Origin of the sequence: Stieleria neptunia (assembly GCF_007754155.1) — a bacterium.
In the GTDB taxonomy this organism is placed as follows: domain Bacteria; phylum Planctomycetota; class Planctomycetia; order Pirellulales; family Pirellulaceae; genus Stieleria; species Stieleria neptunia.
This window is the reverse complement of record NZ_CP037423.1, coordinates 1902570-1960240: the sequence shown is the minus strand read 5'-3', so window position 1 is coordinate 1960240 and position 57671 is coordinate 1902570. Positions and strand designations below refer to the sequence as shown.

Genomic DNA, 57671 nt, shown 5'->3' with positions numbered 1-57671 from the left:
GTTCCCCACACGGTTGAGTCAGCGTCGGGTCGAGCGAAGCGAGGGGAAGCCTGTTTGTTTCTCACGCCCCATTTCACGCTGCTGCAGCTTCGGCCCCCCAGTCGCCCCTCGTGACCCCGACGAAGAAGACCGCTACCAGATGTGCGGTCGCCTTGCAAATCATCGGAACGAGGACCAGCAACGCAGCGAACGGAAAAATGGCCAGCCCCCAGGCAAGGCGTTGGACTTCGGCTGTTCCGACGATCCTTGCTCGCCAGGGATAGGCTGAATCATATTCGACCGAGACGCCTCCATCGGCCCCCAAGTCCAGTTGATTGCCAGCCGGATAGCAAGTCGCTTGGTAGCTGTCGCCGCTCACCTCGTATGCGATCGTATAGGAATCGATACCTGACCGGCCACTGCTGGAGCCGATCAATCGACCGTCCGTTTGCTGCCAGTTCGGCGGAGGCAGGACCCAATCGACGATCAAGCTACGGCCGCGAAAAAACAGGAACACGAACAGAAAGACGGCCAACAACAGTAAGATTGAAAAAAAGGCCCCTGCCTGATTTCTCAACCGACGACAGCCGGCCGCATCACGAAGCCGACGCTTGACACGGCGCTGGTTTGGTTGCGCTCCTGAACCGACCAACTCTTCCAAGCATTTCTCAAGCCACTCCTGGTCAGCGATCTTTGGCCGATAGCATCTGCGCACGAGTGACAGATCACAGACGTAACCACGTGATTGAACCTCCCGCGCGATGCCGATCAATCGCCAAACCGGCCACCCGAGCAAACGCAACCTGACAAGCGACCATACCGTCGCGGAAACGCCCGCCCGCTCGGCATAGACCAGATCGGGTAACGCGATGAGCAACGGTCCATAGAGCACGCCCAGTGCGAGGAGAACGGAGAGGAGTCCGGTTGGGATAGGCATCACGAGTAAAAAGGGTCAGGAGCGAATGGCACGGGCTTCAGTGGAAACGCCTGCCTGCAGGTGCACTGCCTGCAGGTGCACTGCCTGCAGGTGCACTGCCTGCAGTGCAGTTGCGTCCGTGCCAGCACAACCGGCAGTGAGATCAAATCGAATTGGTAGTTTGCGCGACGTACATGAATTGAAAACACAGCGAGCCTCCGGTGCAGTGATGCTGCCAACCGCACCGCTTCACTGGCGGACTCACCGTGATCGATCAGTCTACCGATGTCGACTTCGAGGTTCAAAGCAAATTGCGAAAAGCTTCATCACCCGTTTTGAACTTCCTCCCGCCTCAGTTTTAGGCAATCCTGTTCGCGAACCTTTCCCAAATGGCCTGTGTCGGCTAATTTTTACGGTTCGTCGATTGCCGTCTCAATGGAATGAAACAACAGGGATTCACGTGCTTGATCCGACCAAGAAATACCCGATGGTGATGCCGGACGGGACTGTGATCAAGACCGTTGTGGCGCTGAATCAAGTCATCAAGCATCCTCGAATCGAGATCGGCGACTTCACGTACTTCGGTCATCTGGAAGAGTTGGACGACTATGCGAGCTATCTCGCCCCGTTTCTGTTTCCGCTCAGTCCCGAGCGTTTGGTGATTGGCAAATTTGGTCAAATCGCCCATGGCGTGCGTTTCATCACCAGTTCGGCCAATCACAATCTCCGCGGTTTCTCGACGTATCCCTTCAACAACTTTCGGATGCACGAACAGACGACCCTCGAAGAGATTCAGGCGATGTTTGAGATTCCCGGTCGCAAAGGCGACACCGTCATCGGCCACGTAAGCGTTCTATCTTCCCATGTTGACGGGAGCGGTAGCGTGGTGGGTTTCTTTCCACTTTTGGAGAAACCCATGGCACGATTGCCCGACCCACAGCTCGCCCGGCAATGGCGAGAGCGACTCGATCGATTTGAGCACTCTGAATTGACTGTCGCAAAATTCTGCGAAGTCGAAGGATACTCGGCGGCCTCCTTCTATCAGTGGCGGCGAAAGCTCCGCGACGAAAAGTCTCCCGGTGACCCGGCATTCATCCCCGTACAGTTCGATGCCAGCGAGCTTTCATGCGCAGCCCGGCGAGGCTTCGAAATCGACTTGCCCGGTGGGGCGACCGTCAAAGTGCCGCCGGATGCGACCACCGTCGAGAGACGCGAGCTGATCGCCGATATCGTCCAAGCGACTGCGGTCGAGGTAACGCTGTGATCGCAATCTCACCAACGACACGCATTTTCGTCTGCACCGACGCGACCGACATGCGAAAAGGATTCTGCGGTTTGTCGGGCCTCGTCAAAGCACACTTCCAGATCGACCTGTTCTCTGGTCACTTGTTTGTTTTCTTCAATCGCAGGCGTGACTACGTCAAGGTCTTGGCCTGGGACAAAGACGGTCTTTCTATCTGGTCGAAGCGACTCGAGCGTGGAACCTTTGAGAAGCTGACGCGAAGTTCCGACGGTGACTTGGAGATCGATTCGGCGGAACTAATCATGATGCTTCGCGGTGTGCAGATCGAAGGAACGCAGCGAAGGAAACGCTACTCGATTGACACAGCCAAAGTGGCGTAGCGGCAAGCGAAAAGAACTCCAAGAAATTGCAAACGCAAGGTGGTCATCTGCCTTGCGTTTTTTGTTGATCGCGCTAAAACAACCGTATGACTGAGCCGGAGAATCAAGACGACTTGCAGAGCCTCCGGCGGTTCAATGATGAGTTGGTCGAAACGGTTCAGTCACAACAGAAGACGATCGCACAACTTCGCGAAGAACTGAACCTGTACCGTCGCAAACTGTTTGGTCAATCCTCCGAGCGGCATGCCGAAGACGATTCGCAGTTGCATCTGTTCGATCTCGGCGAGTCGGTCAATGAAGGCGATGATGACGAGCAGGATCCGCCGAAGTCTCGCAAGAAGCGACGCCGTAAGAAGAAGTCCGAAAAACTACCGGCTCACTTGAGACGCAAGATCATCGAGGCGGACGTCTCGTCCAAAGAGCGAATGTGTTCTTGCTGTGGCGAAGAGATGCCCATCATTGGCACGGACATCAGCGAGCGGCTCGATCTGATTCCGGCGGAACTCTTCGTTTGGGAAATCCGTCGTCATAAGCGTGCCTGTGGCAAGTGCAGAGAGTCGATCGCGCAGGTTCCCGCCGGCAGCGAGCCCGGTGGACCGACCACGCCGGTTGCCGGCAGTGATTATGGCTTTGGCGTTTACACGCAAATCATCACCAACAAGTTTGCCGACCATTTGCCACTGTATCGAGGTGAAGATATCTTCGCCCGCGCAGGCGTGATGATCCCGAGAAACACGCAGTTTGGGATGCTTGTGAACATCGCGGCACTCGTCGCACCGCTGATCGCCTTGATGAAATCGCGAATCGTTTCGGGCCGCGTACTGGGCGTCGATGACACGTCGGTGCGGCTGCAAGATCCTGCCTTGCCCGGCAAGATGCGAACGGCTCGCTTCTGGCTGTATCGTGGCCGCGAAGACCATCCGTACAACGTGTTCGACTTTACCGAGAGTCGTGGGCGCGACGGTCCGGCGGGATTCTTGAAGGATTTTCACGGCCACGCGGTGGTCGACGCCTATGGAGTTCACGAGGGAGTCTACCTGGGGAAACACGATCAGATCTTTGCCGCGTGTTGTAACTGTCACGCTCGGAGGAAGTTCGTCGAAGCAAAGCCGAACGATCCGGTGGCCGCTGCGCGTGCGCTTGCGATGTACCGAGGACTTTATGACGTCGAGGATCGCGCAAAGCAGTGTAGTGCCGACGAGCGTCTTGAGCTTCGCCAGCTTGAATCGGCCCCGTTGATGAACCAACTCCATGACTGGTTGATCGAGAAGAGCAGCGATCCGCGAGTGTTGCCCAAGAGTTCGCTTGGCAAGGCCGTCAGGTACTCGCTGAATCAGTGGGACGAGTTAACGGTGTTTCTAGGCGATGGAGCGATTCCGTTTGACAACAACCAAACAGAGAACGAGCTTCGGAGCCTGACGATCGGTCGTCAGAACTGGTTGTTCGTCGGCTCCAATCGCGGTGGCGAAGTAGCCGCTGCGATGTACAGCTTGGTATCATCGGCGGCGCGGCATCATCTCGATGCTTGGGCTTACGTGGACGATTGCCTTCGCAAGCTTGCCGGTGGCTCGACGGACTACGAAGCGTTGCTTCCGGATGTTTGGCGAGGCCGCCATCCCGAGAGCATTCGAGTGTATCGTGATGCCGAGCAGGCGTCGCGACGATTGACAACTCAGCAACGCCGCGTGCGTCGGCGCGAAGCCAAGGTGGCGTGATGTCGGACTTGACCGAGCGAATCCAATTGACGCGTGAACATCGCGACTTGATCCTGAAGTACGGCTACGTGTCAGGCCGTTTGGAGGCGTCGCTTCGTCGTTGGCCGAAGGATCAACTGCTTCGCCGAGTTGGGATGACTCGGGTGGAACTGCACCTGCTGATCGGCGACCTGAGCCACTCGTGCGTCAAGGGCAAAGCGGGTTCCGATGTTGAAGCGGTCGCTGACCTGTGCGACCACCTGGAGTACGCCCAACGCACCGGGGATGGCGATCTCGACATTCTATGGTGACATCAGATCGGCTCCCTGCCATTTGAACCGCCCAAGTGGAAGATGCGTCGGCGTGCAAAGCTATCGCCAGCTTCGTGAATCGACTGGCCGTAGTTGATCAGCGATGGCAAAGCGGCAGCGTCTTGATCTCCCGTGGCACATGGCAGATCGAAGAACGCCTGGCCGACATGACTTGCGAGGTGTGATCAAGCGGCTCTTTTTCTTTCAGCAAAAGATCGAATCCGTTGACCGCACTTCGCGCGATTGCTTGGGAGTCGAGCGGAAACAGAACTCAGAGACATCCCAACGAGATCAAAACGCAGTATCCGCGGCAGCGCCGATGACCTGCGTGCTGGAGACGTTTGAAGCTGCCGCGGTAGCATCGGTTAGGCCACAAACACAAAGCGTGATTTTGGACTGCAGTGGCGATCAAGGTCTCCGGCGTTTTTGCGTTGGTCACGAATCCCGAAATGTTGATACGCCGACACCGCCACCGCGGTCAATTCGCCACAATGGCCCGATGGATCTTCGGATTGGTGAAAAGCAGTCGCCGGCCGCCCGAGCCACGAAGCGACACCTGGGCAGATAGAACGCTTACATCGGAATGGAGGCCGTGGTGATACCGGGTGTGACGGTGGGGGACGGCGCGATCATCGGGGCGCGTTCCGTGGTCGCCAAAGATGTGCCGCCCTACACGGTCGTCGCCGGCAACCCGGCCCGGCCCGTCAAAAAACGCTTCGACGACAACATCACCAAGACGCTACTCGAAATCTGTTGGTGGGATTGGCCGCTGGAGAAAATCGAGTCCAACATCGAAGCGATCATGGGTGCCGACATCAAGGCTTTGAAGCAAACGCACGATGAAGACGATGGCGGCACGACAGCCCACCGATCATCCTGCTGATTGCAATCCGTGGGTTCGCGCTGCCATCGGTGGGTTCATTTTCTTAACTCTGAAATGATTTTCTACGAAGCTTGGTCTGGGGATGCGCTAACGCGCCCCCCAAGCTTTGATGTGGCAAGCCGCTGGCGCGATTCCGCGATGCAGTTCGAGCACGATTCGGTGCCTCATCGCAAACGCTGGGTCTCTGGCACCCAATCGCCATGAAACGAAAACTGAAAACACCGCCTAAGATCAGTCGAATCAACCCCCGTCCCTTTTTCTCTCCCGATTGGTTATGCCATGAAGCATCATCTTCGACAGAACGTAAGCGGGTCGAAATCTTAATCCAGCACCAGTTCCGCATCCATGATACTCGCGAATAGCTCAGCAATTGACCTGACGTGATCTTCGTGTTCGAGGGCATAGTTCGCGGTGACCGTACCCAGTTCATCGTCCCATGCCGGTCCATCCGATCCTGGACTGGGGTAGTGTATCGTGTCCCAGAAAAACCTTCCAATGATCTCACCGTCAGTTTCGAGTGCACGTTCATCGGGCGGTAGCCTAAGTTGCATCAGCTGTCCGTTTGCAGGATTCCTGCCCATGCGCGGTGGAGGGTCCGTCAACTCGGGATCTGATTCTGCGATGGCCATCCACTGGGAGCGTCTCAACTGATGCATGTCGCCAACAACTTTCTGAATCCGAAGACTACCTTTCATGACCATTTAAGTTGGGCTCGCCAACCCTCTTAACCCTAGATTGCAATTCAGATTCAACACACTCTTCGTCTGGTTGGCATAACGAATTGCGATCTATCCGAGCACGCGGAGGAACGGGGATAGATCGTGCGCCAGAACTTTGTCGGCCTTCACGGGGGCCGGTGTTGGGTCTCGATTAGAGCGGATCTTGGCGAAGGCTGCCAGCGTTTTAGCCCCAGGCGACCTCGAGCTGGGTGGCGGCATGCCGGTCCGCTTCGGCAGCGACCGCCTTTGCACTTTCTTCTTCATTTTTCAGGAACCAGTCGTACCAAGTGCGGGGACGAAAAAAAGCGATCAGCACTTCTTGGTGGTCTGCCGGTATGTGGAGCGAAACGCACTGGCCGCCGGATTGGTCGCGGCAGCCGAAGACTGGCGATTCGGGAGCCTTTACAACTGGAACGGCGGAGACTGTGGAGTGAGACTTGCCCGGTGGCCGCTACCGCGGTTGCCTGGATGGATCAAACGGGTGAACGAATCTGTGAGCGAAAACGAACGGGAGCGACTGCAACGAGCAATCGCTCGCAGTCAGCCATTCGGCGAGCCCGGATGGGTCGAAACGACGGCCCGAAAATACAACCTCGAGTCGACCCTGAGAAAGCGAGGTCGACCACGCAAGTTCCCCCAAACTGCCAAATAGGCTCATAACCCTGGTATGCCCCCTCTCCTTGTCTCCCTCTCTGCCTTCCCGCTTCCTGCCATCGCTCTCCGACGGACATCCTGTCCCCGACGGGTTTCAAGCGACGGGCATCCTACCCGCCGTGCCTACGGCGTTCTTTCATGCCCGATCGGTGCGCGGTTCGGCATCGTGCCGAAGACATCGGCGGTCATCGTGACCGCCAGGTGTAGTGAAGCAGTGGGCCAATCATTGCGGCGGAAGCTGACTCGGTCCTGTGCTCAAGTCATCCGTCCGCCGACAGATCAATCGGAGAGGAGACCTGACCCATTGGATTTATTCTCATTCGGGAAATTTCGGCGGTTCAACTGTTTTACGTGTCGAAATAACGGGAGATTCAATTCATGGTCCCAACCCCCAATCTCGAAGTGCTCACTAGCATTAAAAAAACTCAATTGCCAAAGCTCTCGGGTTACCGATTCAACATGATTCGGATCAACATTCCATAGATAGCAATCCTCATTCACCTTGAATAAGTTCCCCCGCTCCCGTCGGTGGTCGATCCAACTTCGCAGGTTTACATCACCGTCAACAGACAATGTCAAGTGGGCTGCGTTTACAATCGAAGTTGGAAAAACCAACAAGGGACGAGCGATGAAGTCGTACGTATTGGTCACGCCGATATTGCGGTCATTTTCCCACATTATGAGGAGCTTCTCATACTGGCTTACAGGCAAAAGCACGTCACTCGCTGGCGGAGCCCACGGGCTAATGCTCGGCCCACCGAATGTTGGCGATGCCGCGATTCGATGGAGATGGTCTATGTTGAAGTACTTGGTCGCACCGAAGTGCCCGTATTCAAAGCAGATCACTGAAAGAAGATCGTTAAGGATTTTGCTGCCACCCCTTTGATTCCATTCACTCGTCGAACACGCGATGTTCAGTCTTGGGCACCGACTGTTGTCTAGATCAAATCGGATGTCCAGCCTTGGCTCTAGCTCCCTGAAGATGTAAGTCTCTAAGTTTTTTGCACCCTGACGCCGAAGTTTTCCAAGAAACTTTCCCGATGGGCAGAACGTCGGCCACCGCTTTCCACCAAGCGAAACTTGTCGCTCAGGTTCAGAGAGAGTCGGAAACCGATCAATCACGAATTTGATAAAGGCTTCTAAATCGGCCTCAGTCCATTTAGAGCTCCAACCGAGAAGCTCAACCGAATCTGGATACGACTCTTTTTGCACAATCATGGTTAGGTAATCACTCGGAATAGTCTTCCAGTCGTGTCGTAGATTTCTACTTTGGACGAGAAAAAGGGTCAGGAGCGAATGGCACGGGCATTTTGCCTAAGCCGCTGTGGCGTAACGGTTTCGGTTCGGATCACGCGGCGCTTTCATCAACTTGTAGTTTTTCTGCCTGCGTTTGAGTTCGCGTTTTTCTTGACGCCCAGGCCGGTCTCCCACTGTGATTTCTGAGATCGTAATTAACAGGTTTTTCCAGAGTGCTGTGCGATGGTTTGTTTGGTCGCGCAAACTTGCGGCAAACTCTTCGATCGCTTCCATTGTGCCCGTGAAACTTATCTGACTCGGACGCATGTTGAAACGCAAGGCCGAGGCAAGCATCACCGCTCGCACTAAGTTGTATCCAATCATGTGGCAGTCGATTTCTTTGCGGACCATTGCCGGACTTTTGCAACGCAAGTGTTCCATTTGCATCTGAGTTTTCAAGCTGCGGATATGCAACTCAACTTGCCACCGCTTTCGGTAGAGATCAGCAAGCTCTTCAGCTGCATATAAACTGGCGTCAAGAAGCGTTGTCGCCAGCGTGACCTCGCGGGTGCGGAATCCTTTTTGCTCCACCTTGCATTTCAAGTGCCGCACAATGATGGTTGTTGGAATTGCACCGTACTCCTCCTTATTCATCCACGATGGTCGGGCGGGCTTATGGTAGGCAACCAGCTGATCAAGGTAGCCAAGTTTAAGGCCTTTTCGAAAATCAATCTTGCGAAGGTGGTGGGCGCGAGCGACGAGATCAATCCCGTTAGTTTTGCTCAGTGCCAGAATCCAAAAGCTTGCGTAGTACCGGTCTGCCAACAAGATATTGCCCGGCAAAATACGGCGCAGTATCTGCCGAAGCAATGAAGTCTCGCCCGTTTGCTTTCCGGAGTATTGGCCCAACGCGACGGAATTCACAGCACCTGTCGCCAACGAAAAGAGACCAACCATACGCGCCATCGGGAAACCGCATCCGGGCCTCTGACTTTTAGGCTGAGGATACTCCGCTTGGTTCTTAGCGGTGTCAGCCATCGTGACCGTCCAGCCGTCAACCATTTCTACGATTCGCCCATGGAACAGCCAAGATTCACTGCACGCCTCGTCGCAACGTTGCGATGTCCATTCCAAGAGCTTGGCAAACAACGCTTCGGGTAGCTTGAGCCTCGCCTTGCAATACGAAGTCGTCTCACTACTTACACGCACTAGCCCTTGGGTAACACGCCATGCGTTGAGCCGGATAACGGCCTGCTGGCAGTTGTGGTTTTTGGAAAGCATTTGAGACACGAACATCCACACCACCACCATCGGTGTGTAGGGGCAGTCGTTAAATCTCAATCCAATCTCGGTGCATATCTCCCGGACTTTGTCGCGTGGCAAATGCAAGTCCAATACCAGTGACGAAGCCCGTTCAATTTTGCTTTGCACAGCAAATGACGTTTCGCTAGACTGAACACTCATGATGAATCCTCGTTGGGCGAGTGGTTGAAGCACCCTCGATTCCAACGGGGATTTGTCATTCAATCAACCTACTTTGGCATGAGAAAAGCAATTGACTTTTGCTGGCACTACATGCAGGGCTAGCAAAGTCCTGAGCCAACTACCGGTAGGCGTTTAGCCAAATGCCCGTGCCATTCGGCTCCTGACCCTTTTTATCGTGCCCAATCGCCGACAGTACGTTGACGCGGCATCGAAGCGATCTCATCCAGAGCGATGAAGCCACAGTCGAATCAACCCCCGTCCCTTTTTTCTCCCATTCTGCTGATTGCAATCCGTGGGTTCAGTTTCTTACCTCTGAAATGATTTTCTGCGAAGCTTGGTCTGGGGATGCGCTAACGCGCCCCCAAGCTTTGATGTGGCAGGCCGCTGGCGCGATTCCGCGATGCAGTTGGAGCACGATTCGGTGCCTCATCGCAAACGTTAAGTCTCTGGCACCCAATCGCCGACAGTACCTTGACGCGGCATCGAAGCGATCTCATCCAGAGCGATGAAGCCACAGTCGAATCAACCCCCGTCTTTTTTTCTCTCCCGCGTTAAGATTTTTGGGTGGCCCCTTTTAACTTTGGTGAATATGGCCATGACAGTGCTTTGTTTCTCTCGACTACAACTGGAGATTCTCATCAAACCAGACATCCTCGTAGTCAGGTGCGATCAGAAAACGCCATCCTGGCGGCAGCTGAAGAAATGGAAGGGACTGTGAACACCATTCAGGAAGATGCTCCAAATGCAACGGATTGAAGAAATCTGGGTCATCTGACCAATCACCAGCCCAAATATACCAACCACATGTGTCGACGGTTGGCTCACAGCGCAGTCCATGGATAGGTTGCACGCCTTCTTTGACGTTGAGCGAAATCCCAATCTTGCTTCCATCGACACATGGATATGGTTTTACACCATATTTATCGCACAATCTTTGTTGAGATTCATTCATGCCGTAAGTCAATTTCTTGTTCATAATCCGAGCAGTCTTTTCATCCGTAATGAGAAACGAGACAGCAAGCCTCCTTGCTTGGCAGAACACAGCGGACAATGAGGTTGCACGGCTTCGACAGCCGACTGAGCTGCAGTGTCGACAGCACCTTCACGATAGTGCTGCACAACTAGTGGGTCTTTGTGGTCTGCTACTTGGCTCGGTGTGATCTTTCCACAATCTACACAGGGTTTTCCTTGAACTGCTCTTCGCTGTGCCGCTGTTGGCCCGGCTCCAGAGGGGCGAACGTACTTTGTTGTAATGTTGTTTCCAGGAACAAAGTCGTCATTGGGAACGTTTTTTATTGGCTTTCTAGAACCGAAAACGATTGAGAAATTGTTCCTAAATGAGTCGCTATTTACCTTTGCTGGACCTCGTGCGATTGTTGGAAGGTTCTCATTGTATTGCCCTGCGTTGTGGACGAGAAGATGTGTTTGGCCGACGGCGTAGGCGTTTTCTCCGTGGACGGAGATGTTGTAGACGGGCTGTTGTGTTTGATGCGAGGTTGTTGAGGTCAGCTTGGCGGTGCCGTTGGGATGGCGGAGTTGGGATTTGGGGGTGAGATCGGCGGCTTTGACAAACCACTTTCGATCTTCATCCCAGAACGGGTGATCGGGGGTGGTTTGGATGGGGGTGGGTTCTCCTTCGATGGTGAGGGAGAGGATCTCGTTTGCGGTGTGGCGGAAGGTGGAGAGGATGACTCGGCCGGGGCCGGGTTGGATGTCGGGGCAGGGGTTGATCGCCGTGATCAGGGCTTCGTTGTGGGCGTCGGCGACCGGGATGTCCATCAGGGTCCGTTTGCCGACTTGGACGTTGTTCGTCTTGAGCCAGATATCGGGTTTGAGCGTCGTCAACTCCAAGACGTCTCCGTCGCGCTTGGAGACCTTGGCCGTAACCGCCACGTACTGGGACCAGTCGGGTTCCAGTAAACAGGCGTCGTCGCGGTCGATCAGCGGGTTCTCGCCCAACACTCGCTGGCCGACCCGCAGTTGCTCGATCGGCTTGGTGGCGGAGCGTCGGTCGGGGTCGCTTGAGGGGATGTGGACCGGCGTGCCGGCGACGAAACACTTGACCGTCAACGCCCCGATCGTGCCGCCGATCATCTGGCCGTAGAAGGCGTACTGCAGACTGGTGCTGAAGTCTTGGCCGGTCAGCTGGCCATAGGCGAACCCGATCCCGGCGCCGCCGGCGTCGTGCGCCATCGCCCGGGCCGCATACAGAATCGATCCGCCGCGTCCGGCCGCCGCGACTCCGGTCCCCGCGATCCCGCCGACCAGGCTGCCGAGCATGTAGCCTTCCGCCCCTGACAAACCGAGCGCATCGGCACCCGCGTACCCGATCACGCCTCCGGCGAGCCCTCCGACCGCTCCGATCGGGTCCAACAAACCGAACGTCGCCCCGAGCGAGATCTCCGCGAGCCCGGCCCGCTGACCGTTCAATTCGCCTTGGATGAAGACGTCGATCGCTCCGGCCCACATGCCGGCCACCAGTGGCAACGCCGTCCCGCCGCTGGCGATCAGCGCGGCCGCCGAACCGACCACCAACACGCCGGCCGCCACAACGATTTCAGCTTCGTCGTAGAAGCTGCTGAGCGTGTCGAAGACGGCGTTGGTGTGTCCGGCATACGTCAGCGCATCCCCGATCTGAAACAGACCGTTTTGATTGGCGAGGTTGCCGACGCCGATCAACAAGTGATTGGTCGCGTCGACGAACTGTGTCTTCATCGCGCTTGCCACTTCGCTGGTGCTCGCCGCGATGCCGGATGCAAACGACAACAGCGATCCGCCGAGTGAAGTGAACCATTGAGGCGTCGAGACCTGGATCGACGAGACGGCACTCTCCAGGCCTGAGAGGAACGGTGACGCGGCGTCGTAGGCGGTGTCGAACAGTCCACTCGCATATTCCATCAGCTCCCCAAGGGCACTGTTGCTGTACGCCTCTTGGGCTTCGGGGACCGGTTCCAATCCATAGGTGAACGTGCCGAAGGATTCGTTGTGGACGAGCACGAAATGGTCGGTGCCGGGCAGTCGGACGTGATAGTTGTGATGCTCGGCGACGCAAAAGTTGTAGACGGGAACGGGCGGGGAAGGGGCACGCGTGATCGCGGTGATGGTGAGGGGGACGTTGTCGGCGGTGGTGAGTTGGTCGCCGGGGGTGAGGTCGGCGGCGAGTTTCCAAGTTCCGGAGGGTAGATTCCAGGTTTCAGATTCCGGGTTCCAAGTTGGTGGGCGATTGCTGACGTAGAAGGGGTGGCCGGCGGTCGTGGCGATTGTGCTGTCGCCGATGTGGAGGTGCAGGAGTTGCTGCGGAGCGTTGTGGTAGGTTTGGGTGACGGTGCCGGGGGTGGTGGAGGGTGCGCGGTGCTGCCTCTCTCCCCCAGCCATCGTGAATGAATTGCGAGTTGGCGGGTGTGCGAGGAGAGTGTTTGCCTTGACGCGCCGTCGGGGTCGAAGATCGCTGAAGTGAACCCGTTGATTCACCGTTCGACCTCCCCTCGCTTCGCTCGACCCTCCTGCCAGGAGGGTGACTTCTAATCCGTTCGCCCCGGTTGCGAGAGGGTGGGGATGGTGTGGGGATTCTGGTTGGGGGCGGGAGGCGACGAGGTCGCCGGGGAGGATGGATTCGATCGGCTTGGTGCAACCGTCGGCGAGCAGGATTTCGGTTCCGGCGGGGAAACAATATTGCTCGATCGCCTGGGCGCCTTGGGAGGCGTAGCCGGCGATGATCGAGCTGCCCGACCAATCGCTGCCTGCGGCCACGCCGGCGACGCCCGTGGATTGGACGTCGCGGAATGCGGCGGCGGCCAGCGTCTCGGTCGGCGCGGCGGCGGACGAGCCAATCGCGGACGCGGAAACGTCGCTCAGTGATTCGGCCGCCCCGGCGGTCGGCAGTGGTGGCGGGTCGCCCATCACCGTCGGTACACCGGTCGGCGAATGATCCAAGTTGCCCGGCATGCCAGCGGCGGTGTCGGACGTGTCGACGAAGTCGATCACCGAGTCGTAGCGGCCCGCGCCGCTGAACGTGATGTCGACGTCGCCATCGATGTAGTTTCCCGCTTGCGTGACCACTTGATCGATCAGGTCGGTGAAGCTGTCGGTCACACCGCCGACGGTGCGCGAGCCAGTTGTGTTTCCCTGCACGTCGCTCGACCGCTGGAAAACACCGGTTTCGCCGTTGATCATTTCTGTTTCGGTGAACGTGTCTTGCCCCGTCAAGTCAACTTCAAACACACCGTCGGCATCGGAACCGGATTGCGATAGCGAGTACGTCTCGGTTCCCGTGGTGAGTTGTGACACATCACCGGTCAACGTGTTTTCGTCCCGATCGCTCGAATACGTTTGAACGCCGTTGCCGGACAAACTCGAATGCCCTGCGTCGCCTCGGTCGATGTCTTGGGTGAACGACCAGGTTGCTTCGCCGGTGCCGGTGACGTCGAACACACCGGTGATTGCGTTGCCAATCGAATCGGTGTTGGCGATGTCGGTCGTGGTGGCGTCGTAGTCGACCGAGAGGCCGCCGACGGTTCCGTCTTGTGTCAGCGAGGTCACGACCGTTGAATCCGATTCCGAAGCGATCGTCCCGATGATCGAGTTGCCGCTGCCGGTCGAATCGGTGTCCGTCGCAACTCGTTGGACGGCGGTGTGGTCGTGCGCGCCGTCCGTGGACAGAACCGATTGAGTCGTCGCCTTGGTGCCGTCGGAATCACCGGCGCTGGTGAAGGCGCCGGTGATTTGGTTGCCGGCTTGCGTTCCGGTCGATTCGTTGTCGGCGGTCTCGGTGATCGACAACGTGGTGCCGTCGGCGTCGGTCAACGAGCGCGACACGGTGCTGCTGGCATCGGAACTGGATGCGGATTCAAACGCTCCGGTGACCGAGTTCCCTGACTCGGTGGATTCTGTTGTGGATCGAACCTCGGAAGTCGCGGAATAGGATTCGCTGCGGATTCCGTTTTCGCTGATCTCGGTCGTGCTTGAACCGGTCGACGATGATTCGTAGACGCCGGTGACAGAATTGCTGGTTGACGTCGAGGCATGGGTTGCGGTTTGCGAGATCGTTTTTTGATCGCTGCCGTCGGGGTAGGTCGTGTTTTTGTTGTACTGGTAGGTTTCGCTGGAGGAGGAGGTGCTGGAATCCGCCGTCGTGATTGCGTTTCCGGTGGACGTCACGTTGCTGCTCGTCGACGTTGTCTCTTGTGACGTGAACGATCGGTCGCCGATGGTGCCCGACTGATTTCGCGTGGTTTCGCCGGTCGATTCGGAGCTGTCGCTGTAGTCTCCGGTGATCGCGTTGCCGCTGCCGCTGCGGGTGATCGTGGCGGTGGAAGACGACGTGTCGGTGACGTTGCGGTCCGTGTTCGTTTCGCTCAGCTCTTGATTGGAGGTCGATGTGGTCGTGGACGTAACGGTATAGAGGCCGGTGATGTCGTTGCCGATTTGCCGAAACACTTCTTCCAGCGCGTCGGACGTTTCACTGGAGGAGGTCTGGGTTTGATTGGTGGACGATCCGGCGGCCGACGAGGTCACGTCCCGGGAAGTGTCTTCGGTGTACTCGCCGCTGGTTCGATTGCCGCTGCGGTTGGTCGTGGCTGCGGTCGTCACGCTTGTGGTTGCGGCAGTCGAACGGGTTTGATTGGTGGACGTCTGCGTGGTGGCGACGGTGCGTGTCGAAGTCGTCTCGGTTTCGTACACGTCGAAGCGGGTGTTTCCCGTTTCGTTGGTCGTCGACGCGGCGGTTTCGGTTTGCGAAGACGTGGTGACGGAGAGTGTTTGATTTTCGCTCGAGCCGGTCACGTCGGCGGAAGACTCCGTCACCGCTGTCGACGTGTAGTCACCCGTGACTTGATTGCCGGAGTCGGTCGACGTGGTCGTGGAGTTGCCGGTTCGCTGCAACGTGGCGGTCGAGGTCTGGTTGGTCGACGTTTCCTGCAGTTCAGTTTCCTGCTCGGTCGTCGAAGTCGATTGGTAGGTGCCGGTGATGGAATTGGCGGTTCCAATGCTGGTGGAGTTCGACGATGTTGTCTCGTCGAGCGTCACGGCCAGCGTTTGATTCGTGTCGGTTTGCGACGTGGTGGTCGACGTGGTGCCGGACGATTCGAACGTCGACGCACCGGTAAAATCATTGCCGGAGGTGCTGGACTGGTTCGTTCCGCTGGCCGTCACCTCGATGACGCTCGATAGCGTTTGATTGCTGGTCGATTCGTTGCTGGTCGTGGCGGACGTTGACGCGACCGATTCGGTGTACGCACCGGTGACGCGATTACCGCTGCGGGTGGTCGTCGCGGTAGATTGGGAGGACGCGGTGGTGGCGAGTGCGAGCGATTGATTGCTGCTGGTTTCGCTGGACGACGCGTTGGTCGACGAGGTGGTTGAACTGGAATAGGTTCCCGTCAACGCGTTGGAGACCTCCGTCGTGTCGCTGACGGAGGAACTGGAGAAGGCGGTCGCGACGATGACGAGGTCTTGATTGTTTTCGGCCGAGGTGCCGGCGGACGCGGATTCGGAATGCGTGGTCCTGGAATGGTCGCCGCTGATCGCGTTTCCCGACGCGGTCTCGGATGTTTCGGTCGTGGAACTGGACGAATTGGATGCGGTGAAATCCAGATACGCAAACGTTTCCGAAAACGTCGATGCGGACTCGGAGGAACTCGACGACGTGTAGGATCCGGTCAGGTGGTCGCCCGCGGTCGTCGTTGTCGACGTGGTGTTGTTGGTCGAAGCGTTGGTGGAGTCGGGACCGATTTGGTTCGATTCGGTGTGTTGGTTGGTGGAGGTCGCGGTGACCGTCGATTGATAGGTACCCTCGACACGGTTTCCCGATTCCTGGTTTCGGGCGGTCGAGGTGCTTTCAAAGGTCGAATCGACGACGAGCACTTGGTTTTCATCGCGACCGGTTCCGGAGGCGGTGGTGCTGGTGGTGGCGTCGGACTGAAAGGTGCCGGTGATCGAGTTGCCAGATTCGGTTGCGTTGGTCACCGACGTGCTCGTTGAATCTCCGCTGACGAAGAGTGTTTGGTTGGTCAGAGAACTCGCAATGACCAGCGTGGATGTGTCGGAGGATTCGGTGTCGTAGGTTCCGGTCACCGAGTTGGACGTGGTGCTGGATGAAAACGTTGTCGAGGCGGTGGTGGTTTCGGCGGTCGTCTCGGTTTGCACGGTCCCCGACGCGGTGGTTGTCGACTGGGTGGACGCACTGTCGGACGAAGTCGCTGCACCGGTGATGGAGTTGCCCGAGTGGTCGGACGTGGAACTGGACGAGTAAACGTCGGCGACCGTGGACGTGTAGCCTTGGTTGCTGGACGATTCGTCGCGTGTTCCGCTGGCGGCGGTTTCGCTGGACGAGTTGAACGCGCCGGTGAATTGCGATTGGCCGGATTCCGTCGCCGTTACCGAGCTTTCGGCGGCCTGGATCGTGACCGTCAAATCTTGGTTGGTATCGGTTTGATCCAGGCTACGTGTGCTGTGGATCACCAATTCCGACTGGCTGGTGCCCGCGATCGAGTTGCCGCGCAGTGTTTCTTCGGTGGTTTCGCTGGTGACGCCGGTTGCCTGGATCGTCAGCGGGCCGTTGGTGGATGTCGAGACATGAGTCGAGTCGGAAGAACCGGCGGAGGTGCTGATGAAATCGCCGACGATCAGGTTTCCGCTTGATGCATTTTCGTACGTGCTGACTTCGGTGGTGGTGTAGTCGACGGCGAGTGATTTATTGGAATCCGCGCCAACGATCGTCGAGTCTTGTGAGCCGACGTTTGAATCGTCGTAGATGCCGGTGATGGCGTTGTCGGTCCGTATGCGATTGGACGAGAACGTGGTGGTTTCTTCGGCGGATGCTTGCAGCGTGCCGTTGGAGTGCGTTTCGGATCGTGTTCGTGTACCGCTGGTTTCGGCAGTGTTGGTGGTGGCTCCGGTGATCGAATCGCCGGTGAAGGTCGAGGTCTGGGTGACCGATTCGACGATGGTCGACTGGACGTCCTGTGTTTGATTGGCCAGCGTGGTGGCCATCGAGGTTTCCGTCCAGCTTTCGGAGGTTCCTGATCGCAGCCCGGAGATTCGATTGCCGGTGACTTGGTCCGAGGTGGTGACGGTTTCGGTCGCCAAGACGGTTTCGGTGCGGGATTGATTGGTTGTCGTTTCGTCGGTTTCGGCGGTGGCGGTCGATTCGCTCTGTTGCTGGAAATCGCCGAGGATTTGATTCCCCGTTGCGGTGACGGTTGCCGAAGACGTTGTAACGGTTTCGTTTTCGGTGGTTGCGGTTTGGTTGGTCGAGGTGGTCGCACGCGTGGACGTCACGTCAGACGTCGACGTGTCGGAATACAGGCCCGTGATCCGATTTTCGTCGCGTCGGTTGGTGGTCGTCGACGCGGCAGTGATCGTGATCGTCGCCGCATCGAGTGCGTTGGCGGACGTGTCGGTTTGGGTTGAAGTTTCGACGACGGTGTTGGAGGTCGACGCGGTTGACAAGATCGAATTGCCGACCGTTTCGACGGTGCCGGAACGGGTGACCACAAGCGCAGACGTGGTCGTCAGTGGTCCGTTGACCGTGGTTTCATTTTGGGTGACGGTCTGTTCGTCGCTGACGGATTCGCTGTAGTCGCCGGCGAGTCGATTGCCCGACAGGGAACGCGTCGAATCCGCCTGGACGACGCTCGTGATTTCCGTCGTGCGCGACTGGTTGGTGATCGTTTGCGTTTGATCTGACGTCGATTCCGAAGATTCAGAATCGCTGAAGAATCCCGTGACCGATATTCCGCTCCGCCGGGTCGTCGAATCGATCGTCGTCGTCGACGTCGTCGCGTCGGTCAACGACTGATTCGTTTCGGTCACCGCATCGGTGATCGATTGATGGAGCGATTCCGATCCGTCGTAAACGCCGGTGACCGAGTTGCCGGTGCCGGAGCTAGAAGAAGTTGTTTCGGTCCGCGTGGTGCTTGACCGGCTGAGCGTGCGATTGCTGGCGGTCGCAGCGGTTTCCACGGTGCCGGTTGCGGATCGCGATTCGGAAAAGTCACCGGTGTTTTGGTTGCCGGCATTGGTGATCGTGACTTGTCCGCTGGATGTCGTCGTTTCGCTGGTCGTCAGTGTTTGATTGACGGCGGTCGACGACGTGCTGGAATCCTGGTCGGTGGTCTTGGTCGAATCGTTCTCCCCGGTGATCTGGTTGTGGCGTGCGGCGACGTGACTGGTTGAAGTCGACCGGGCGTGTTGGTTTTGCGTCAGGGTTTGGTTGGTGGTCGTCGTGTCGGAGATCGTCTCGCGAGTGGAATCGGAAATCTGGTCGACGATTCCCGTGATCTGGTTGCCGGCGACTTCTGCGGTTTCGTTGACCGTCGTGGCATTGGTTTGGACTCTGGTGATCGTTTGGTTGGTGTGGGTTGAACTGTCGGTCGAGCTGGAGGTCTGGGTGTTGGTTCCCGAGAAGTCTCCGGTGATCGAGTTCCCACTGGATTCCGAAGCCGTCGTGGACGTCGACTGGGTTTCAACTGCGGTCACCGATCCTTGGTTTTCTCGCCTGGACCGCGTTTGCACCGTGCTGGACGTCGTGGACGATTCTTGGAACAGGCCGCTGATGGAGTTGGACGTCGTGATGGACGAACCGCTGCTGGTGGTGCTGGAGGCATGAACGTTTTGTTCGGTCAAGCCCACAAGCCGGCCGGCGTCGATGATGATGGTTTGATTGTCGGCGAGCGTCGCGATCGGGGATTCCGGGTCGGCGGGAAAGACGATCGGATCGGTGGTCGTGATCGGCTGCTGGCCGTTGAGTGAAACGCCCAGTGACGTCGAGTTGCGGGTGAAGTGATTGGTTTCGGAGTGATCGCCGGTGATCGAGTTGCCGCTGGCGGTGGAGGATTGTGTGGAGGTCCCGCGGCTGGAGTTGATGGTGGTGGAAGATAGGTTCGTCGTGGTCGATTGCTGGTCGACTTCATTGAGCGTCGACTGATCGGTTTGGAAGACGCCGGTGACCGAGTTGTGTTCCGAGGAAGCGGTGGTTCGTGCGGTGGAGTGTGAGGTCGTCGTGGAGGTTTGAGTCAGGAATTCTGCCGTCTCTTCGGTTTGCGAGGTGGAGACGGAGTTCGACAGGCTGGTGGATTCGCCGGAGATGCGGTTGCCCTCGGTCGTCGCAGTCGTGCTGCTTTCGGAAAGCACCGCGGATCGGGAGACAACGTCTTGATTGGTCACGACGGTTTGGGCGTCGGATCGGATTCGGCTTTCGTTTTCGCGGGTGTAATCGCCGGTGAGCGTGTTGGTGATCGAGTGGACGTTCCCGAAGGATTCGCTGGTCGCGGTCCGTGTCGACTGGAGTGTTTGGTTGGACGTGGTTTGGGTAGAGGAAACGTTGGAGCGGTTTTGTTCGTCCTTGACGACTTGCGCGGTCTTTGCGCTGCCGAATCCCGAGTAAGACGACTCGCTGGTCTGCGATTCTTCGGTTTCGATGCGTTGGATTTGGCCGGACGGCTGGGTGTTGGTTTGAACTTGTTGGGTCGTTGTCAGGCTGAACGCGTAGCCTTCGAACGTGAAGTCGCCTTGTTTGGCGTTTCCCGATTTTTCGGCATCGGCGTCGGATTCCGCGTGGACGTTCGACTCGTTTCGACGGGTCTGATTGGTTTCGACGATTTCGGTGTCGCTGACCGAACTGGATTTTGATTCGATCAAAAAGTCGCCGGTCTTCTTGTTTCCCTGGCTTTGTTTTTCGCTCTCGGTGGTCCCGCTTGAACGGGCGGTCGACGTGACGGGGCCGTTGGTCGTGACGGATTGCGACGTCGTGGTTTGGTGGGAGCGTTCGTCATAGGCATAGTTGCCGCTATACAGATCGCCGGTCTGGTCGACGACGACCGATGTCGTGCCGCTTTGGGACGAGGAGGCCAGGAAGTCCGAATCGATGGAGTTGGTGGTCGTGGTGGTGGACTGAGATGTCGATTCGAGCTGGTTGGTGAAGTTAAAATCGCCATCGAGATCGCGGCCGCTGCCGATCAGCGTGGAGGTCGACGTCGATTGGCTGTTGGATTCGCTTGTCTGCGATTGATTTGTGTCGGTTTGTTCGTGGCTGGACTGGCTGGTCGAAGAGCTGGAAAGTTGAAAACGCCCGCTGGCCACATCGTAGGATTTGCGTGCGTTGGTGGTGACCGTTGAGGAGCCGCTGGAGACGGACCGCTGCGTCCCGTTGGACTGTGATCGTTCGATGATGTTCGAGGAAGCGACGGTGTCGATCTGCAGCGCGTAATCACCGGACTTGGGAATCACGCCGTGGACGTGGTAGTCGCTGGTCGACTCGGTCACGTCGACAAACTGAAACTGTTGTCGTCCGCCACGGTGATCGACTCGGCTGGACGTGACGACCCTCAGGTCCTTGGTCACGTCGTAGGTTTCATTCCCGAACTCGTGCAGCGTTTCGGTCGTCGATTGGCTGCCTTGCAAGGTAAAGTCACCGACGAAGGCATTGCCGCCGCCACCGACCAAGCTGTCAATCTGGCCTGCCAAATCCCCGTCGATGAAGCGTTCTCCGACGGTCGTGTAGTGGGTGGTTTGTTCCGACGTTCGTTTCCAGTCGAAGTAAGGATCGGCGACCAGGTCATCGAGATCCCCCAGGTCGTAGACGACGGTTTTCTGGTCGACGAAGAAGCTGGTCACGGAAGCTTCGGTCACGGAGGATTCGGCGAAGGAGTTGGTTTCGCTGGTGAAGGTGTTTTCGAGTTTTCCGTCGAACGTCGATTCGTAATCGGCGACATGAAATCCATCCGCGGCAAAGTTGACGGAATTGACCAGTCCGCGCGCGACGACTTGGCGGATCTTGATCTCGGATCCGTCACCTTGCTGCGTAAAGTTCGGCTCGCCCTGGCCGTCGCTGCCGGCGGTCTCCAGTCCGAATGAATAGGAGAATCCCGCACTGCCGACCGCGGCGACTTCGAAGGAGCCGCTGTTGTGATCGATCGCGACGAAGGTTTTCAGCCCCAGCGAGGAAGGCGTCGACGCAACGTTTTGCCGCTGTTTATTCGCGGTCGATGGCTCGTTGTTCGGTTCGACGGTCTGCGTATCGTCGTCGTCGGCAGATTCAAAGTCGATGAAGGGGAAGGCGAAACTTTGCACCGTCGGCTCGATCGCATTGCCTTCTTCGTCCAGCAGCGCCAACCGTTCGATCTCTTCTTCGGTGGTGACGTCGATGACGTTGGCGAGCGTGACCGCCAGACCGCCGTTGTCGTTTTTTGTGTCGGTGATTAGAACGGTGATCACGTAGGGACCTTCGCGGAGGTACTCGTGCTCGGTCACGACTTCGAAGGTCAGGGGGACAGCCCCGCCGTCGGCACTCGATTTGGGGATCACCAGTGCGGGAATCGGTTCGTGGTCCGGATCGTCGCCGCGGCCTTCGGTTGGATCGTGCAGCGGTTCGTCACCGAAGTAGATCGTCGCCTGGAACTGTTCGGCGGTCGCATCGGGATCACCGGCGATGAAGGTGGCGACGGACGCCCCGACGTATAAACCGGACGCATTGGGCGTTTGATTGCTGCTGCCGTCCGGTTCGGTGGGAACGGGTTGATCGACGAGGCGTCGGAAGACGTCGTTGTCGCTCAACGAGCGGCCTTCGAACGCGTAGACCACTTCGCCGGAAGTCAGCGGCGGCGGGGTGGCGCGAAGCACCTTGTCGCTGGTCGCGAACGCGATTTGTCCCGAGTTGTTGATGATGTCAAAGCCTTCGATGGCATCGATGTGGCCCGCTTTGGGCACCAGGTCTCCGATCTCGGCGACCACCGCATGCCCCAAGAATTGACTCGGCGGCAGCGGGGCTTGTGCCAAGTCGGGAGGGAAATAGAACCGTGCGGTGTGCAGTCCGGTCTTGCCGCCGTTGCTGGTTGCCATGAAGGCGACGGTCAAGAACGGGGTTCCGGGAGCGGCACCGGACGTGCCGTCGACCGTCCCGACCAGTCCGCCGGCGACACCGACCAGCGAGTCGTCGTGATCCGCTTCGGCGTCGTTGTCGTCGCCCGGTTTGGAATCCTGGTCGCCGGAACCGGAGGATTCGTCGAGCGATTCGAGTGTGACCAGTCCGTTGATCCCGATGGGGCCTTCGATAATTTGCGCCACACCGCCGATCCCGACATCGTCCACGTTGACTTCGTTGGGATCGATGTAGGGGTCTCCCGACTCGCCGACGACTTTGATCCAGTTGTTGTCGATCGGGTTGATCGCATAGATCCCTCGCCCCAGCGGTCCGTCAGCCGCCGCGGCGATGATCCCGGTGTCGCTGATGGCGACGCCGTTGTCGAGGGCTTGGAAATTTTCCAGACGGTGCGTGTTGCCGTCCAGGTCGATGGTGACGATGCGGCCGTCATCGACATAGACGCCCCAGCCGACATCAGAGAGTTGAATGTCTTCGACGGGATCGTTGATCGGGATTTTGACGTAGGGCTGCTCGCGATCTTCGCTATACGTGACCAGACTGAGTTCCGCGCTGACTTCTGAATTGTTGGTTTCGGCGACAAAGATCGACTGGCCGAGATTGTTCACGGTGACACTGTCGGGATAGATCGACGTGAACGGTGTCACATAGAGTTGTTCTTCATAGATGGAGACCAGTGACGTACCGAGGACGACGCTATGGAACAGTGAAAAATCAAAGTTGTCGGGGTCTTGGAAAACATTCCAGACCGGATTGGCCGGCGTGAAATAGGTGCTGGACCAAATCGGATCGAGTGTCCAGACGCGCGGGACCAGCGTTTGTTCGCCCAACAATGCCGTGCCGGAAATCGGCGGCAGGACGGCGGCGATTCCAGACAGTTGCAGGTCCAAAAATTTGGGATCACCCCATCGCAAGCCCGTGTTGGCCAATCCCGAATCGCCGACCGCGTATTGTTTGGGCGTCCCATAGCTGTCACCCGCCAAGACGCGTTCGGCATTCCAAAGTTCCGAATACGAGAGCGCGACATCGGACAATTCGAGCAAGGGATAACCGACCTGGATCACGCCGGAGACCGTCCGGGCGTTCAATTGGCGTTGGACCAACAGACGATTCAGGTCGGTCAGCTGCACGTTGTCGCTGAATCGCAACGCGGGCGTGTCGGTTGCGGACCCGCGGGGCGGTGAAGAGACGGTTGCCTCGCCGAACAGGAACTCATCGGGGATCAGTGGTTTCGCCGTCCCCGTCTGGTCACTCCAGATGAACGGGGTGTCGCGTCCGAAGAGGGTGGCGGTGTAGGCGACGTTGCCATGGTTGTTGATCGAAACGCCGGAGCCGAGTCGATCGTACCCCTTGCCGACGACTTCAAAGCTGTACGCCGAGGGGCCGCTGCGAACGATGATTTCCACAACACCTTCGCTTGTGGATGGAGGTGGCGCGGCGGGGCTTTGATTGGCGTCCGGGGCGTCTGCCGATGACGGCGAGACCTCGGTGAGCGTGTAGGTGAAACTGTCGATGACGTCGATGCCGGCGGATTGCAGATCGCGGAGCGTTTGGCTGGACGTCGGGTCGTAGCTGAAACTGCCGTCGGAGTGGACGATCACCCGTGCGCCGTACTGGCTGAGTCCGTCGAATGAGGCTTGCAACACGGTGCCGCTGGACGCGGAGTCGGGATCGCGGTCGTTGGTCAAAACACCTTCGCTGGCGGGGACTTCGATCGTCTGAGACGCGACGGTCCAGTAGCCACGTTCGATGCTGTCGATCCCCGCGATCGGTGCGTCGTCCACGCCAATGAGTTCGACGGTCACGGTCGCGGTCGACTCGGCACCCTGATCATCCAAGACGACGTAGGTGAACGTGTCCAGCAGCGTTTCGCCGTCGGCAAGATGATCAAAAACCCCCTGTGGGTCGTAATCAAACGTGCCGTCGGGACGCAACGAGACGGCGGCGCCGGCGGCGGAAAGCGGAGCGGTTCGGCTGGGGTCGATGATCAGCGGCAGTGGTGAGTCGTCGTCGAAATCGTTGGCGAGCAAGCCGTCGACCATGCCGGTCGTCAGCAGCCCGTCCGCCGACACGCCGGTGTACAGGTCATCGAGCGCGGTGGGAGCGTCGTTGATGCCGGTGACGGTCAGCGAGATCGGTCGCGCGTCGGAGTCATCCAGTCCATCAGTGACTCGAAACAGGAACGTGTCTTCGGCGGTTTCACCTTCGGAGAGCGATTGGATCGCCGCGACGCCGGAAGAGTCATAAGTGAACGTGCCGTCTGGCCAGATCGTGACCGTGGCGCCGAGCGAGCTGGTGACGACATCTGCCACGGCGGCCAGTTCGGGATCCGCGGGCAGACGGTCGCGATCGGTGGCACCGCTGGTCAGGGAATCGAAGGTCGTTGGATCGATCGATCCGTCTTCGGTTAGACCAGCAGTTCCAGAGGCGGCGGTCGGAGCGAGATTGATCGGGCTTTGAACCCAAACGCTCGCGGTCGAGGAACTGGTTGCTCCGTTGGAGTCGACGATCGTGTAGGTGATCCGATCGATCAGATGCTGGCCGGCGGCCAACGAGTCCAAGGCGTCGACGCCGCTCGGGTCGTAGACGATCTGGTCGGCGGACACGTTGCCCCCAGACAGTGTGACGGTGGCACCAAGCATGCTGGTCGGTTGAACCGAAACGATCACGAGTGGTTCGTTGACATCGGGATCGACGTCGTTTCGCAGCAGGTCCTCCGGGTCGATGACCGACGACGCGCCGCCGCGGGTGTAGAGCGAAACCGTCTCGCCCGATGGCTCGTCCTGGACGGCCGTCGGCGGTTGGTTTTCGCCAGCGATCGTGATCCAAACCGTCGCCGTGTGCAGGCTGAAGTCGGCGGCGCGGACGGTGTACGTGAACGAGTCCGTGATCGATTCGCCCAGGCCGACTGCGGTGTAAGTATCAGCCGGTACGAGTGTGAAGCCGCCATCGGGGGCGACCGTGACGCTTGCTCCCCAACGAGTCACATCGTCGGCGCTCAACACGCCGGTGATGCCCACGGCGTCGTTGGCGAGCAGTCCGGTGGGGGCGGCGACCGAGAGGGTTTCCGATGCGTTGCCGACGATGTAATCCGTCACCGCGATGGCATCGGACGCCGACGGCAGTGCAAGCGAGACAGGGACGTGCTGTGTCGCAGAACCGTTTGCCAAGTCCGTCATCGCCACGGTTGCGATCCGTTGCATCGGCGCGGTGGTTGCGGTGAAGCTGAACGTCAACTCGCCGCTGCCGCTGAGTCCGTCGGCCACGTCAACGGGTGAAAACTCGATCGCGGTGTCGCCGGGCGAGTAGGCGACCGACCAGGACGCGGGGGCGACGAATTCACTGGCGATGACGCCCGCGGCCATGGGCAGGGTGATCGCGTCGAGTCGCCGACTGGCATCCATCGCGGCGGTGGCGGAGATCACGTAACGGTAGTCATCGCCCAGCGGCGTCACCGTGCTGTGCAGTCCAGCCTGGCCGGCAGTGTCTCGGGTCCAGACCAACGACGTCGGCGCACTGGTTCGGCCCTGGCTGTCGGTCGCGCGAAAGTACAAGGCGTGATCGCCGTCGGTATAGGGCGCACCATGGATCGCTTCGACGTCGGACGATGCCAACGTGAAACGATCAGCGGTGGTGTAGGGCGTCAAGTCAACGACGCGGCCGGTAAAGGTGGGGTCGGTGCTGACTTCGGCAACGGCGATTGCCGTCTCGCTTCGCAGCAACCCCTGGATCGTTGGCGATGTGCTCGCGTTCTCGTCGACACGGGTAAACGTGAACTCCGGCGGCAGAACGACTCCGCGCGAGAAGACGACGGTTTGTTCCGTCTTGTTACCGGCGGAATCTTCCGAAATGACCAGAAACTCATTCGCACCGACCTGCAAATCGGTGATGAAGAAGAACGTGCCGGTGGCATCGGCGATCGGCGTTTCCCGTTGCCCGGTCATCGTGATTCGGCTACCGGGTTCGGCGGTTCCGATCAAGGTGACTTGGGCATCGGTCGTGTGATTCGCCCGCACGCTGCTTTGGTGCAGCGGCATCAACTCCAGCGTGACGTCCGAGGGTGGGGTCGAATCGATCGTCAACACCAGTGGCTCTGACGGGCCGGCGACGTTTCCCGCAGCGTCTTCGATGGTGGTGGTGACGTTGTACGTCCCGCTGTCGAGTGACGGCAGCGTGTACTGTGCGACGCCGGTCGAAAACACTTCACCGACCAGGGTTTCATCCACGTAGAACTTGACCAACGCTCCGCGCTGGGCAAACACCCGCACCACGGGCTCGGTTTCCGACGTCAAATTATCTTGATCGCTGTGACCGAGATCGCTGGATGTCATCAGGTCCGGCAGGGTCTGCAGCGGTGGGCCTTGGCGATCCAGGTCGAACTGAAACTCGGTGGAGGATTCGTTTCCGGACGCATCGGTTGCCGACAGTGACAATAGATGGCGTCCGTCAGCGACGGTCTGGCCGAGAATGGACTGCAGGGTGGCCAAGTCGATCGTCAAGGCGTCTTCGACCAGTGCGGTCGTGATGTCGACCGGCGGCGATCCGTTCAACGATCCGAAGAGCGTTGCAATCGCCGAGGCGTCGCGGAGTGTGCCGGCGATCGTCGGATCTTGGGTGCGTCGATCGGTGTCGCTGCGTCCGGTATCGTTGACCAGGTTCACGTCGAACGCAGGCCCGTCGGCGTCGACAAACACCAAGTCGATTTCGACGGATTGAACATTACCCGCGACGTCGGTTGCCGTCACAGCGAGCGGGTTGGCGCCGGCATCCAGACGGACATCATTGATCGTGAAGTACCCGAAATCATCGGTGTCGGCGAAGTTTGGTGTCCCCTGGATCTGCAACCGAGTTCCCGGTTCGGCGCGGCCGACCAGTGAAACGATGGACGAGGCGGTGTGCAACGGGCCACCCAAGTCATCGCGTCGCTGGGTTTCATCCAGTCCGATCGTGGGTGCGATAAAGCTGTCGTCAAAGGTGATGAAGCGGGCCGCGGTGAAGGGACTGACGTTCCCGGCGGCGTCGACCGACTGGGCGACATAACGATGCCGTCCCGGCAGGCTGCGGGTGCTGAGCGAGATCGATTCGGCGGCATCAGCCCGGTCGACGACTTCTCCGTCGGCATACAGAACGACTTCTGCATCCGTTGCCGTCACACCGGTGATGAAGGTCAACGTGTCGCGGTTGGTGATGCCGTCGCCAGGGGTTCCCGAATCGCTGGCGGCGTCGAGGACGAGTGGAACCGGGACGTCGGGCCGTATGGTGTCCAGCCGAAACGTCAACTCGGCGAGTTCCGAAGCATGCCCGAGCACGTCGGTCGCCCGCATCCGAACTCGCACATCACCGTCGCCCAGCCGATGCCCCGCGATCGTCTCCAGAATGCTGCGTGAGAGCGTGAACGCGTTGTCGCGAAGAGAACCGAGCGAATTGACAAACGGGCCGTCGCCGACGCTGATTTGGAAGCTTGCGATCTGACTTGCGTCATCCACGGTTCCAGAAACTGCCGGATCGTTGGTCAATCGATCGCTGTCGGAAACTCCCGTGTCGCGGTCCAAAGCCACTCGGATTTCGGGCGGAGAAAGATCGGGGGCGTCGTATCGCGCCGTGACGTTGGTTTCGATCGCGTTGCCGGCGATGTCTTCGGCAACGATTCGAAATCGGTTGACGCCATCGGCAAAACGAACGTCGTCGATCTGGAAACCGCCGTCACCCGCGGCGATCGTTTCCGCGATGGCGGTTTGTGAGTCCAACCCGCGATAGACACGCACCGTTGCATGGGCTTCCGTCGAACCCGAGATCACGCCGGCGTCCGAGTCCAGCGGCGGCAATTGAAGCTCGGCGATGATCGCGTCCGGCGGCGTCGCGTCGATGGTGACATCGAGTGCGGCACCCACGGCACTGGTGTTTCCGGCAACGTCGGTCACCGACGCGGTGATCAAGTGGCTCCCTTCGGGTACTCCCGCCAACGTGACTTCGCCGACGCCCTGGGGCAACCGGAATTCGGCATGCGGATTCCCATCGACAAAAAACGCGACGTTCGCCAGTTCGGGCATATCCAGCGCCACAACCAGCGAGGTGGAACGAGTGATCCGATCGGTTGAGTCGCGGCCGTGGTCGCTGTCGGATGAGAGCCGCAGTTCCGGCGGGACGTCGGGTGCCGAACGATCAAGGACAAACGAGATCGATTCGGCTTGGGATGCGTTGTCGTATTGGTCGACCGCGATCAAGGTGAAGGTGACGTTGCCGTCGTCGAGTTCCGTTCCGATGGCGTGTTCGATTGCGGCCGCGGTCAGATGAAACGTATCGCCGGTGATCGCCGCGGAAACATCAATCGATCCGACGGTTTGTTGCTTGAAGTCTTCGTCGGACGTTGAGACGACCGTCAAGAACAACCCTGTCACGTTCGAATCGTCACTGAGTGCGCCACTGATCGACGCAGAGGACGTGACGGCGTCGGTTTGGTAACGTCCGGTGTCGTCGGCCAATCTGAAAGCGATCGTCGGCGGGTTGGATTCCAAACGTGGGCGAAACACATTGATGCTGCGCGTTCGTTCGTTCCCCAGGGCATCGGCGGCGGTGACGGTCAACCGATTGGGGCCGAAACGCAGCGGGATGCCGTCGAGTTGAAATTCGCCGACCGCATCGGCAGTCATCGTTTGTGAAATGCCGGCGATCGAGACAACGGCACCGGGTTCGGTCGTGCCGATCAGCGAAACGGAATCGCGTTCGGTCGTCTGATCACCCAGCGTTCCGGTGTCGCTGTTGGGATCCAACTGCAGCGACTCGATCAGCGGAGCGGTGGTGTCGATGGTGACCGAAAGCGATTGAGAGGCCGCACTTCGGTTGCCCGCCGGGTCTTCCGCGGTGGCGGTGAAGGTGTACATTCCGTCGCCGAGCGAGCCCAGGTTGAGCGGGAAGTCGACGGGGCTTGCCGCGATTCCCAAGCCGACTTCACGGCCGTCGCGGTACAACCGAACGATGCTACCGGTCTCGCCGATCGAGCGAAGGACGACCTGGGGGTCCGCAACGGCCAGCGTTGAGGTGACGTTCCCTTCGGCGTCCAGTAAAACCGGGGTTGCGGGGCTCGCCGGTGCGGTTTCATCGATCGAGAATTCGACGTCCACGGGATCGGACAGATTGCCGAACCGATCGGCTGCGACGAAGGTCAGCGTATGATCGACCGGCGCGAGTGTCTGGCCGGCGATGGCGAACAACTCCGTCAATGGCAACCGCAGCGCGTCGTCGGAAGACAATCGTTCGACGAGTTCGACAGTCTGGGAACCATCGACGGAGACCGTCAACGAAGCCACTTCGCTGACATCATCGACGACCAGCGACAAGTCCGCATCGGTTTGAAAAGCGTTGACCAGCGGCAAGCGGTTGTTCGGCAGCGTGACGCCGGCCAGGATCTGCGGCGGGTCTTGATCGGTCGTGAACCCCAGTCGGTTTCGCCAGGCGACAAAATCATGCCGATCGATGATCCCTTCACCGGTCAGGTCGCGATGGCGAAGATAGTAAGGTGAATCAGCGTAGGTATTCAGGCTGAGTCGGATGTCCCGCCAATCATCCACATCGACTTCGTTGTTCCCGTTGACATCGCCGAGCAGGCTGAAAAACGGAAGCGGCAAAAACTCGCTACCGAATTCTGGTCCGCTGGCCATCGTCTGCAAGCGGTTCGCGTTGCTGGCGATGCCGGCATTGCGGAGCATCAGATAGTATTGATCGTCGTGGTGAATCAGCCCGTCGACGTCGATCGTCAGCGTGAGCGAGTTTGGGTCGTAGGAAAAGTTGTCGGCCGGGATTCTGATTTCGTCGCCTTCGGTGTCGGAGATAAAAATGTCTGCCGAGGCGTCGGCGATCCAGGCGTCTTGGTTGAAGGTCACCGAGAGGGTGTGCAGTCGTGACCGTTGGACTTCGCCAGCATTGACTTCGAACCCGCTGATCGACATCGGGTTGACGAAGACGCTGCCGACGTCCAGCCGCAGTTGATCTTCGGCGGAAACGGGATCGGCGGATTGGTCGGTGGCGGTGATGCTGACGTCCAGCATCGCCTGCCCGCTCCACCCGGCCGAAGGCATCAATTGCAGTCCGTTCAGATCTTCCAGACCGAGTCGATAGTGCCCGTCGGCGATGCGGACGCCTTGATTGAGCGTTGCGCCTTGCGGCAAGGAAGCGATCGTGACCGTGACGTTTCCACTGTCATCGACATCGGTTGCCATCGCATCGATCTGCAACGGCAGCGGTGTGTCTTGATCGCCCCTGGCGGTGTTGACGATCAACCAAGGCGTGTCGGTGATCGGCGTCACGTTGATGCCGACGAAGGCTTCGTTGGAAACGTAGCCATCGACGTCCTTGACGGTGTAGGTGAAGGAGTCGTTGCCGGAATAGTCGGGATCGGGCGAGTAGGTCACGATGCCCGATTGAGGGCTGACGAACACCTGTCCGTGCTCGGGCGCCGTCACGATGGTCAACGATGTGTGATTCAACAACGATTCGTGATCGGAATCATTGGCCAGTAGGTCCAGGTTAATCGGCACGTCTTCTTCGGTCGTCGCCAAGTCGGTTCGGGCGACGGGCGCTCGCAGCCCCCCGGAAACCAGGAACACGTCATCGATTCGAGCGAGACTGTTTGGCTGGGCAAACCCAAGTAGATCGATCGACAACACGGCCAGGGTTCCCGTCGGGACCGCACTGATGTCGATCTGCACCAGCAGTTTGTCGTCCGTGAAAACGCCGGCCAAATCTTGTGAGGGATCTTGGGAGCGGGCGTCGCCGACGATCACGCCCGATGCGCTGCGGTAGGTCCCGTCGGCGGCAAAATTGAGCAGTGCATCGCTTTGCCCCAGCGGAATCACGCCGACCAGTGGGGCAAAGGTGTTGGCATCGAGCAACGCAACTTCCAACGCATCGGGTGCGCGGTTGGGGGCCGCCGAGAGTATCAGGTTGGAAACGGTCAGCCGCAGAATCGAGGCGTCGTCGGGAACGTAGAACGTTTGACGAAGTGACGTTCGCTCCGTCGGGGATTCCGAAAGTTCCGCGACGTCGTTGTCAAAATCGACGTTTCCGGTCGTCGTCCAAGCATCGCCGCCCGAATCGAACGATCCGTCGCGAATGGAAAAGGTCGCGCCGACCGACGGCGCCAACGAAGTCGGCGTGAAGGTCGGTGGATCGACTGTCGGCGGCGCTTCGGGCGCGGGCGTGATCCGGGTGTCGTCGCCGGTCGAGGGATCAACGGGCGGATCGATCGGTGGCTGCGAACGGTCGACCGGTGGCGGCGCGTAGGTTGGAAAGTCGGCGGTGGTGACAAAGCGGTCGTCCCATGCGATCGCCGTGAAGTCCGACGTGAACCCAAAATTTGCAGCGAGCAGTTGCCAGTCGGCGGTCGTGATCGCGCCGTCGGAATTAAAATCGGCGGCCGCGTCGTAGGTTCGATCGCCGATGAACGTTCCAATGGAATCCGCCAGCAATGCGCTGTCGATCCCATCGACGATGCCATCGCGATTGATGTCGCCCACCACATCCAACGACAACCGATAGCGTCCCGCGTCATCGATGGATGCCCCCGCAACGCTCAACAAATATTGATCGGCACGCTGAATCGCAAACAACGCGACCGTCCGATCGCCGTCGACGCTGCGGGCGATCGGATCGAGTCCGGCGAGACGTGGCGTGTCGGCGATGAAGGGACTGCGGTAACGTTCGATGACCGCACGCACCCAAACGACGTGTTGATCGGTGCTGCGCAGCTGGGCATCGTCGATGGTAAAGGCGTATTGATCGGTCTGGCCGGCGTCGAGTTCGCCGATGATGGACGCTGTGGCAAAATCAGCGGCGCGTCCGAGATCCGCCGTCAGCGGTTCGTCGCCGGGGTAGGCGCGATGGTTTCCACCGACGCCGACTGCGACCGCCAGCGTTTCGCCGGTTGCGGATTCATAGCCATAGCGGTGCAACGATTGTGTGACGTCAGACGCGAACGTGGACGCGACTTCGACCAGTCGCCCGGCGTCGTCGTAGCGATAGCGCAGATCCATCGTCGGCGTGCGGAGCGATGCGATTTGGCCATTGGCGTTGTGAACGATCGCAAGAAACTCGCCCGTAGGAAGCGAAATGCCGCTGTCGCTGATCTGCAAGACTTCGCCGCCGGGCCATTGCTGACGCGTGATCCTGCCCGCTGCGTCGATCCAATCGATCCTGCCATCGGGATGGGCGAGTTGGTAGGCGTAATCGGCTGAAATCGCATTACCGGGATGGTAGGGCAGACCGGTGGCTTGGTCGTAGAAACGTTCTCCGCCGCGGACCAAGAAACGATCGCTGGATCGCAGTTCGTAGTCGACACCGGCATCGGCGATCCAACGCGGTTGGTAAAAGAGCAGGGAATCGTTGCCAGGGAATGGCTGAACGGGTTCCGGTTCAAAGGTGAACCCGACGCGGCGTCCATCGGGAAGACTCAAATAGACGCGATCGCCGCTGGACAGTGCCGAGTAGATGTGATCCGACGACGCGTCAGACGCTTCGGTGGAGGCTTGCAGGGCGATGTTTTGGAACGTGAAACGCCAAGACTCGCGGAGCGAATCATACTGACGCGTGATCTGAAACGTTTGGTCACCGACGGCGATTTCCGCGTCAACGTCGGTTCGGACGAAGGCATCGGTTTTCGAGTCCGAGTTGATTTCGACGTCCAGTGATGTTTGCGACCTGCGCCCGCTGATGTCGGTGGCGGATAAGCGAATCGTATAAAAGCCGTTGGCCAGCGAGGCCGGGTCGAGTGTGACCAGCGGCAACTCGTCGCCGGTCGTCTGACCACTTGCCAGCGTTCGGAATTGGCCCGATCGGTGGTCCGCGATTTCCAGCGTCCACTGATCCAGGTTGACGTCGTGGATTGCGGCGATCAATTCGGTCGGCTCGGTGATTTGGAAACCATCCAGCGACAACGCGACTCGGGGGGCGTCCTTGTCCGTGGCCGTTCGAACTCGCACCGTTTCGGTGACGGTTGCGACAAGGCCGTCGGCGTCGATCGCCCTGGCAACCAACGACGATTTACCTGGCCCGCCGGCGATGATTTCCGCGCGACCTTGTTCGTCCAGCGCGACTTCGCTGCCTTCGTAGGCCAGTGATAACGAATCAATCGGTGCAACCCCGTCGGCGATCACATCGACGCGGATCGATTGGCCCGGCAGCGCGGGGTAGCTGGGCGTGGTGACAATCCGGACCTCGGGCAAGCGCGGCGTCGCGACCGATTCGATCACCAGGCTGTGTTGGGTTTCGGCCAGTCCGTCGCTCGCCCGGACGTCGATTACGTAGCTGCCGAGTTGGCCCGGGTTGGGGATCCACGTGATCCGACCAGAAGACGCATCCAAGGTGGCGCCCTCGGGCAAACCGTAGGCGGAGTACGTCAGCGTGTCATCGGCATCGGGGTCGGACGCGGACACATGGAAATCAAGCAACTCGCCGACAAGCACTTGATGGTGCCGGCTTTCGATCGTCGGCGCCCGGTTGACATTGTCCACGACGATCGGGACGCGGATCGAATCGGATGCGTTTTCCGAATCGGTCAGGGTAAAGACAACGCCGTGGATGCCGGCCTGGTCGAACGTCGGTTGCCAGCGGAACAAGCCGCTGCCGGGATCGAACAAGGCTCCATCGGGCACACCGTCGGCGGTCAACGTCAGCGGTCCACCATCGAAATCGTCCCCCGTGATTCGAAATTCCATCCAAACGCCTTCACGGGCGAATTGCGGCGTGGGAAAGGCGAGTCGCGGGGCGCGGTTGACGGGCGCGACCTCGATGGAAAACGATCGGGTGTCGGATGCCGATCCGTCGGTCGCAACGATGTCGATGGCGTACGATCCGGAATCTTCGAACGAGGGCGTCCACGCCAACACGCCGCCGATCGGATCCAGGGTCGCACCGGCGGGCAGGTTGGGTGAGGTGTACCAGATCGAGTCGCCATCAAGATCGTTCGCCGTGAATTCAATCGTCAGCGGTTCGCCTTCCGCGGTGACCGCATCGGCAATCGGATCCAAGACCGGAGTGGCGTTGTGATCGCGGACTTCGATCACGAAGCGGTGCGATGACGAGAGCGTCTCTGCCACGCCGCTGTTTCCCGAATCGGTAACCGTGACGGTGACGTCGTAGGTGCCGATGTCGGTCGACGTGGGATCCCAGTTCAACAACGCTTGGCCGTAAGAGGCTGCGTCGACGATCCGAGCGTCCGCGGGCAATCCGCTCAGCGTGTAGTGCAACGGTTCTTGATCGATGTCGGTGGTCGCCAGCGGCAGCCGCAGCAAGTCACCGGCCAAGACCACCATCGATGGAACCGGTGAAAGTTGTGGCGGATCGTTGGCGGATTGGATCGTCACGACAAAATCGTATTGCGTCGTTTCGATCCGACCGCGACCGTGACCGTTGCCGTCGTCGCCGGCGATGATCGACAGCGTGTAGTTGCCCCGGTCGGCGGTTCCGGGTGTGAAATGAAAGAACCCGCTACCGTTGCCGTTGTCGCTGAACGAGACAAAGTCCGGCAGCGGCAATCCCGGCAACCCGCTGGCTGCGGTCAGCGTGATCGCGTCACCGTCCGGGTCAATCACGCCGACGGGAAGGTCGATGATGTCGCCGCGCGAAAGGACAAGGTTTTCGATCGGGTCGATCCGCGGTCGCTGGTTGACATCGCGGACGGCGATTGGAACCTGGGAATGAATCGTGACGGGATCACCGGTGCCGTCGCCGTCATCGGTTGCTTCGAAGCGAACCGTGTAATCGCCCGCCTGTTCGTGATTCGGCGTCCACGTCAGTGTCGCGGTTTCGGGATCAAACGACGCCCCGTCGGGTAATCCGACCACACGATACTCCACCGGTGAAACCAGACCCGGCGGATCCAACATGCCGTCATCGGTGCGGACCGGCAATCGAAACTGGGGATGGTCGGGATCGAAGGCGAACACTTGAATGGCTAACGTTTGCCCTTCGTCGACAGACCAGCCGTGCATCGAATCGAACACCGGCGCTCCGTTAGCATTGAGCACGTCGACGATGATCTGGTCGCTGGTGGTTTGGTCGCCCGCGGTGACGGTGATCGGAATCGTTTGGATTCCCGCCTGATCGAATCCGATGGTCCAGCGCAACGTTCCGGTATCGGCGTCCAGCGTCGCGCCGGCGGGCAGGTCATCGCTGGTAAACATCAGTGCGTCGCCGTCGGGATCGCTTGCCGAAACACGATAGGTCCACTGGTCACCTTGACGGAGCGTGAAGGGCTGCGGCGAGTCGATCCGTGGCGGTCGATCCGCATCGGCGACGACCAGGTCAAAGGTGTGCCGGGTCGTGTTGACGCCGTCGCTGGCGAGCAGCGTCAGGTCGCGGTAGATCCCCGCCGCGTGTTCGCCGGGCGACCAACGCAACGTCCTTTGCGAAGCGTCGAAGAACGCACCCGGTGGAAGGTTGTCGGCCCATACATCGATCGCCGCGTCGTCGCGGTCGAGTACGTTGACCTGAACGACCAGCGTTTCGTTTTCCGTCATCGAGGCGTCGGCCGGCGGCAAGAGGAACTCCGGTGCCTGGTTGCCGCCATCCACCGTGATCGTCCACGTTTGGGACGTGAAGCCGCCGCGTGAGTCGAAGGCGTACAAGACGACGCGGTTTTGTTCGGCAGTCTCGGGATCGGTTTGCCAATCGATGACTCCGCTGTCCGGGTCGACTCGCATCCCATCAGGCGCTTCATGCAACCGATACGCGACCGAGTTGGAATCCGGATCACTGGCCCGGGCGTCGTATCGATAGATGCTTCCTGCGACGACGTGTTCCGGCGGTGTGGAATCAAAATCGGGACGCAGGTTCGGCGCCGCGCTGGCAAGGAAACTGGGGATGAAGTCCGCGGTGATTTCTGCCGGTGCCAACCAGCGAATCGTTTTGGCCGTGGTCGATTCCCCCGGTCGCAGCCGAACGCCATCGGGAACGTTGGCGGCTAGATCAAAGACCCAGCCTGCATCGGTCGACGGCGTCGCGGTTTGTCCAGGCACGGCTTCGCCAGACGATGCGCCGGTGTTTTGTCCGTCCGCAGAAAGCACCAATCCGACCGGCAGAATCAGGTCATGATCGCCACGGTTGGTGATCACGACTTCATAAGTGATCGATTGAGACTGTCGATCCAGTCGCGTGCCGGACAGTTCGATGTCGACGTTGGTCGAGAAATCGCTGATCGTGGTGAAGTGGATTTCATAGCCCGCGGCAAGCGAGAAACCGCCGATGCTTTCGATGCCTTCGCCGACGTACAACGTGTGGTCGCCGACCGAGAATCCTTGGGCAAACAGAGACGCCGTCCGCGACGCCGCATCGTAGCGGACTTCGGTGATTTCCGGGTGATCGCTACCATCGCTGCGAATCGCGTAGTTGCCGGGGTTCAAGACGGAATGTTGCTCCGTCCCCAAGCCCGTGAACATGTCTTCGCTAAACGTCACGCGGACCAAGCCCAACGGCAGGGCGACGACCGTTTGCGGGGCGGGATGGGTGGCGATGATTTCGGGGACGGCGATCGGGCTGAGCACATCGACCGCGTCGGTTTGGCTGACCAACACGCGACCGTCCCGCGTCGTCACGATGACATCGCCGCGGGTGCCGCCGCCGGCCAGCGCGACACGCCGCAGGGTGGCGACGTCGACCATCGTCAGTTCGCTGCCGGCGTGTGCAGCGCCGGAGTTGTGCGAGACAAACAACAGGCCGGCAAGTGGCGAGTCGCTTTGCCCAAGCGCCAACGAATCGATCGGCGTCGTGAACGACAGCAGCGTTTCGGCGCGACCGGTCGGCGAGAATTCCAGGACGGCATTTCGCTCGGGCCACTGCACACCGTAAAGCGTCCCGTCGTCGGCAAAGGCCAGACTTCCCACACGCAGGTTTTGATCTCGACTGAATCGGGAGAACGTCCCGCCGGCCGGATCAAATCGCTCGACGCCGTAGCGTGATCCGACCAGGATGTCACCGGTTGCCGGATCGACGGCCAGTCCCATCGTCAGCCCGTCGCCGTGTTCGGCCAGCAAACCGCCGTCGCTGGGGTCAAGTTCCAGCAGTGGACCGCCGCCGGTGGTGGCCCAAAGTCGTCCGGCCGGGTCAAAGATCAAATTGAAGATCGGATGATCCAGTTCGGCCCACACGCCGCCGACTGTTCCGCCATCGGGGGTGAAGCGATAGAGTTGGTTCCGGGCCGGACCGCCGCTGACCAAGATGTCTCCGTCGGGTGTTTCAGCGATCGCCATCGGGCCGATCCCCGCGGACGCCGCGGCACCAACCGCCAGATCAAACCCGTCGGCGAAACGAGCGGCCGTGAACGGTTGCAGGACCACGTCAAAGGCCGCGGGGTCGACGCGTTGCGTTTGCGCCGCAACCTGACTGGGCGAAACCTGACTGGCCGGAATCTGTCGTTCGGCCGATGCGAACAGCGGGTTGATCGATGGCGTGGACGATGGCTCGGCGGGTTGCCCAAAATTCGGTCGCGTCGTTTCTTCCACGGCGGGCAAGACGCCCAGCGACGTGGTCGAACCATCGTCATCGGCGGTCGCTCCCGATGGCGGCGTTTCCCGGTTGCCGGCGCGGTCGCTGGCCAGGGCCAGGAATTCGTAGCTCGTGCCGACGCGGCCGATCCACACCTCCTCGCCGCCGGCGGTCTGCAGTTGCCGTTTCCAAAGCTTGAAGTCGCCGCCGTCTTCGGCCACGTACAAGCTGACATGCTTGAACCCGCTGCCGCCGACGTCATCGGTAACGTCCCAGCGGACCACAAAATCGTTTTGGTCGTTCAGTGGTGTGACGTCGACGTGACTGGTCGGCGCGACCGCATCGATCTGGTACGCCAGATCGTCAGCGTCTTCCGGCGGGGCGTTGTCCAGGACCACGCGTGCCCGCGCCGTCATGACGTCGCCGGTTTCGGCCGAATCGGACAACCGGACACTGTAGGAAACGAACCCCGCGCCTTGACCGCGGGCGTTATTGGGCGGCAGCAATCCTCCGTCGGGATCGGCACGCACTTCGCCGGTCAGCGGATCGATTGCCTGGATCAACCAGGTCGCCGCATTCGACTTGATGTCGACTCCGCCGCTGACCCGCACGTTGAAACCGAGCGTGTCGCTGAAATCAAAATCACCCTGGTACAACGAGCGACCGCCCGGGATTCGAATCGTGATGTCACCGATCTGGATGTCGCCGAGTCGAAAGCTGCGGGGATCGACGGCCTGGTCCAGTGGCACGACGACGCGCACCTCGTTGGCGTCACGCGTCGTGTTCGGATCGTTTTGAAAGTTGACCGTGAACGGCAGCGATTCGCCCGCGGGGACATATCCACCGGTTTCCAGCGTGAACGGTCCGGTCTGTGAGACGGTTCCCGAATGGGCGTCGGATTGTTCGTAGTAGCCTTGCAGATTGAGCGGAAAGAAAACGTCTTCGTCGTTGGGCGTGATCCCCGTGATCTGATACTCTGCCGGAATCCCCGCGCCGCGATTGGCGAATGGAACCCAAGGCACGTAGACACGCATCGTTTGAAAGTGCGTGTTGGCGTCGAGCATCAAGTCATAGGCGTCCAAGGTCGGCAGCGCCGCGACCGGGTTGGGACTTTGCAAGATGCCCAAAAAGGAAAGCGAATCCGAGTTGAAGTTGACTTGATCCGGTTCGGCGGGCGCCTTCAGCGACGCGTCATGCCCGTACCATCGCCGCACGTTGTCAAAAAACTGCGTCAGATCTCCGCTGGCGATGATCTGGTCGCCTCCGGGACCGGTCAACACGCCGCCGGCAAGGGTCGCCATCAAGCTGGCCAATTCCTGATCGCGGCGGGTCGGCGGGATCGCGTCGACGGCGCGCAGACGTCCGCTTTCGGTCAAATAGCTGATATACAACGATTGCCAGGCTTGTGGGTCACCGGCCAAATGAACCAGCGCCGCATCGGCGTCGTCGTCGTCCAAAATCCCCTGACGCAGCAAATCCGCTTCGCCGAGTGCGTGTTGTAAGAACTCGTCGCGGGTCATCGTGGTGGCCGACACGACGACATGGAATTGGAATGGGATCAACGGCTGGATCAACAAGTCCGGTACGGCGCCGAAAGCTTCCCAGACCAGTGCCAGACCGGGCGAGATTTTGTCGAGCGAGGACGGCCCCTCGGCCAAGAAATCACTCGCCGCATATTCGGGAATCGCGTCGTAGATTTTCTCCTTGAACGCGTCCCACGCGTGGTCATGCAATTCGCGCAAGCCCGGATAGGTTTGGACTTGAAAGGTGAATCCGGCGAAGCCGTCGGCGGGATGATCGAACAGATACCCGCTGGCGGTCAGATGCCCGTCGGTGTTGACCGCCGAATCGAGTTCGGCCCAGGGTAGATCGGCAAGCGAACCTTCGGGACCGCCGCGCAGGTTGGACGTGAAGTGGTTGTAGGGCAGGTTGTAGACGTTTTGATTGATGCCCAGTTCGGGAATGCCGACGTTGTAAAACACGTAGGGCGCGTCGACGTTTCCCGTGTTTTGCAGCGAGACGCCATAGGTGCCGTTGTCACCGGCCAAGACGTAACGTGGACCGCCGATGCCGACGGTCACCTCGGGCTCGATCGTGCGTTCGACTTGGAATCGATACGGCACCACAGCCACATCGCCGCCGGGGTTGATGACTTGGACGTCATAGAGTCCGTGCGGCGCGTCCTGCAAATCAAACGTGACGATCAACTGCGACGGCGAAACATAGTTCTGTCCGGCGGGAATGATTTCGGCAAAACCGGGTCGGACCAGTTTGACGATCGCATCGGGATGAAACCTGGCGCCGGAAATCGTCGTCGTCACAAAACCGGAATCGCCGCCGATGTCGGTTTGAATGTCGGTGATCGCCAGCGGCAACAACTCCGCCAGAATCTCCACGCCCGAGTCATCGCTTTCGGTCGCGAACCCACGCACCAGCACGTAATAGGTTCCCGCTGCGGTCGCAGGGATGATCGCGGCCGGCGTGTCGGTCAGGGCGCCGCCGGAGTTGGCGTCAAAGGAGCCTCCCGTCGGAGACTGGTTGTGTCGTAGAAAAACTTCATAGCTCGAGTCGTCTGCGGCGATGATCGTGACCCGCAACGTGCGATCAGCCGGCACGTCGACGGCGAACAGTTTTTGCCCGCCGGTACCCAGCGTCGTCCCCAGCGGAACGTCCAAGGTCAACGACGGCGCGGTCAGTTGCATCGTCGATGCCGACGCGGTCTGGTTGTTGCTTTCGCCGACGTCCTCGTAGACTTGATCAAAGATGTCGGGCCGCACGATGGCTCGATAGCTGCCCGGCGTCAACGGTGGCGTGATGACTTCGACGATCGAGGTGTAGTGTTCTCCGGGGGCCAGCGTGCCACGGAACTCGACGCGTCCGGCCGCCGCATCGTTGATGTCCCAGGTCGCATCGCTGCTGAAAAACAAACGGTCCGACCAACGCCCCGAAATCGTCACGTTGCTCGTGTTGGTCACCGTCCATTCGATCTGCGTCGGTTCGCCGGCGGTGACATCATGCGGGACGACGATGTCGGTGACTTGCAAGTCCGCCGGATCGGGCAGTTCGATGACCATCGGCGTCGCCGGGGCGGCGGCATTGTTGCGTTCGTTTGGGCCTTCGAAGACGTCGCCGGTCGGACCGAACCGATCGGGATCACTGATCACGAACACGTAATAGGGACCAGTCAGTCCAGCCGGCAACGAAACGGACGTGCTGTTCTGGTAGGACGCGGCGGCCGCCAAACCCCCTTGGTGCTCCGATGATCCCAGGTAGATGTCGCTGGCCAGATCCAAGAAGCTGTCGCGTGAAAGGTAGATCAAGTCGATCCAGTCGCTTTGACCGCCGACCGTGCCGCCGCCATGGTTGGTGACGGTGTAGGTGACGTCGATTTCTTGTCCGCGATCAGCACGCTCGGGTGCGGTGATCATCGAGACCTGCAAATCTGGCAGATCGGACAAGCCGACCGACAATCCTCGCACGGCGATGTTGTTGCCTTCCAGCTGATACTCCGCGACTTCACCGCGTGCCGATTCGCGGGCGGCCGACGACGCCAGATCCCACGGTGCGAGCACGCCGGGTAGTTCGAATTCGATCCCGACCCGTCGGAACCCGATGTCACTCGGTCGTCCCGAGCGGTCTTGCATGGCGGCTGAATCGGTGAACAGCAGCAGATGAAAATCGCCCTCAATGCCCGCGGGGATTTGAACCGACAGGCGTCCGGTGTAGGACTCCCCCGGATCCAGCGAACCGAGGTGCGAGGTCGATGCGAGTTGCGTGTCGAAATTATCCAGCGACGCGTCCCGGGACAGAAACACACGATCGGACCAGGAATCCACGCGTGTTTCTCGGGAACCCGTGTTCTGGACCGTGTAAACCAGTTCGACCGCTTCGCCAGCGGTTGCGGCCGCGGGGAATTGAAGATCGGTGATCGCCAGATCGGCTTCTTCGTACCGGATCGGCAAATCGGCGCGGGCGAGGTTGTCACTGGGATCTTCGAACGCCCAACGTCGGAAATGCGAATTCCAAACCTCGTTGTCACCTTCGACGGCCGGATACCAATCGGTCAACAGCAAACGCGATTGATAGGGGAACAACAGCGGGGACCGATCGTTGTTTGCGTTCAAGTGAACCCACAACGAGTAATCACCGCCGGTGCCTTCGGGCAGTGTCGTGGTAAAACTGACGGTGTATTGGTCGCCCGGATCGATCGTTTCGGCGGGCGCGTGAATCGACGCACCCAAGTACGACGCCCGCTCGCGAATGAAGCTGGTGTCGGGCGAAAGCCACAAAAAATCTTTCCAGTACGTCGTGCCGCTCCAGACGGGATGCTGGCCGATGTTTTCGACGGTGTAGCTGAACGTCACTTCTTCGCCGGACTTGGCATCGGCCGGCAAGTCGAACCCGACCACTTTCAAGTTGGCCGCGGCGGCATGGATGTTGGTCGCCACCGCGGTGACGTTGTTCGTTTCATCGACCTCTTCGACCGGGACCAACGACTCGGTCGCCGTCGACGCGCCGGGGAAGAAACCGGAAAGGTCGATCGACGGCTGCGGCGGCAAATCGTCATCGGTGATGACAACGATGTATTGGCCACTGGCGGCGGGCGAAAGGTCGACGTCGACCGACGTGGTGTAAGATGCGCCCTTGGCGAGAGGCAGGTCACGTTTCTTTTCCGCCAGCAACAACGTCCGGGCGCCTTCGGCCTTGGGATCGGCATGGTCGCTCAAGTAGACGCGGTCCAGCCAAGCTCCCGTGTCGGCATCGGCCAGCCCACGGTTGTCGACGGTCCAGCTGATCGTGACGGACTCACCACCGCCCGCCACCGCCGGTGCAACGATCTCGCTGACGATCAGATCGGGTTGCGCCCCGAGCACCTGGATCGCGCGAGCCTTGTAATTGTTGTTGTCAATGTTGTTCGGGTCGTCGGGATTGTTGTTCGCCGCCAACGTGTCTTCGGGGATTGCGTCCAACGGGTCGACCCAGGGCGTCACGTACCAGGTGCCCGATTCAAGTTGCCGTGGGATTCGTATCGTGGTTGACGTTTCATATCCGGCTGATCGATCCAACGATCCGACATGGGTGGTTGTCTGCAACAGCAGATCGCCTTGTCCGGGATGCGGCCGATTCTTGTCACGCGTCAGCCAGACGTTTTCCGTCCAGGTGTCACCATGGGTCGCGCCGCTACCCAAATTGGTCACGGTGTATCGGACGGGAATCTCGGCCCCCGCAACGACTTGACTGGGCGTGATCACATCGCTGACCACCAGATCGGCCAGCGGTTCGGGTTCGATGAAGATCGACTGGTAGGTGGTGTTGTTCTGGTTGTTGGGCCATTCGGCAATAATGTCCGTCGCGTCGGTTTGCACGATCACGTAGACGTCGCCGCGATAGCGGATCGGGATGACCACGCTGCCGGCGTCGCTGCTGTAACGCTCGCCTGCCGCCAGCGCCGAACCGTTGACGAGCTCTCCGATCAAGATGTCCGCCTGGTCGACCACCGTATCGAGTGACAGGTAGATACGATCAACCCAGGTGTTGCCGGCCGTGCCGACGGCACCTTGGTTGACCACCGTGAATTGCGGAGACAACGTTGCGCCGGCGGTGAGCCGCTCGGGGATGGTGATCGAATCGACTTGCAAGTCGGCTCGCAGACGTACGTTGACGGTGATCGGAACCGACGCGGTGTTGTTGACGACTGCGTCGCCCTCGTAAAGCAACGCTTGAAAGTTGGTGCGGACAATCAGATTGAAGACGCCCGTGGACTGGATCGGAATGCGAATCGACTCGTGGCGTGTGTAGCTTTTTCCGGGCGTGAGGGGATCGACGAATGGAAACGTTCCCAACTGGATGATCGGCCCATCCGGATCGCCGGCCGATTGCAGGTAAACCCGATCGATCCAACCACCCGATGCGGAACCGATTCCGTCATTGCTGACCGTCCAGCTGACATCCAACAGCGTCCCCTCTTCGGCCACGCGGGGTGCCACGACTTCGTCGACGATCAAATCAGGTGACGGCAACAACGTGATTGGAAAGGCCCCACTGGCCGCGCGATTGTTGTTATCGAAGATGAATTCGAAGGGGCCGCCGTCGTTCGCCGCGTGGACAATGACAAAATGATCACCGGACAATCCTTCGGGCACGATGAAATGGCCGGTCCGGGTATAGCTGCCGCCGGCTGCAATTTGCCCGAAGTGCTGGAACCGAACTTCGCTGCCTTCGATCGGCTCTGTCCCGGCGGCGTCCTTGGCCAAGTAGACCAGGTCGTACCAATCGCCACGGTTGGTGATTCCGATCCCCGCGTTGTCGACCGTCCAGGTGACGCTGGCGACGGATCCGGCGTTGACGGGCTGCGGCACGTCGATGTTCGTGACGACCAGATCGGCGAAGGCCGCCGGCATGACGTCGATGGAACCAGCGTGCTCGGCATCGTTGTTCGATTCGTTGCCGTTTTCGAACACGTTGTCGCCGAAATCACTGCGCACCCACAACCTGAACCGACCGCTGATCTCGGGCGGCAAGGCGATCGTTTCGCTGCGCGCGTAGGAACTGCCGGCTTCCAATCCTCCCGAATGGCCAAACGTCGCGATCACCAGGTCATCATCGTCGCCGACAATCGCGTTGCGGCTGAGCACGATCGCATCGGACCACTGATCGGTCAGTCCGGGGCCGGTGCCGAGGTTGGCAACGGTCCAGTCGACGGTCAGTTGCGAGGGGTCGCCGATCAACTGCGTCGGCGCGCTCACGTTGGTCACGGTCAGATCCGCGTAAGGCGACAGCGTCAATTCGATCGATGCGGCCTCCAGGTTATTCGCTTCCCCGGCGGTGCGTTCCCCCAATTGGCCCAACGCATCGGTGACGACCAACAGGTACTTTGCACCTTGGACATCGATCGGCATCACCAGATCACGCGTCAGCCCGCGAGCTTGTTGGGGATCGAGCGGTTGAGTGATTTCAAATTCGTCGATCAGACGATCGTCGGCGGAAACCGAAAGATCGTCGGACAGATAGATGCGTTGTTGCCACGCCGAAGCGACGCCGGTGCCTTGATTGACGAATTCAAAGCTGAGCGGAAGGGTTTGCCCGGAATTGGCCGCCGCCTGCAGCGTCATGTTTTGGACGACGACGTCGGGATGATCGATCCGGATCGTCCCGCCGATCAATGTATTGTTCGACTCATAAGGCCCCTCGAACAATCGATCGGTGTCGTCGGTCGCGATCAGGATTCGATAGTCGCCGTCCTGCAGCTCCGGCAAGTCGACCGTCATCATCGACAGATAACTCTCGCCCGGCGCGACGGGGTCGGCTTGAAAGACGCCGCCGACCAGGTGTGAAATTTCCGGGGCCGCGACCGATTGCAAGTAGATTCGGTCGAACCAGCGATCGGGCGTCGCCGCGTCGCCTTGATTGACCGCGGTCCAGGTGAACACACTCGGCGTCCTGGGTTGACCGGTCGATGGACCGCTGACCGAGATCGGCAGCAGGTCGACCAGCGGCGGCACCGTCAACTGCAGCGGCGCCGAAACGAACGCGTTGGCTTCGTCGGTCTCGTGAATCTGATTCCCGTCATCGATCGACGCGATCAGGTAATAGGTGCCCGTCTGCAGCGACTGGGCCAGCGGCAGCGAAACGTTGATCTGGTTCGTGTATTCACCGCCGGCCGCGAGCGTTGCATCGTGAACCGATTCGTGCAGTGGCAGATCGTCGGCGTCGAGAACGTTGTCGGTGGAAAGGTAGATGCGATCAGTCCAGGAACCACCGCCGGCAGCCGCGGCACCCACGTTCTTGATGTCGAGCAACAAGGGGACTTCATCGCCGAAGTCGAACCCGGTTGTGGGGGTCGGCAAGACGCCGCCGACCAGGATCAGATCCGGCAGCGCCCAAGGAAAGCTGCCGAACCATCGGTCGTCATCGAGTTCCCCGTTGATTTCGTCTCCGTCTTGGTTCATCGGGTTGCCGACCCAATCGAGCACGTTCGGCCCGATCGTCAGCGAGTAGTCGCCGTCGGTGTATTGGTCCATCACCGGGCGGACCATGAATCGATCGGTTGAATCGTCCACCGGCAAAATGGATTCGATCACGATCGAGGTGTCGTTTGGTCCGACGAGTATGATGTCGTCGGCGGACAATGAATCGCGCTCCATCGGTTCACTGAATTCGATGACGAAAAACGGTCCATCGGGATCGACCGCACCGCGTGACGGAGTGATCGAGACGACCGAGGCGCCGCTGGAAAACCCGGTCACCAATTCCAGCGTGCTCGGCGACAATTCCGGCGAAAGGATTTGGCTGCCGAAGTCGAGCCCCGCGTAACCGGGTGAACCGCTGCGTGATGCGTACGTCATCACGACGTAGCTGTCACCGGGTTGCGGATCATAGTTGTTGACGCGGTTGGTTCGGATGATGCCGTCGAGCGTGACGTCCCCGCTGACGTTCAAGACGTCATGCTGCTCGATCGGAACCAATCCGCCGACGTCGAAGCTCAGTTGCCCGCCGCTGATCAGCGACAACGAACCCTCCACGGTCAGTTTTCCTTCGGGTTCAACGATGCCGCCGACAACGATGTCCGCTTGCACGAGGCCGTTGCCGGTGAGAACCGAATCCGACTGGAGTGTGAACTTGCCGAGCAGGCTTCCTGAATCTCCGGCCGTCACGTGGACTCCGCCGAGTGATGTGCCCGACGCATCGTTGCTGCCCAGATCGACGGTTCCTCCGTAACGCGAATGCACGCTGGAAAAACGATTCGAACCGGTCAGCGTGCCGGAGGAATGATCGAGGAACGATCGCAGGTTGGCCAGATCGATCCGACTGTCGACGCCTTCGCTGAGCAGTTCGATCCGCCGCTGGGATGCGTTTCCGACGTCGGGGTCTTCGATCGTCTGCACCCCGGACAGATCAACAATGGCGCCAGACAACGCTTCGATGAAAACGCGTGAATTGTAGTCGTCACCGTTTTCGATCGACGTGACTGCGGCTAGATCGAGCCGGCTGCCGAACCCTTCGGCACGCAAGACTGCGATTTGATTCGGCGCCGTCGTTTGGTGCTTGATCGACGTGACCGCGGGCAACGAAAGTGTGACGCCATCGCTGACGACCAAAGTTGCCGAATCGATGCCCGAAAGCCGCGGCACGTCGGCGGTTCCGCCGCCCTGGAGGGAAAGCGATCCGGCGGAAAGATCCGTCAAGACGGGAAACGATGCGGCATGTCCGTCGATCTGAATTGCTGTGCCGACGGCGGAAACGAGTGCGGTGAATGGTAGTGTCCCGTTGCCAGCGACCTGGAAAAGGCTGTTCGTTGCAGCGACGATCGATTCAAACGAAAAATCGCTTCCGGCGTCGGCTACGATCTGCACACCGGTGATTGTCGACAACGCGGGTTCCGCGATGGTTCCGCCACGGGTAGCGGTCAACGAAGAATGCCCACTGGCGACAGCGTGAGAAACCGGCGACTCGCCGATGTCGGTGAAGGTCGTCAGCGAAGACAACTCGATCTCGCTGTCGGGCCCGTCGGCGGAAACGTGAACGCCGCGGCCGGACGTGTTTCCGGTGTCGGGTTCGGAGATTTCCAGGACGCCTGACAAGTCGATCGCGCCGCCGTCGCGGGCTGCGATCGACAACGAGGATCGAAAGTGCGTGCCGCCTTCGATCTGTGTCAGATTGGGGAATTCCAGGCGACTGCCCCGACCGGATGCGACCAACGCTCGTGTCTGGTCATTGTCGGTGGAGGCGTGTGAATAGGATGTCACCAAGGGCAGCGACAGCGTGATCCCATCGGCGACGTGGATGCTGGCCCCATCGATCGTCTCAAGCAGCGTCGTGTTGATCCGGCCGCCGGACCGCAATTCCAGTCCGCCACGGGTCAAGGTCGTCAGTGCGTCGCTGTCGATGAAACCGTTGTCGGCGATCAAGACGGTTTCGTTTGCCGATGTCAGTCCAGGCAAAGCGACGGATCGATCGGTCACATGCAATCGCCCCTGATCGAAGCTGGAAACCGTCTCAAGCGGCACTTCACTGGTGGCGTCGACGACAACGGCAACGCCATCGAGCGTGGTCAGGGAATCGAGCCTGACGGCGCCGCCGTCGCGGGCGATGAGTTCGGAATAGGACTGTGCGTCGTCGGCAACCGTGGCGTGATCTTGAAAGGACGCGAGGGACCGCAAATCGATCGAACTGCCGGCGTCTTGAGCCTGAATCGTCACACCGCGTCGCGCCGTGTTCCCGTCGGCCCCGTCGACAATTTGCGTGACGGCACCGAGATCGATGTGACCGCCGGAACGGGCTTCGATACTCAGACGGTTGCCGTAGTGGGTTCCTCCGTGGATCGACTGCAAGGATTCGAACACCAAGCGGCCGCCGCCTTGGACGATCCAGTTTCGCTGGACGTTATTGGCCGCCGCGTCGTGGTGATAACTGGCCACGTGTTTGAACACCAGCTCGGCACCATCGTCGACCCGCAAGTTGCCTCCGTCGATCGATTGCGGGCCATCGACGGACAATGACGCATTGGGACCATGGACGACCAGCGTGCCGCCGTCGGACAAGTTGAACGTTCCGGTCAATGTCGATGCGGCGGCGACGGTCAAAGATCCACCGACGATGTCCAATCCGCCAGGGCCATGGATGCTGCGAACGACGGGGTCGCCGGTGATCGTGACGGTGACGCCGGTAACCGACAGTTCGACGTCATCGAAGATGCCGGGCACGACGCCGGCGTCCCAGTTGGCGGGATCGCCCCAGTTTCCGTCGCCGCCGACCCAAGCAATGGTTTGGGCAGAGGGAATGGATTCGGGAGGGGGCGTCTGCGGGACCTCGTCGGATGCAGCGGCCCGCAGGCTCGCGCCAGACGGCTGACCGCTCGATTCCGTCGCGACGGTCGTGTTGATCAACGTCGAAAGCGCGGGTGCATCGATTTGCCCGCCCGCCGATTCCGTCAGCGTGGACAGGACGTTTCCGTTGCGATCGATCACGCCGACGAGCGCGTCGAGTTGAATGTTTGAATGGGCACCATCGGCGATGAACGAAAAGCGACGGCCACTGGTGTTTCCATCGGTCGGATCGACGATTTGCACAACGTTCTGCAAGTCCACCGATCCGCCCAGCACCGCTTCGACATCCAGCCCCGTGCCCGACTGCGTCCCGCCGCGGATCCAGCGTAAACCAGAAAGGTCGATGTGGCTGCCCGGCCCCTCGGCGACCCAAGATCGAATCGAACTGATTTGCGTCGTTGCCAGATCGTAAGATTCAATTTGCGGAAACGCGATTCGGGTTCCGCCGTAAGCTTGGAGACTGGAACCATCGATGCTGGCGACGTAGGGCATTGCGACCGTGGCGGCGGAATCGGTGACCAGCGTGTTGTGTTCAAACCGCGTGATCTGGTTCAGCCGCGCGTCGGTTTGAGACACGGCGAGCCGAGTGCCGGTAATGGTTTGCAAGGCGTCAAAGTCGCTCGGGCGGGCAGCGATCGTGATGGCACTGTCTTCGATCCCCACCAGGTTTGCGACATCGATGTCGCCGGGAGAATCGACGGTGGCTTCGGTGCCGAGCAAATGCGCGAGCTTCGGTGCGATGATCTCACCGCCGCTGCTGGCGTCGATCCTCGAATGCTGTCCGGGGCCGCTGCCGTTGCGATCGATGATCGAAATCAATGCGTCCAGTTCGATGCGACTGTTGGCCCCCGACGCGGTGATTTCGAAGGAGCGAAAGTTCAGGTCACCGTGGGGCTCGTCGACAAACTGTTGGACCGCCGGAAGTGCGATCACGGCGCCGTCGTCGGCTTGAATCACGTGATCGTTGTTGTACCCCCAGCCGCCGATGATCGACGACAAATTGGGCAGTTCGAGACGCGAATCCGCGCCGCTTGCCGACCAGGTGCGATCGATGGAGGAAGCGTCGCCGAGGTGTCGATAGCCGGTGACGCCGGGTAGAGAAAGTGTCGCTCCACCGCGAACTTGTAAGTCGGTTCCGTCGATGTTGGTCAACCCTGGTGCGGCAAAGACGCCGCCGCTGTCGACGGCGATCGCTCCGTCACGCAGGCGGTCAATCAACGGCAAAGCGAGCTGCGCACCGGCGACGTCAAACTCGGATCGATCGGCCGATGCAAGTTGCGACAGCGTGGTATTGTTTCCGCGCACGATCAATCGCGAATCGACCATCGTTTGCAACTGCTCCACCGCCAGACTTCCCGAACCGTCACGCTGGAATTGTGCACCTCGGGCGTCGGTCAGGGATGCGATGTGGATCGACGCGCCGGCGGTTGCGGAGAAACTCGTTCGTTGGTCCGCGTTCTGGTCGGTCACCGTCGTCAGGGCGGACAAATCGATCTGGCTGCCGGCATCGCTGGCGACGAAGGAAAACGATCGGCGGCGGGTGTCACCTTCGACCGGATCGACGACGGTCTGAACGTTCGACAGGTCGATCACGCCTCCGTCGGCAACTTGAACGATCGTGCCGGAGTTGTAGTGCGTCGCGCCGGTCAGTGTGCGCAGGCCGCCGAGTTCAATTCGGCTGCCGCTGCCGGTGGCGGTGAATTGTCGTGTTTGATTGTTCGCGGTCGATTGGTGTCGATAATGCTCGACCGATGGCATGGAGATCACGCCTCCGGCGCTGGCGGTCAGACTCGCCTGGTCCAGATTCACATCGCCGTCGACCCGCAGGTTGGCATCGGTTCCGTCGGCGAGCAGCGTCAACGCAGACCGCAGCAGCAGATCACCTCGGACGTGCAGGTTGCCCACGATAAGAAATTGGCTGGCGGCCGAGTCGATGGTCAGGCGATCGGCGATGGTTGCCGAAAGCAAAGAACCGTCAGATGGACGCAGCGTGGCGTCTTCGACGATCAGTTCATCGACGACCAGCGACGTGGTCTTCAGTTCCGCTCCGACCAGATGCAGTGGTTCGTTGGAGAGGATCGACGTGACGGCGGTGTCGGCGTCGATTCGCACGATCAGATCATTCGAAAACGATTCAATCGTGACGTCGTCGAAAGCGGTCGGCAACGCGTCGCTGTCCCAATTCAAGGGATCGTGCCAACGGGTGCCGTCGCCGCCGCCGTCCCACTGGACGGTCGCCAGCAGATGACGGTCTTCGAGTTTTTCAAACGGTGACGGAATCAACCGCTGGCTGATTCGCTTGCGGGCCAACCGTGCCGCCTTGTTGCGACGGCGGTTGCGCCATTGGTGTCCCAACCCCTGCCGCGTCTGCGGCCGATCCTTTTTCCGTGCCATCCGAGATGCCTACCAATTCGATTCGGCACTGGAACGAGGAAAGGCGACGTCATTCGCTGTCGCGATCCAGACGAGGAATTCGCCATGCGATGTGCGGAAACGTGGCCCTTATTCCGTTCCCGACCGAGAAACGTGGGAATAGGATCGCAAAGAGTCAGACGCGAAACCGACAAGACATCGGCGCGAACAGCAGACCAGGAAAACGCGAACATTCCGCGTTCGCAACTCGATCGTCTTCCCGCGCAAGAACGGAGATCAGAAATCCAACGCCCCTGTCCGTCGCGTCCGGGTATCCCTGCGACCCCCAAAGGTTAGTGGTATCCGACCCAATTGCAAGCTTGCTTTTGATCCCGGCTCGATTTAGCATTGTCAAACCGTCACTTCCCAAGGCTCCCTCGGCCCCATGTTCCATCGATTGCTTGATCGCCGATCCGTCTGGCCATCGCTGATCGGCGTCATTGCGTTCGGCTGGTTCGGATGTTTAAGCGTCCGACCTTGCCCGGCAGACATCGTCGCGTACTTGGCGCCGTCGCGGGCGGCTACGGGCGAACGCTTCGAGACCGACCTGGTGTTGTCCGGTACGGCCGATGCAATCGGCGACGTGGTCGAATGGATTAATTTGGACATCGTCGAGAGCACCATCAATGCGACTCCGCTGACCGATTACGGTCGGGTCCGATTCGACGCCAGGACGACGTTTGCCGCCTGGTTCGACGGCCGCCAATTCGGCACCGGTTCAGCCGGTTTCGAATCGCAAATTGTGCTGGAGTCGTTTCTTCCGGCCCCGCCGGTTCCGTTTGAAATCACCAACACCGATCCGTTTGAAATCGGGACGTTGACCTTTGATTACAGCGGGCTCGGCTTGCAACCCGGTGACACGATCACCTTGGACATCTTTGGCGTCCCCGACGGCTCGTCGACCCGGACGACGTCGATCGCGATCCGGCCGTCGGGTGCTCAACAGACGATGCTGGTCAATCCCGTCTATACCTCACCGCTGGGATCGGAACAAAGTCGTTTCACGATCCCGACCGCGATTCCCGAACCCGGATCCGCCGCCTTCCTCATGGCAACTCTGCTGGGCGTGTACGTGCGACGATGTCGCCGAGGCGAAAAAATCGGTTAGAATCGAGGATTACGTGAGGCGTGATCGTCACCGCTACGCTGTACTTAAACCTGTACGCTGTACGTAAACCTGTACGCACACCTGACCAGATGAACCCAACCCTTTAATCTTGATTGATGTCCTCGTCGACACCACCCTCGCCGTCTTCTGACGCAGCCCCTGCTTGGGAACTAGCGAGATTGTTCCCGCTGCAGGGGCAATGGAGAGAGGAAGATTATTTTCGACTTCCGACCGACCGCTTGGTGGAATTATCCGAAGGCTGCCTGGAGGTGTTGCCGCTGCCGACATGGATGCATCAAATGATCGTGGATTTCGTCGCCGGATTGATGCGATCGGCGAGCGCTGCGGTCGGCGATGATGCGCGAGTCTTACAGGCACCGCTGCCGGTGACGCTGTTTGCCGGTACGATTCGTGAACCCGATCTCTTGTACCTGACGCCCCCCTGCTTCCCCCGTTCACCGACGTCTTATCCCGATCGATTAGACATCGCCGTGGAGGTGGTCAGTGAAGGTGCCGAAGCGAGGCATCGCGACTATGTCGCCAAACGCTCGGACTACGCCCGAGGCGGAGTCCAGGAGTATTGGATCATCGACCCTTTCGATCGGACCGTGACCGTGTTGAGACTTAACGGTGACGCCTACGACGAAGTCGGAATTTTTCGATCCGGTGAAACCGCACGCGGATCGTTCTTGCCCACGTTCGAGTTGCCCGTGGACCAAGTGATGCGGTTGGCGGACGAAGTGGTCTGACAAATGTGGACGCGAGCGAGTTGATTCTCCCCGACTGAGATGTGGTAGACTGATTGGCGACCAGTCGTGCCGCTGACGCGACTGGTTCCCCGCCCACCAGCCTCCCCCCACCGCGCCAGGCACCGCCATGACTCGCTCGCGCGTCATTGTGATCATCGGAATTGTCATCGGCAGCATGGCAAACCACTCACACACGCTCCGGGCCAGCGACCCGCTGCATGTCCAGATCGATGCCCTGGTTTCGACGCATTCCGAATTCAAAGCGCCGGCCGCGATCACCGACGACGCGTCGTTTCTGCGACGTGTCACTTTAGATCTGGCGGGCACCATTCCGACCGCCAATGACGTGCGTGAGTTTCTCGCGGATTCGGCACCCGACAAGCGAATCAAACTGGTCGACCACCTGCTCGGTTCGCCGCAATACGCGCGGCGGATGCAATACGTGTTCGACACCCTGTTGATGGAACGCCGACCGAATAAACACGTCACCGCCGAGCAATGGCAGGCGTATCTGAGGGAGTCGTTCTTGCAAAACAAGTCCTGGCGTCAGCTTTCTCAGGAATTGTTGTCGGCCGATGGAACGGACGAACAAACGCGTGCCGCCGCCAGATTTCTGCTGGATCGCGAATTGAATGTCGACCAGGTCACACGCGACATCGGACGCATCTTCTTGGGCAGGGATCTGGAGTGTGCCCAATGCCATGACCATCCGGCGATCGATGACTACCTGCAGCGTCATTACTACGGACTGGCCGCGTTCATCAAACGGAGCTATCTGGTTCAAGATCCCAAGACAAAGAAAACGTCGATCGGTGAAAAAGCAGAAGGCGATGTCCAGTTCACATCCGTGTTCACATCAGAAACGGACCAGACGGCGCCGCGAATGTTGGACGCACCTCCCATCGTCGACCCGCCTCCGGGCGAACCGCTCTACAAGGTCAAACCCGCGAAAAACGTGCGATCGGTTCCGGTCTACAGCCGACGTCTCCAGCTCGCCAAATCATTGACGGACGACGCCAACCAAGCGTTTCGAGAAAACATCGCAAACCGAATGTGGGCGTTGATGATGGGGCGTGGCCTCGTTGATCCGGTGGACATGTGGCATGCCCAAAATCCGCCGTCCCATCCAAAACTGCTCAATCTGCTCGCCGATTCGCTGTTGGAACACGACTATGATCTGCGGTACTTGCTTCGCGAACTCGCTCTGACGGACACCTATCAACGCAGCAGCAGACAGGACACGCCGGATCATGCCCCAAGCTCCAGCCGTCCAACTGATTTCTCGGTGGCGTTGCTCAAACCGCTTTCGCCGGAGCAACTGGCATTGTCGATGATGCGTGCGACCGGCGTTGCCGAGCAGCAGTTGGCCGTCGCGATCTCCAAGCAAGAAAAGACCGACGATCCACAGTTGGCGGTCGATCCGATCTGGCAGGAAGAAGCACTGAACAAGGCGTTGGCAAGTGACACGAAGGCGTTTGTCAAGATCTTTGGAGTTGAGGGAGTTCAGAACGCAGCCTTTGACGCGTCGGCAGATCAGGCCCTGTTTCTTCGCAACGGCGCGTTGGTTCAACGTTGGGTGACGCAAAAGAACGGGCTGTCGGATCGCCTGAATGCGCTCGATCACCATGCGGTTGCCGAAGAGCTTTACGTGTCGGTTTTCTCGCGACTTCCCGACGCGGATGAAACCTCGTTTGTCAACGAAGTGCTCGACGCGACCACCGACCGCAAAGCGGATCTCCAGCAATTGGTATGGGCAGCGCTCGTTTCCACCGAGTTTCGATTCAACCACTAACCGTTCAAGTTTCGACGGAGAACATCCATGCGACGAAATCAAGATTGCAACGGCATCGATCACGTGATCGCTCGGCGAGACTTTTTGTGGGGCTCCGCCGCCGGTGCGATCGGATTGGGGGCCCTCACCAGCCCGTTGAACGCCGCCCACCTGCAGCAGCAACAAAAGCGGGTGTTGCAGATCTATCTGCAAGGCGGGGTGAGTCAGTTGGAATCCTGGGACCCCAAGCCGGGCACGCAGTTTGGTGGCCCGTTCCAGGCGATTCCGACGTCGGTTCCCGGGATCCACATCTCCGAATTGTTACCGCACACGGCCAGTCGGATGCATTTGCTTTCGCTGGTCCGGAGCATCAATTCGAAGATCGGTGATCACCGCCAAGGCATGCTGTTTATGGAAAAGGGACGGCGAGCCGGTGATTACCCCTACTTCGGTTCGGTTGTCTCAAAATATCTGGCTCCCACCGATGCCGAACTGCCCGGCTACATTCACATCAGCAAACGCGGCATCGTTGATTCGACGGCTGCGTTCTTGGGGGCACGGCACGCCCAACTGAAACTGTTAGGCGATCAGGCGCCGGCAAACCTCGCCTCGCCCAAATCGATCGACGAACCTGCCGACGACGCTCGCCAACGGCTGCGTGTGCAATTTGATCGTCGGTTCTCAAAGCAACGTTCACGTGCGCTGACGGATGTCTACAACAGTTCGTTCGAACAGGCTGAGAAACTGATGAAACGCAAGGCGATGTTTGAGGGCGACGTTGGCGAGCAAGACCTGGACCGCTACGGCCGCCACGATTTCGGCCGCCATTGCATCCTTGCGCGGGACTTACTGGAGAACGGGGCGACGTGCGTCAAGGTCACGCATCATGGCTACGATACACACGCCGAGAATTTTAATTTTCACCTGGAGCAACTCGGCGAATTCGACAAAACGTTTTCGATGTTGCTCGACGACATCCATGATCGCGGAATGCTGGACAGCACATTGGTGATTGTCTATTCCGAGATGGGACGCACGCCGAAAATCAACACGAAATACGGTCGTGATCACTGGGGGACGGCGTGGTCCGTTGCGATGGGCGGGTGCGGCATCCAGCCCGCCGCGGTGATTGGCAAGACCAACGACGAGGGGACTGAAGTCGTCGAGCGCGAAGTCGATGGCGGACATCTGTTTCATACGTACCTGTCCGCGCTCGGGCTTGATTCCACGATGGACCATGACATTTCCGGAAAATCGATTCCGATCGGCGACCCCGCCGCTGCGCCGATTGAGGAGCTGTTGGCATGAACTCCGACGCAACCATTGATCCGGTTCAAACGCACCTCGTCCGTGAACTCAAGCATTCCCGGCCACTCACCACGCTCCGCGTCGACCCTGCGTCTCGCTATGTCGCCGCAGGCGCTCAAGACCTGGACATTCAACTCTGGGATCTTGAGGACGGCAGACTCAGAACACTGAGCGGGCATCAAAGTTGGGTTCGATCCATCGATTTTTCCGGCGACTCGAAACAGCTCTACACAGCTTGCTGGGGCGGAGTCGTCAACATCTGGGACCTCACCCAGGACGCCCCTCCGATCATCCGCAGCATCCCCGCTCATCAGGGCGCCGCCCGCTGGGTGCGGGCCAGCCCCGACGGGACGCGTCTGGCGACCTGCGGCAATGACTTGCTCGTCAAACTGTGGAACATCGAAACCGGTGAGCAAGAACTGGAGCTGAAGGGGCACGAGCGACACGTCTACGGTGTCGACTTTCACCCCGACGGCGAACACTTGGTTTCTCAAGATCTGATGGGCGTGATCTTGATTTGGGATCTTAAAACGGGTGAGCAGCGACGCAGAATCGATGCCGGCATGATGACCGGCTACGACAAAAAATTTGCGGCAGACATGGGCGGCGCACGAGACATGCAATTCAATGCCTGCGGAAGCCGATGGGCCAGCGCGGGGATCACCAAGGTGGTGAACTCGTTCGCCGGAATTCAAGATCCGATCATCGTGGTCTTTGACTGGGAAACCGGTACAGCGACGCGGCAGCTTCGAGCGGCCGAGAATTTTAAAGGAGTCGCGTGGGCGGTCCGCTTTCATCCCCAAGGCTTCCTGGTCGGCGGAGGTGCGGACAAATCAGGCAAAGGCGAACTTTGGTTTTTCAACGACGGCAGTGACGAAGCATTTCACACCTTCAAAATGAAAAGCGCAGCGCGCGGAGTGGATCTTGTCGGCGAGGACCGATTGGCCGTCGCCCATGCTGACGGCCACGTCCGGCTATACCAGATGACCGGCGACGCCACCGAGCCGGACGCTTGAGAAAAGAGCGGGGAACCAATGGCACGAGTATAGGTGCTGGTGTGCAGGCATTGGGGACCGTCCAGCTTGGGAACGATGCGAAACGCGACAAATCTGAATGATCTCGTCGATTGAGTGTGATGCGGTCAGCGGACCGTTGTACGACGTCCTTTCTAGGTCGTCGCCGGGAGTCCAACGGACGACGGCCCGGAAGCGCCATCGTGCTCGAAAAACTGGTCGTCCTAAGCTGGACGGCCCCTTTCGCTCAGCGGATGTGATGATATCGGATCACACCCTGAAAGTAGACGCCAAAGGAAAGATGGCCGCCCGGCGCAAAGACCTTGCCCTCAGCGCCTTCTCGCGGACCTCCGGCTTCGACAAACAGGCCGCCGCCTCCCAACGCGTTGCGGTACGCTTGCAGTTGTTTGGAGCCCAGCATTGCCGAATGCGCCGTCTTGATCTCCCAGACACAGTTCAATGTCCTGTCGTAGATGTCGGGGCGCCAGCGGGCTTGGCGACCGGCGGGCTGGCCCAGTCCGTCGACTAGAAGGATTCGTCGAAGGTCGAGGTCAAGACAAACCTCGTGGGGTCTAACAAGAACAAAGGAGAATCGGGCTTATTGGGGATCGTTGCGTTCCGGCCGAAACTCGG

The 57671-nt window shown here is 59.6% G+C and carries 17 protein-coding genes and 1 pseudogene (1 of these 18 only partly in view); 10 read left to right on the top strand and 8 right to left on the bottom strand.

Annotated features, from left to right (window positions below):
* Nucleotides 1-73: 73 nt before the first annotated feature.
* Entirely contained in the window at nucleotides 74-916 is an 843-nt protein-coding gene (locus Enr13x_RS06720; protein ID WP_145385293.1) for a DUF3592 domain-containing protein, read from the bottom strand.
* A gap of 439 nt (nucleotides 917-1355) precedes the next feature.
* Between Enr13x_RS06720 and tnpA the strand changes: the two genes are divergently transcribed.
* The 5 genes and pseudogenes from tnpA to Enr13x_RS39655 all read left to right on the top strand — a co-directional run.
* Nucleotides 1356-2159: an IS66 family insertion sequence element accessory protein TnpA gene (tnpA, locus tag Enr13x_RS38815; RefSeq protein ID WP_231744131.1), complete on the top strand. Its 804-nt coding sequence runs from the start codon at nucleotides 1356-1358 to the stop codon at nucleotides 2157-2159.
* Entirely contained in the window at nucleotides 2156-2518 is a 363-nt protein-coding gene (tnpB, locus tag Enr13x_RS37760) for an IS66 family insertion sequence element accessory protein TnpB (RefSeq protein ID WP_261344157.1), read from the top strand. The genes tnpA and tnpB overlap by 4 nt, the downstream gene beginning before the upstream one ends.
* Before the next feature lie 86 nt (nucleotides 2519-2604).
* Nucleotides 2605-4233 carry an IS66 family transposase gene (tnpC, locus tag Enr13x_RS06705; protein ID WP_145384478.1) on the top strand — a complete coding sequence of 543 codons (1629 nt, stop codon included), beginning with the start codon at nucleotides 2605-2607 and terminating at the stop codon, nucleotides 4231-4233.
* The gene (locus Enr13x_RS06700) at nucleotides 4233-4523 is read left to right on the top strand and encodes a hypothetical protein (protein ID WP_145384479.1); all 291 of its coding nucleotides are present in this window, start codon (nucleotides 4233-4235) and stop codon (nucleotides 4521-4523) included. The genes tnpC and Enr13x_RS06700 overlap by 1 nt, the downstream gene beginning before the upstream one ends.
* A 595-nt stretch (nucleotides 4524-5118) precedes the next feature.
* Nucleotides 5119-5221 (top strand): annotated as a pseudogene (locus Enr13x_RS39655) (CatB-related O-acetyltransferase); the annotation flags it as partial.
* A 1088-nt stretch (nucleotides 5222-6309) separates the two neighbouring features.
* On the opposite strand, the gene Enr13x_RS39330 reads toward Enr13x_RS39655, so the two are convergent.
* The 5 genes from Enr13x_RS39330 to Enr13x_RS06675 form a co-directional block, all read right to left on the bottom strand.
* Nucleotides 6310-6441 (bottom strand): hypothetical protein, encoded by a 132-nt coding sequence (locus tag Enr13x_RS39330; protein ID WP_261344169.1) that lies wholly within the window; start codon nucleotides 6439-6441, stop codon nucleotides 6310-6312.
* A 617-nt stretch (nucleotides 6442-7058) separates the two neighbouring features.
* Entirely contained in the window at nucleotides 7059-7997 is a 939-nt protein-coding gene (locus Enr13x_RS06690; RefSeq protein WP_145385291.1) for a hypothetical protein, read from the bottom strand.
* 96 nt (nucleotides 7998-8093) lie between these two features.
* Nucleotides 8094-9479 (bottom strand): IS4 family transposase, encoded by a 1386-nt coding sequence (locus Enr13x_RS06685; RefSeq protein ID WP_145385290.1) that lies wholly within the window; start codon nucleotides 9477-9479, stop codon nucleotides 8094-8096.
* A 640-nt stretch (nucleotides 9480-10119) separates the two neighbouring features.
* Complete coding sequence (locus Enr13x_RS06680; RefSeq protein ID WP_145385289.1) at nucleotides 10120-10452, bottom strand: immunity protein Imm33 domain-containing protein; 333 nt, start codon at nucleotides 10450-10452, stop codon at nucleotides 10120-10122.
* 20 nt (nucleotides 10453-10472) lie between these two features.
* A complete protein-coding gene (locus tag Enr13x_RS06675; protein WP_145385288.1) occupies nucleotides 10473-51071 on the bottom strand; it encodes a CARDB domain-containing protein in 40599 nt (13532 codons plus the stop codon).
* Between the two features lie 403 nt (nucleotides 51072-51474).
* Here Enr13x_RS06675 and Enr13x_RS06670 point away from each other — a divergent pair, with 403 nt between their 5' ends.
* The 5 genes from Enr13x_RS06670 to Enr13x_RS06650 all read left to right on the top strand — a co-directional run bounded on the left by Enr13x_RS06670 (nucleotide 51475) and on the right by Enr13x_RS06650 (nucleotide 57041).
* Nucleotides 51475-52197, top strand: coding sequence for a hypothetical protein (locus Enr13x_RS06670; protein ID WP_145385287.1), 723 nt, complete (start codon nucleotides 51475-51477; stop codon nucleotides 52195-52197).
* Between the two features lie 116 nt (nucleotides 52198-52313).
* A complete protein-coding gene (locus tag Enr13x_RS06665) occupies nucleotides 52314-52946 on the top strand; it encodes a Uma2 family endonuclease (RefSeq protein ID WP_145385286.1) in 633 nt (210 codons plus the stop codon).
* Nucleotides 52947-53073: 127 nt separating this feature from the next.
* A complete protein-coding gene (locus tag Enr13x_RS06660; protein ID WP_145385285.1) occupies nucleotides 53074-54738 on the top strand; it encodes a DUF1549 domain-containing protein in 1665 nt (554 codons plus the stop codon).
* A 27-nt stretch (nucleotides 54739-54765) separates the two neighbouring features.
* Nucleotides 54766-56025 carry a DUF1501 domain-containing protein gene (locus Enr13x_RS06655; RefSeq protein ID WP_145385284.1) on the top strand — a complete coding sequence of 420 codons (1260 nt, stop codon included), beginning with the start codon at nucleotides 54766-54768 and terminating at the stop codon, nucleotides 56023-56025.
* Nucleotides 56022-57041, top strand: coding sequence for a WD40 repeat domain-containing protein (locus Enr13x_RS06650; RefSeq protein WP_145385283.1), 1020 nt, complete (start codon nucleotides 56022-56024; stop codon nucleotides 57039-57041). The genes Enr13x_RS06655 and Enr13x_RS06650 overlap by 4 nt, the downstream gene beginning before the upstream one ends.
* Nucleotides 57042-57285: 244 nt before the next feature.
* Here the strand turns inward: Enr13x_RS06650 and Enr13x_RS06645 are convergent, their stop codons facing one another.
* Entirely contained in the window at nucleotides 57286-57498 is a 213-nt protein-coding gene (locus Enr13x_RS06645) for a hypothetical protein (protein WP_145385282.1), read from the bottom strand.
* Nucleotides 57499-57636: 138 nt separating this feature from the next.
* On the bottom strand, nucleotides 57637-57671 hold the 3' end of the coding sequence (locus Enr13x_RS06640; RefSeq protein ID WP_145385281.1) for a c-type cytochrome. Its footprint extends 793 nt past the window's final position; 35 of the gene's 828 nt are visible here — the last part of the coding sequence; its start codon lies off the right edge, out of view; the stop codon is at nucleotides 57637-57639.

Bases quoted from the DNA above. Each gene is read 5' to 3' on its own strand.
- Enr13x_RS06700 (WP_145384479.1), top strand. From the start codon at position 4,233: ATGTCGGACTTGACCGAGCGAATCCAATTGACGCGTGAACATCGCGAC.
- Enr13x_RS06655 (WP_145385284.1), top strand. From the start codon at position 54,766: ATGCGACGAAATCAAGATTGCAACGGCATCGATCACGTGATCGCTCGG.
- Enr13x_RS06670 (WP_145385287.1), top strand. From the start codon at position 51,475: ATGTTCCATCGATTGCTTGATCGCCGATCCGTCTGGCCATCGCTGATC.
- Enr13x_RS06720 (WP_145385293.1), bottom strand. From the start codon at position 916: ATGCCTATCCCAACCGGACTCCTCTCCGTTCTCCTCGCACTGGGCGTG.
- Enr13x_RS06680 (WP_145385289.1), bottom strand. From the start codon at position 10,452: ATGAATGAATCTCAACAAAGATTGTGCGATAAATATGGTGTAAAACCA.
- Enr13x_RS06690 (WP_145385291.1), bottom strand. From the start codon at position 7,997: ATGATTGTGCAAAAAGAGTCGTATCCAGATTCGGTTGAGCTTCTCGGT.
- Enr13x_RS06685 (WP_145385290.1), bottom strand. From the start codon at position 9,479: ATGAGTGTTCAGTCTAGCGAAACGTCATTTGCTGTGCAAAGCAAAATT.
- Enr13x_RS06675 (WP_145385288.1), bottom strand. From the start codon at position 51,071: ATGGCACGGAAAAAGGATCGGCCGCAGACGCGGCAGGGGTTGGGACAC.
- Enr13x_RS06665 (WP_145385286.1), top strand. From the start codon at position 52,314: ATGTCCTCGTCGACACCACCCTCGCCGTCTTCTGACGCAGCCCCTGCT.
- tnpC (WP_145384478.1), top strand. From the start codon at position 2,605: ATGACTGAGCCGGAGAATCAAGACGACTTGCAGAGCCTCCGGCGGTTC.
- Enr13x_RS06650 (WP_145385283.1), top strand. From the start codon at position 56,022: ATGAACTCCGACGCAACCATTGATCCGGTTCAAACGCACCTCGTCCGT.
- Enr13x_RS06660 (WP_145385285.1), top strand. From the start codon at position 53,074: ATGACTCGCTCGCGCGTCATTGTGATCATCGGAATTGTCATCGGCAGC.